The 57,671-nt window shown below is 64.6% G+C and carries 44 protein-coding genes and 1 riboswitch (1 of these 45 running past the window's edge); of the genes, 22 read left to right on the top strand and 22 right to left on the bottom strand.

Annotated elements, in window-relative coordinates:
* Positions 1-73: 73 nt before the first annotated feature.
* A complete protein-coding gene (locus tag ACKLLE_RS20245; RefSeq protein WP_420058883.1) occupies positions 74-5,323 on the top strand; it encodes a hybrid sensor histidine kinase/response regulator in 5,250 nt (1,749 codons plus the stop codon).
* Positions 5,316-5,774 (top strand): chemotaxis protein CheW, encoded by a 459-nt coding sequence (locus ACKLLE_RS20250; RefSeq protein WP_064302591.1) that lies wholly within the window; start codon positions 5,316-5,318, stop codon positions 5,772-5,774. The genes ACKLLE_RS20245 and ACKLLE_RS20250 overlap by 8 nt, the downstream gene beginning before the upstream one ends.
* On the opposite strand, the gene ACKLLE_RS20255 is transcribed toward ACKLLE_RS20250, so the two are convergent.
* The 3 genes from ACKLLE_RS20255 to ACKLLE_RS20265 form a co-directional block, all read right to left on the bottom strand.
* Complete coding sequence (locus ACKLLE_RS20255; protein ID WP_420058884.1) at positions 5,771-6,490, bottom strand: 16S rRNA (uracil(1498)-N(3))-methyltransferase; 720 nt, start codon at positions 6,488-6,490, stop codon at positions 5,771-5,773. The two genes, ACKLLE_RS20250 and ACKLLE_RS20255, sit on opposite strands and share 4 nt — an antisense overlap.
* Positions 6,491-6,637: 147 nt before the next feature.
* A complete protein-coding gene (locus ACKLLE_RS20260) occupies positions 6,638-8,044 on the bottom strand; it encodes an adenosylmethionine--8-amino-7-oxononanoate transaminase (RefSeq protein ID WP_420058885.1) in 1,407 nt (468 codons plus the stop codon).
* A gap of 156 nt (positions 8,045-8,200) precedes the next feature.
* The gene (locus tag ACKLLE_RS20265) at positions 8,201-8,725 is read right to left on the bottom strand and encodes a hypothetical protein (protein ID WP_420058886.1); all 525 of its coding nucleotides are present in this window, start codon (positions 8,723-8,725) and stop codon (positions 8,201-8,203) included.
* A 227-nt stretch (positions 8,726-8,952) separates the two neighbouring features.
* Between ACKLLE_RS20265 and ACKLLE_RS20270 the strand changes: the two genes are divergently transcribed.
* The 3 genes from ACKLLE_RS20270 to ACKLLE_RS20280 all read left to right on the top strand — a co-directional run bounded on the left by ACKLLE_RS20270 (position 8,953) and on the right by ACKLLE_RS20280 (position 12,194).
* The gene (locus tag ACKLLE_RS20270) at positions 8,953-10,746 is read left to right on the top strand and encodes a flavin monoamine oxidase family protein (RefSeq protein ID WP_420058887.1); all 1,794 of its coding nucleotides are present in this window, start codon (positions 8,953-8,955) and stop codon (positions 10,744-10,746) included.
* 286 nt (positions 10,747-11,032) lie between these two features.
* Positions 11,033-11,584 (top strand): cytochrome b, encoded by a 552-nt coding sequence (locus ACKLLE_RS20275; protein WP_064302587.1) that lies wholly within the window; start codon positions 11,033-11,035, stop codon positions 11,582-11,584.
* Between the two features lie 31 nt (positions 11,585-11,615).
* Positions 11,616-12,194, top strand: a complete 579-nt coding sequence (locus ACKLLE_RS20280; protein WP_064302586.1) for a YceI family protein — start codon at positions 11,616-11,618, stop codon at positions 12,192-12,194.
* 174 nt (positions 12,195-12,368) lie between these two features.
* Here ACKLLE_RS20280 and ACKLLE_RS20285 read toward each other — a convergent pair whose 3' ends face one another.
* From ACKLLE_RS20285 to ahcY, 4 genes are all read right to left on the bottom strand, one after another.
* Positions 12,369-14,261, bottom strand: a complete 1,893-nt coding sequence (locus ACKLLE_RS20285; RefSeq protein ID WP_064302585.1) for an RNA helicase RhlE2 — start codon at positions 14,259-14,261, stop codon at positions 12,369-12,371.
* 187 nt (positions 14,262-14,448) lie between these two features.
* A complete protein-coding gene (locus ACKLLE_RS20290) occupies positions 14,449-15,234 on the bottom strand; it encodes a substrate-binding periplasmic protein (protein ID WP_420058888.1) in 786 nt (261 codons plus the stop codon).
* A 70-nt stretch (positions 15,235-15,304) separates the two neighbouring features.
* A complete protein-coding gene (gene metF / locus ACKLLE_RS20295) occupies positions 15,305-16,150 on the bottom strand; it encodes a methylenetetrahydrofolate reductase [NAD(P)H] (protein WP_064302583.1) in 846 nt (281 codons plus the stop codon).
* Between the two features lie 108 nt (positions 16,151-16,258).
* Positions 16,259-17,668: an adenosylhomocysteinase gene (gene ahcY / locus ACKLLE_RS20300; protein ID WP_009399309.1), complete on the bottom strand. Its 1,410-nt coding sequence runs from the start codon at positions 17,666-17,668 to the stop codon at positions 16,259-16,261.
* Positions 17,669-17,689: 21 nt separating this feature from the next.
* Positions 17,690-17,793, bottom strand: a riboswitch (S-adenosyl-L-homocysteine riboswitch).
* A 219-nt stretch (positions 17,794-18,012) separates the two neighbouring features.
* Between ahcY and ACKLLE_RS20305 the strand changes: the two genes are divergently transcribed.
* Positions 18,013-18,414 (top strand): acyl-CoA thioesterase, encoded by a 402-nt coding sequence (locus ACKLLE_RS20305; protein WP_009399312.1) that lies wholly within the window; start codon positions 18,013-18,015, stop codon positions 18,412-18,414.
* 92 nt (positions 18,415-18,506) lie between these two features.
* Here the strand turns inward: ACKLLE_RS20305 and ACKLLE_RS20310 are convergent, their stop codons facing one another.
* Positions 18,507-19,748 carry a cation:proton antiporter gene (locus tag ACKLLE_RS20310; RefSeq protein WP_420058889.1) on the bottom strand — a complete coding sequence of 414 codons (1,242 nt, stop codon included), beginning with the start codon at positions 19,746-19,748 and terminating at the stop codon, positions 18,507-18,509.
* 195 nt (positions 19,749-19,943) lie between these two features.
* Here ACKLLE_RS20310 and ACKLLE_RS20315 point away from each other — a divergent pair, with 195 nt between their 5' ends.
* Together ACKLLE_RS20315 and ACKLLE_RS20320 are read left to right on the top strand one after the other, a co-directional pair.
* Complete coding sequence (locus ACKLLE_RS20315; protein WP_279896660.1) at positions 19,944-20,777, top strand: EamA family transporter; 834 nt, start codon at positions 19,944-19,946, stop codon at positions 20,775-20,777.
* A 35-nt stretch (positions 20,778-20,812) separates the two neighbouring features.
* Positions 20,813-21,196: an MAPEG family protein gene (locus tag ACKLLE_RS20320; protein ID WP_064305075.1), complete on the top strand. Its 384-nt coding sequence runs from the start codon at positions 20,813-20,815 to the stop codon at positions 21,194-21,196.
* 107 nt (positions 21,197-21,303) lie between these two features.
* Here ACKLLE_RS20320 and mltA read toward each other — a convergent pair whose 3' ends face one another.
* Positions 21,304-22,461, bottom strand: a complete 1,158-nt coding sequence (gene mltA, locus ACKLLE_RS20325) for a murein transglycosylase A (RefSeq protein ID WP_064305074.1) — start codon at positions 22,459-22,461, stop codon at positions 21,304-21,306.
* A gap of 125 nt (positions 22,462-22,586) precedes the next feature.
* On the opposite strand from mltA, the gene ACKLLE_RS20330 reads away from it, so the two are divergent.
* Positions 22,587-23,036, top strand: coding sequence for a c-type cytochrome (locus tag ACKLLE_RS20330; protein WP_420058931.1), 450 nt, complete (start codon positions 22,587-22,589; stop codon positions 23,034-23,036).
* A 102-nt stretch (positions 23,037-23,138) separates the two neighbouring features.
* Here the strand turns inward: ACKLLE_RS20330 and ACKLLE_RS20335 are convergent, their stop codons facing one another.
* The 4 genes from ACKLLE_RS20335 to ACKLLE_RS20350 form a co-directional block, all read right to left on the bottom strand.
* Positions 23,139-23,534 carry a DUF1090 domain-containing protein gene (locus tag ACKLLE_RS20335; RefSeq protein ID WP_009399324.1) on the bottom strand — a complete coding sequence of 132 codons (396 nt, stop codon included), beginning with the start codon at positions 23,532-23,534 and terminating at the stop codon, positions 23,139-23,141.
* Positions 23,535-23,590: 56 nt separating this feature from the next.
* Positions 23,591-25,264 carry an NAD-dependent DNA ligase LigB gene (gene ligB, locus ACKLLE_RS20340; RefSeq protein ID WP_420058890.1) on the bottom strand — a complete coding sequence of 558 codons (1,674 nt, stop codon included), beginning with the start codon at positions 25,262-25,264 and terminating at the stop codon, positions 23,591-23,593.
* A 151-nt stretch (positions 25,265-25,415) separates the two neighbouring features.
* Positions 25,416-26,606 (bottom strand): methionine adenosyltransferase, encoded by a 1,191-nt coding sequence (gene metK, locus ACKLLE_RS20345; protein ID WP_009399333.1) that lies wholly within the window; start codon positions 26,604-26,606, stop codon positions 25,416-25,418.
* A gap of 18 nt (positions 26,607-26,624) precedes the next feature.
* Positions 26,625-27,620: an ArsR/SmtB family transcription factor gene (locus ACKLLE_RS20350; protein WP_009399335.1), complete on the bottom strand. Its 996-nt coding sequence runs from the start codon at positions 27,618-27,620 to the stop codon at positions 26,625-26,627.
* Between the two features lie 259 nt (positions 27,621-27,879).
* On the opposite strand from ACKLLE_RS20350, the gene tkt reads away from it, so the two are divergent.
* From tkt to ACKLLE_RS20395, 9 genes are all read left to right on the top strand, one after another.
* Entirely contained in the window at positions 27,880-29,877 is a 1,998-nt protein-coding gene (gene tkt / locus ACKLLE_RS20355; protein WP_064304397.1) for a transketolase, read from the top strand.
* A gap of 147 nt (positions 29,878-30,024) precedes the next feature.
* Positions 30,025-31,095: an erythrose-4-phosphate dehydrogenase gene (gene epd, locus ACKLLE_RS20360; RefSeq protein WP_009399337.1), complete on the top strand. Its 1,071-nt coding sequence runs from the start codon at positions 30,025-30,027 to the stop codon at positions 31,093-31,095.
* A gap of 12 nt (positions 31,096-31,107) precedes the next feature.
* Positions 31,108-32,271, top strand: a complete 1,164-nt coding sequence (locus tag ACKLLE_RS20365) for a phosphoglycerate kinase (RefSeq protein WP_420058891.1) — start codon at positions 31,108-31,110, stop codon at positions 32,269-32,271.
* A gap of 32 nt (positions 32,272-32,303) precedes the next feature.
* Entirely contained in the window at positions 32,304-32,522 is a 219-nt protein-coding gene (locus ACKLLE_RS20370) for a hypothetical protein (RefSeq protein ID WP_009399340.1), read from the top strand.
* A gap of 50 nt (positions 32,523-32,572) precedes the next feature.
* Positions 32,573-32,890 (top strand): MliC family protein, encoded by a 318-nt coding sequence (locus ACKLLE_RS20375; protein WP_420058892.1) that lies wholly within the window; start codon positions 32,573-32,575, stop codon positions 32,888-32,890.
* A gap of 104 nt (positions 32,891-32,994) precedes the next feature.
* The gene (gene fba, locus ACKLLE_RS20380) at positions 32,995-34,059 is read left to right on the top strand and encodes a class II fructose-bisphosphate aldolase (RefSeq protein WP_009399343.1); all 1,065 of its coding nucleotides are present in this window, start codon (positions 32,995-32,997) and stop codon (positions 34,057-34,059) included.
* Between the two features lie 245 nt (positions 34,060-34,304).
* The gene (locus ACKLLE_RS20385) at positions 34,305-36,425 is read left to right on the top strand and encodes a putative bifunctional diguanylate cyclase/phosphodiesterase (RefSeq protein WP_420058893.1); all 2,121 of its coding nucleotides are present in this window, start codon (positions 34,305-34,307) and stop codon (positions 36,423-36,425) included.
* A gap of 41 nt (positions 36,426-36,466) precedes the next feature.
* Entirely contained in the window at positions 36,467-36,967 is a 501-nt protein-coding gene (locus ACKLLE_RS20390; protein ID WP_420058894.1) for a M48 metallopeptidase family protein, read from the top strand.
* A gap of 17 nt (positions 36,968-36,984) precedes the next feature.
* On the top strand, positions 36,985-37,281 hold the full coding sequence (locus tag ACKLLE_RS20395) for a winged helix-turn-helix domain-containing protein (RefSeq protein WP_064304402.1): 297 nt from the start codon (positions 36,985-36,987) through the stop codon (positions 37,279-37,281).
* 112 nt (positions 37,282-37,393) lie between these two features.
* Here ACKLLE_RS20395 and ACKLLE_RS20400 read toward each other — a convergent pair whose 3' ends face one another.
* Positions 37,394-37,846 carry a GNAT family N-acetyltransferase gene (locus tag ACKLLE_RS20400; protein ID WP_009399351.1) on the bottom strand — a complete coding sequence of 151 codons (453 nt, stop codon included), beginning with the start codon at positions 37,844-37,846 and terminating at the stop codon, positions 37,394-37,396.
* Positions 37,847-38,052: 206 nt separating this feature from the next.
* Here ACKLLE_RS20400 and ACKLLE_RS20405 point away from each other — a divergent pair, with 206 nt between their 5' ends.
* Entirely contained in the window at positions 38,053-38,799 is a 747-nt protein-coding gene (locus tag ACKLLE_RS20405) for a substrate-binding periplasmic protein (protein WP_064304404.1), read from the top strand.
* On the opposite strand, the gene yccS is transcribed toward ACKLLE_RS20405, so the two are convergent.
* The 8 genes from yccS to putA form a co-directional block, all read right to left on the bottom strand.
* Complete coding sequence (yccS, locus tag ACKLLE_RS20410; protein WP_420058895.1) at positions 38,780-40,960, bottom strand: YccS family putative transporter; 2,181 nt, start codon at positions 40,958-40,960, stop codon at positions 38,780-38,782. The two genes, ACKLLE_RS20405 and yccS, sit on opposite strands and share 20 nt — an antisense overlap.
* A gap of 109 nt (positions 40,961-41,069) precedes the next feature.
* A complete protein-coding gene (locus tag ACKLLE_RS20415; RefSeq protein ID WP_064304406.1) occupies positions 41,070-42,248 on the bottom strand; it encodes a BaiN/RdsA family NAD(P)/FAD-dependent oxidoreductase in 1,179 nt (392 codons plus the stop codon).
* A gap of 116 nt (positions 42,249-42,364) precedes the next feature.
* Positions 42,365-43,702 carry an ATP-dependent RNA helicase DbpA gene (dbpA, locus tag ACKLLE_RS20420; protein WP_420058932.1) on the bottom strand — a complete coding sequence of 446 codons (1,338 nt, stop codon included), beginning with the start codon at positions 43,700-43,702 and terminating at the stop codon, positions 42,365-42,367.
* A gap of 105 nt (positions 43,703-43,807) precedes the next feature.
* Complete coding sequence (gene mdtD / locus ACKLLE_RS20425; protein ID WP_420058896.1) at positions 43,808-45,235, bottom strand: multidrug transporter subunit MdtD; 1,428 nt, start codon at positions 45,233-45,235, stop codon at positions 43,808-43,810.
* A 121-nt stretch (positions 45,236-45,356) separates the two neighbouring features.
* Positions 45,357-46,688: a TldD/PmbA family protein gene (locus tag ACKLLE_RS20430; protein WP_420058897.1), complete on the bottom strand. Its 1,332-nt coding sequence runs from the start codon at positions 46,686-46,688 to the stop codon at positions 45,357-45,359.
* A complete protein-coding gene (locus tag ACKLLE_RS20435) occupies positions 46,688-48,130 on the bottom strand; it encodes a TldD/PmbA family protein (protein WP_420058898.1) in 1,443 nt (480 codons plus the stop codon). The genes ACKLLE_RS20430 and ACKLLE_RS20435 overlap by 1 nt, the downstream gene beginning before the upstream one ends.
* 33 nt (positions 48,131-48,163) lie before the next feature.
* On the bottom strand, positions 48,164-49,966 hold the full coding sequence (locus tag ACKLLE_RS20440; RefSeq protein WP_420058899.1) for an acyl-CoA dehydrogenase: 1,803 nt from the start codon (positions 49,964-49,966) through the stop codon (positions 48,164-48,166).
* A gap of 528 nt (positions 49,967-50,494) precedes the next feature.
* Positions 50,495-54,448 carry a trifunctional transcriptional regulator/proline dehydrogenase/L-glutamate gamma-semialdehyde dehydrogenase gene (putA, locus tag ACKLLE_RS20445; protein WP_064301470.1) on the bottom strand — a complete coding sequence of 1,318 codons (3,954 nt, stop codon included), beginning with the start codon at positions 54,446-54,448 and terminating at the stop codon, positions 50,495-50,497.
* 354 nt (positions 54,449-54,802) lie between these two features.
* Between putA and putP the strand changes: the two genes are divergently transcribed.
* The 3 genes from putP to ACKLLE_RS20460 form a co-directional block, all read left to right on the top strand.
* Entirely contained in the window at positions 54,803-56,287 is a 1,485-nt protein-coding gene (gene putP / locus ACKLLE_RS20450; protein ID WP_064301471.1) for a sodium/proline symporter PutP, read from the top strand.
* Positions 56,288-56,411: 124 nt separating this feature from the next.
* The gene (locus tag ACKLLE_RS20455; protein ID WP_420058900.1) at positions 56,412-57,248 is read left to right on the top strand and encodes a 23S rRNA (adenine(2030)-N(6))-methyltransferase RlmJ; all 837 of its coding nucleotides are present in this window, start codon (positions 56,412-56,414) and stop codon (positions 57,246-57,248) included.
* A 234-nt stretch (positions 57,249-57,482) separates the two neighbouring features.
* Positions 57,483-57,671: the beginning of a carbamoyltransferase family protein gene (locus ACKLLE_RS20460; RefSeq protein ID WP_420058901.1), read on the top strand. It continues 1,569 nt past the right edge of the window; only the first 189 of its 1,758 coding nucleotides appear in the window; it begins with the start codon at positions 57,483-57,485; the stop codon falls past the right edge of the window.

Consider the following 57,671-nt stretch of genomic DNA (forward strand, 5'->3'; position numbering starts at 1 on the left):
TACACCATCGCAATCGCGGGTGACCCCGCTCCCACAAGGTCCGCGTAAACCAATGAGTTTATGAGAAGTAGACATGGCTGACCGGCATGATTTCGTCGCCCTGGCCTGGGTCAGGGAGGCGATCGAAGAAAGCCTCGCCCAGGCGCGGCAGGCACTCGAGCAGTTCGCCAATGGCGAAGGCGAAGCGCTGGGCGCCTGTGTCGAGGTGCTGCACCAGGTGCACGGTTGCCTGGTACTCCTTGAGTTCAAGGGGGCGGCCCTGTTGGCCCAGGAAATGGAAGCCATGGCCCGGGCTCTGGCTGACGGCCAGGCCAATGCCCAAGGGGCGCTGTTCCGCGCACTGAGCCAGCTGCCGCTGTATCTGGATCGCCTGCGGATTACCCGGCGCGACCTGCCGTTGCTGGCCCTGCCATTGCTCAACCAGTTGCGTGCCGCCCGCGGCGTCGAGGCCCTGGGCGAGAGCGCACTGGGGGTTAACGCTCCGGGTAGCGGGGAAAACTTCGAATTGTCGCTGGATGCCTTGCAAGGCCGCCTGCCCGACCGTGACGGTATGCGCTCGGTAGTGGCGGCGCTGAGCGAGGACCTGCTGCGAATCAAGGAGCGCGTCGAGCAATCCGCGCGTGGCGAGGGCCAAAGTCTGGAGCCATTGCTGGCGCCGTTGCGACAAATCGCCGATACCCTCGCCGTGCTCGGCTTCAACCAGCCGCGCCGGGTGATTCTTGACCAGGTCGCGGTGTTGCAGTCGATGCTCAAGGAAGCGCCCCAGGAGGCGTTGCTGATCGACGTGTCCGCCGCCTTGCAGTACGCCGAGGCAACCCTCAGCGGCATGGTCGGCGCCATCGAAACCAGCAGCCAGACCCCGCCTACCGGCACCGATATCAACGAGATCCGCCAGCTGGTCCTGGACGAGGCCCACGGCGTGCTGCTGCAGGCCCGCGACCTGATCGCCGATTGCCTCGAAGCCGGCTGGGATCGGGTGCGCCTGCAACCGCTACCCGACCTGCTCGGACAGATCCGTGGCGCCCTGGCCATGCTGATGCTGCCGCATCCGGCCGCCGTGGTGCAGCGCTGTACCGACTACCTTCACGCCCATGTCCTGCAGGCCGAGAGCCTGCCCGACAGCGCCGCGCTGGAGCACCTCGCCGAGGTGGTCGGCAGCCTGGAATATGCGTTGCAGTCCCTGAGCATCGATCTCCAGGCCGATGTCGAGCCGCTGCTGGCCCGTGCCCGGCGTGCACTCGGTGCGCTGGGCTTTCCGGTACTGGCGCGGCCACTGCACCCGGCACCGATCACTATCGCTGCGCCGAAGCCGGTGGACGATGAACTGCGCGAAGTCTTTCTCGAAGAAGCCGAGGAAGTCCTCGGCCAGATGGACGAGGACTGGCTGCGCTGGCGCGGCGAAGGCCATCCGCGCGAGGCCCTGATCGAGCTGCGCCGCGGATTCCATACCCTCAAGGGCAGCGGTCGGATGGTCCGCGCCACGGTCCTGGCCGAACTGGCCTGGGCCGGCGAGCACTTGCTCAACCGTATGCTCGAAGGCCGCGTTGGCAGCGGCGCCGAAGTACTCAAGGCGATCGGCCAGGCGATGACCCTGATGACCCCGCTGGTCGACGAGTTCGCCACCGGAGAGGTGCATGCCCATGCCCACGTCGAGCACCTGGCCAGCCACCTGCACGCGCTGGCGATGAACGACGCCGACGCCGATGGCGAGCACGCCGAGCCCCTCGACACGCAATTGCTGGAGATCTTCCGCAACGAGGCGCAGACTCACTTGGCTGCGCTCGATGCCTTCCTCGCCCATGCCGAGGTGTACCTGCCGGCGCCGGTCAGCGATGACCTGCAACGCGCCCTGCACACGCTCAAGGGCAGCGCGGCCATGGCCGGGGTGACACCCATCGCCGAGCTGGCCACGGCCCTGGACCTGCTGGCCCGCGAGTTCAAGGCCCACCAGGTGGGCTTCGACCTTGATGAAATCTATCTGCTGCAAACCGCCGAACCCTTGCTGCGCCGTGGCCTTGACCAGCTCGGCACTACGCCGCTGGCGCCGATCAAGGGGGCGGACATCCTGATCGAGCAGGTCGACCAGGTGGTCGCCGCGCGCCTGCAGGCGCTTCTCGATTCCCCGGACCAGAGCCCGCGCATCAAGCGCGATCCGCAACTGATCGCCAGCTTCCTCGAACAGGGCATGGACATCCTGCTCGATGCCGAATCCCTGCTGCTGCGCTGGCAGGAGCACCCGGGCGAGCGCCACGAGCTGAATTCGCTGCTCGATGAGCTGACCACCCTGGGCCAGAGCGCTCACCTCGCCAACCTGTGGCAGGTGGATGAGCTGTGCGAGGCACTCCTCGATCTTTACGGCGCCGTGGAGGAAAGCAGCCTGGCTGCCGATGCGCGGTTCTTCGACGAAGCGCAGCAGGCCCATGAAGCCTTGATCAACATGCTCGACCAGATTGCCGCAGGGCAGGATGTCGAACCCTGTCCGGAGCGCTTGCTGGCCCTGCGCGGGCTGCTCGAACAGGGGCTCGACCCGGGCGCCATGGGCCTGGTGCGCCGCCAGGGCGACGGCACCTCGAGCATTGCCGAACTGGACGACGTCACCCGGGAACTCGCCGGGCAGGAAGCGGACGAGGAAATGGTGGCGATCTTCCTCGAAGAAGCCATCGATGTGCTGGACAGCGCCGACCAGGCGCTCGGGCGCTGGCTCGACGATCCCGACAACGTCTCGGCGCTGTCCTCGTTGCAGCGCGACCTGCATACCCTCAAGGGCGGCGCGCGGATGGCCGGGATCGGTGCGCTGGATGTACTCGCCCATGAGCTGGAGCTGCTTTACGAAGGGCTGGTGGACCGCCGCTACAGCCCGTCGCCGGAACTGGCCAGCCTGTTGCGCGCCAGCCATGCCTTGCTGGCCAGGTTGCTGGCGCAACTGAGCCAGGGCCAGGCGCTGGAATCGGTGGTGGAGAACCTTGCCTCGCTGCGGGAGTTTCGCCACCACGCCCAGCCGCCGGGTAGCCCGGCCAGGGCCGAGCATCCGGCCCAGGAAGGCGACAAGGAGCTGCTGGAAATCTTCCTCGAAGAGGGCGTGGACATCGTCGAAAGCGCTGCTGCGGCGCTCACTCGCTGGCAGGCCGAACCGCGCAATACGGTGGAGGTGGAAAACCTGCTGCGCGACCTGCACACCCTCAAGGGCGGTGCGCGCATGGTGGAAATCGCCCCGATCGGCGACCTGGCCCACGAGCTGGAATTCCTCTACGAGCACCTCGCCGCCGGCCAGTTGCAGGCCAGCCCGGCGCTTTTCAGCCTGCTGCAGAACTGCCATGACCGCCTCGCCCACATGCTCGATGCCGTGCGCCTGCAACAGCCGCTGCACGCGGCCACGGCGCTGATCGACTACATCCGCAATTTCAGCAGCGCCGCCCTCAGCGACAGCGCTGCTGCCGTGCCCGCCGAAGTACCGCCGGAAACCCCGGCGCCGGCCCCGGAGCGCGCGGCGCTGGATATGGTCAAGGTCAATGCCGAGCTGCTCGATGACCTCGGCAACCAGGCAGCGGAAACCTCGATCCTGCGCGGGCGCCTGGAGCAGCAGATCAACGATGCGCAGGTGGCCCTCAACGAGATGGAAACCACCCTCGAGCGCATGCGCGACCAGTTGCGGCGCCTCGATACCGAGACCCAGGGCGGCCTCAGCCGCTTGCAGGCCGACGCCGATGCCTACGAGGACTTCGACCCGCTGGAGATGGACCGCCATTCCCAGTTGCAGCAGCTGTCCCGGGCGCTGAGCGAATCGGCTTCCGACCTGCTCGACCTCAAGGAAACCCTGGCCGCCCGTACCCAGATGGCCCAGGGCCTGCTGTCGCAGCAGGCGCGGGTCAACAGCGACTTGCAGGAAGGCTTGATGCGCACCCGCATGGTGCCGTTCGAGCGCCTGGTGCCGCGTTTGCAGCGCGTGGTGCGGCAGACCGCCAGCGAGCTGGGCAAGCAGGTCGAACTGGTGGTGGGCAACGCCGAAGGCGAAATGGACCGTAGCGTGCTGGAGCGCATGGTGGCGCCGCTGGAGCACATGCTGCGCAATGCCGTCGACCATGGCCTGGAAAGCCGCGAGGTGCGCCTGGCGGCGGGCAAGCCGGAGCAGGGCATGATCGCCCTGAACCTGCTGCACGAAGGCGCCGACATCGTTATCGAGATGTTCGACGACGGCGCCGGTGTGCCGCTGGAGGCGGTGCGCAGCAAGGCGATCAAGCGCGGGCTGCTTGACCCGCGCAGCGAGCTCAGCGATCACGAGGTCATGCAATTCATTCTCCAGCCGGGCTTTTCCACCGCCGAGAAGATCACCCAGATTTCCGGGCGCGGGCTGGGGATGGACGTGGTGCATGAAGAGGTCAAGCAACTGGGCGGCTCGATGGTGATCAGTTCGGTGCAGGGCAAGGGCGCGCGCTTCCTGATTCGCCTGCCGTTCACCGTGTCGGTCAACCGTGCCTTGATGGTGCATTGCGGCGAGGAACAGTACGCCGTGCCGCTCAATGCCATCGACGGCGTGGTACGGGTGCCGCCGGCGGAACTGGAGGCCTGCTATCGCCTCGATCCGCCGCGCTACGAATATGCCGGGCGCGGTTATGAGCTGCGCTATCTCGGCGAGTTGTTGCAGGGCGAGCGCCAGCCGCGGCTGCTGGGCCAGAGCCTGCCGTTGCCGGTGGTGCTGGTGCATGCCCACGACCAGCAGTTCGCGGTGCAGGTGGACAGCCTCTCGGCCAGTCGGGAAATCGTGGTCAAGAGCCTGGGGCCGCAGTTCGCCGCCGTGCAGGGGCTGGCCGGGGCGACCCTGTTGGGCGACGGCCGGGTGGTGCTGATTCTCGACCTGCTGGCGCAGTTGCGCGGCTTGCATCTGCGCCTGGCGCAACAGGCCGGGCGTGCATCGCGGGAGATTGCGGCAAGCCCGCCTGGCGGTCCCGCGCGGCCTTTGCTGGTACTGGTGGTGGACGATTCGGTCACGGTGCGCAAGGTCACCGGTCGTCTGCTGGAACGCCACGGCATGAACGTGCTGACCGCCAAGGACGGGGTCGATGCCATGGCCGTGCTGGCCGGGCACCGGCCTGACGTGTTGCTGCTGGATATCGAAATGCCGCGCATGGACGGCTTCGAGGTGGCGACCCGGGTGCGCCAGGATCCGCGGCTGAAGGACCTGCCGATCATCATGATTACCTCGCGTACCGGGCAGAAGCACCGCGACCGCGCCATGGCCATTGGGGTCAACGACTATCTGGGCAAGCCCTATCAGGAGTCGGTGCTGTTGCAGAGCATCGCCCGCTGGAGTCATGTCAATGCTTGAGCAAGGAACCCGCAGCGGACGTCGCAGCAGCCTTACCGGGCTCCTGCTGCCGCTGAGTGACCGCAGCCTGGTGCTGCCCAACGTGGCGGTGGCCGAACTGATCGGTTACCAGGCCTGTACCCCCGCGCCCGACCAGCCTGCCTGGTTGTTGGGCTGGATCGACTGGCGCAGCCAGCGCCTGCCGCTGCTGAGCTTCGAGGCCGCATGCGGCGGGCAGACCCAGGTGGGCGAGCGGGCACGGATCGTTGTGCTCAACGCCCTGGGCGGTACTTCGCGGAGCTTTTTTGCCCTGCTGGTGCAGGGCATTCCGCGTTCCTGCAAGCTCGACAGCCAGCTCAACTACGTCGATGTGCCGCTGGCCGACCTGGAACTGGCGGCGGTGCAGGTGGGCGAGCAGGTGGCCCGGGTGCCGGACCTGGTGGCACTGGAGAAGCTGCTGCCCGAAGGTTAGAAATCACCCCACAGCTGCTGGGCCACCGCCAGCGCCACCACCGGCGCGGTTTCCGTACGCAGCACCCGCGGGCCGAGGCGGGCGGACTGGAAGCCACTGGCCCTGGCCTGTTCCACTTCGGCGTCCGACAGGCCGCCTTCCGGGCCGATCAGGAACGCCAGGCTGGCCGGACGGGCGTGGCTGACCAGCGGCTCGGCCACCGGGTGCAGGACCAGTTTCAGCGCTTCGTCGCTGGCGGCCAGCCATTCGGCCAGGGTCAGCGGAGGGTTGATCCGTGGAACCGTCGAGCGGCCGCATTGTTCACAGGCGCTGATTGCCACCTGGCGCCAGTGGGCCAGGCGCTTGTCGGCGCGCTCGTCCTTCAGCCGCACTTCGCAGCGGTCGCTGACGATCGGCGTAATCACGTTCACGCCCAGCTCGGTGGCTTTCTGGATTGCCCAATCCATGCGCTCGCCACGGGACAGGCCCTGGCCGAGGTGGATGTGCAGCGGCGATTCGGCCTGGCCGGGCAGGGCTTCGGCCAGGCTGACGCGCACGGTTTTCTTGCCGACTTCGAGCAAGTGGCCGAGGTATTCCTGGCCGCTGCCGTCGAACAGCTGCACCGCGTCGCCGGCGCTCATGCGCAGGACACGGCCGATGTAATGGGCCTGGGCTTCAGGCAGATCGTGCTCGCCGAGGCCCAGCGGGGCGTCGATGAAAAAGCGGGAGAGTCTCATTGGGGGCTCGACATGAAATTTGAGGTGTCAGGTTTTGGGCCTGCTTTGCAGGCCTTCGCGGGCAAGCCACGCTCCTACAGGAGACCGCATTGCCCTTGTAGGAGCGTGGCTTGCCCGCGAAGGGCCGCAAAGCGGCCCCAACGGGGCTTAGCCAGGATCCCGGAAATCCGGATGGAAATCCGCCGGTACCGCCACACTGACTTTGTCCCGGGTCGCGATATCGATCCCTTCGCTGGCCACTTGCGCGAGGAAATCGATCTGCTCGGGGGTAATCACATAAGGCGGCAGGAAATACACCACGCTGCCCAGCGGACGCAACAGCGCGCCACGGGTCAGGGCATGCTCGAAGACCTTCAGGCCACGCCGCTCCTGCCACGGGTAAGCGGTCTTGCTCGCCTTGTCCTGGACCATCTCGATGGCCAGGGCCATGCCGGTCTGGCGCACCTCGGCCACGTGCGGATGGTCCACCAGATGGGCCGTCGCCGTTGCCATGCGCTGGCTCAGGGCCTGGTTGGCCTCGATCACCTTGTCCTGCTCGAAGATATCCAGGGTCGCCAGCGCCGCGGCACAGGCCAGTGGGTTACCGGTGTAGCTGTGGGAATGCAGGAAGGCGCGCAGGGTCGGGTAGTCGTCGTAGAACGCGCCATACACCTCGTCGGTGGTCAGGCAGGCGGCCAGCGGCAGGTAGCCGCCGGTCAGGGCCTTGGACAGGCACAGGAAGTCCGGCCGGATCCCGGCCTGCTCGCAGGCGAACATCGTCCCGGTGCGGCCGAAGCCCACGGCGATCTCGTCGTGGATCAGGTGCACTTCGTAGCGGTCGCAGGCCTCGCGCAGCAGCTTGAGGTACACCGGGTGGTACATGCGCATGCCGCCGGCGCCCTGGATCAGCGGCTCGACGATGACGGCGGCGATGCTGTCGTGGTGTTCGGCCAGGGTCTGTTCCATGGCCGCGAACATCGTCCGCGAGTGCTCTTCCCAGCTCACGCCTTCGGGGCGCAGGTAGCAGTCCGGGCTTGGCACCTTGAAGGTGTCCAGCAGCAGGGCCTTGTAGGTTTCGGTGAACAGCGGCACATCGCCCACCGACATCGCCGCGATGGTCTCGCCGTGGTAGCTGTTGCTCAGGGTGACGAAGCGCTTCTTCTCCGGCCGGCCCTTGTTCAGCCAGTAGTGGAAACTCATCTTCAGCGCCACTTCGATGCACGACGAGCCGTTATCGGCGTAGAACACCCGGTTCAGGCCGTCCGGGGTGATCTTCACCAGGCGCTCGGACAGCTCGATCACCGGCTGGTGGCTGAAACCGGCGAGGATCACGTGCTCCAGCTGGTCTACCTGGTCCTTGATGCGCTGGTTGATGCGCGGATTGGCGTGGCCGAACACATTCACCCACCAGGAACTCACCGCGTCCAGGTAGCGCTTGCCCTCGAAGTCCTCCAGCCACACGCCCTCGCCGCGCTTGATCGGGATCAGCGGCAACTGCTCGTGGTCTTTCATCTGGGTGCAGGGATGCCACAGGACCTTGAGGTCGCGGTCCATCCACTGTTGGTTGAGGCCCATCGGCTTGTACTCCTGGCAACGCGGGTTGGGAAAACCCGGACAAGCCTAAGCAAAGCCTTGGTTCAGAACAACGTCTTGCTCATTTCGAGCCGTTGATAAGAGGAGACGCATGCGGCTCTCCGCCGGATGCGTCGTGGTAGCTCAGTGGAGATGAACTCACGCTATCGACCAGTTGAAATGGTCGAAAGACACTTTTCCACGGCGCGAGGTCGTGAACAGAATCTCGTCGAGAACAATATCTTTGAGTTCCACCATCGCCAATGAATTAACAGGTGGGGAGAAGGTGTTGAATGCATAGGCTTTGTTTTCACGTCGCAGTTCCATTCGAATCGGCTCGTCGAAGGTAATTCGATTGGCCGCTTTGTCGATCCTGTCCTGTTCTGCGTCGGCTGCGGTGTATTCAGGATGCGTTGCCCAGTAGAAGGAAAGATTGTTAACCCGGGTCGCCTTGCCGCTCTGGTCCTTGAACTGGATACGTACCTCGGAGTGGTCGCCAATGAGCAGCGCCGTATCGTTGTTGGTTCTGACCAGTCCGCTTGGCAATGTTCCGGCGGTATTCGGACGGGAAACCAGTGTCACGATCAAACCGCACGACGGATCGTTGTAGATTTCATTAATGTTGAACAGCTTGGGTACGGCGTTCTCGAAATTTTCTACGTGAACCTGGCCGACTAAGTGCATGATCCTTCTCCTGAAGTTATCAGTGGTACTTAACTTTCCGTATGCATGCATGTGTTGCGTGAATATGTTCTCGCCAGCTCCGCAACCCGTCTACTGACAAAAATGTCAGGTCCTCCCCTGTTTCATCCGCCCACGCTGGCGGCCCCGCTGGCCCTGACGTATTCTTCGAGCCACTCTTTTCCGGGGATAATTTCCCCGTTTCCTGCCTTTGATCCGGAGTTCGACGAATGTCTGCTGGTTGGCTGCGCGGCTGCGCGCTGGTGTTTATCGGGTTGTTCAGCGCGGGGGCGATGGCGGCGGCCAAGGCCCCGACGGCCATCGTGGTCGGCGGTGGACTGGCGGGGCTTACCGCGGCCTATGAGCTGCAGAACAAGGGCTGGCAGGTGACCTTGCTGGAAGCCAAGCCGGGCATCGGCGGGCGCTCGGGCCTGGCGACCAGCGAGTGGATCGGCAATACCAAGGCCCAGCCGGTGCTCAACCACTATCTGGATAGCTTCAAGCTCACCACCCTGCCGGCGCCGGAATTCGTGCGGACCCCGAGCTACCTGATCGACGGCGAGTACTTCAGCGCCGCCGACCTGGCGACCAAGCAGCCGGCCACCGCCGAGGCGCTGAAACGCTACGAGAAGACCCTCGACGACCTGGCCGCATCCATCAGCGACCCGGAAAACCCGGCGGCCAACAGCACCCTGTTCGCCCTCGACCAGATGAACGTCTCCGCCTGGCTGGACAAGCTGCAACTGCCCGCGACCGCGCGACAACTGGTCAACCAGCAGATCCGTACCCGCTACGACGAGCCTTCGCGGTTGTCGCTGCTGTATTTCGCCCAGCAGAGCCGCGTCTACCGCGGCGTCAACGACCGCGACCTGCGTGCCGCCCGTCTGCCAGGCGGCAGCCCGGTCCTGGCCCAGGCGTTCGTCAAGCAACTGAAGACCATCAAGACCAGTTCGCCGGTCACCGCCATCAGCCAGGACAAGGATGGCGTTACGGTCAAGGTCGGCGCCGTCGGTTATCAGGCCGACTATCTCGTGCTGGCGGTGCCGCTGCGCGCGCTGGCCAAGATCCAGCTGACCCCGGGCCTGGACAACCAGCACCTGGCGGCGCTCAAGGGCACCAACTACGGCTGGCGCGACCAGTTGATGCTGAAGTTCAAGACGCCAGTCTGGGAAAGCCGCGCGCGCATGTCCGGCGAGATCTACAGCAACGCCGGCCTTGGCATGCTGTGGATCGAACCGGCGCTGAAAGGCGGGGCCAACGTGGTGGTCAACCTGTCCGGCGACAACGCCCGGGTGATGCAGGCGTTCGGTGACAAGCAGATGGTCGACCAGGTGCTGATCCGCCTGCACGCCTTCTATCCACAGGCGCGCGGGGCGTTCAGCGGCTATGAGATCCGTCGCTACAGCACCGATGCCGGGACGGGTGGCTCCTACCTCGCCTTCGGGCCAGGGCAGATCAGCAAATACTGGCGCCTGTGGGAGAAACCGGTGCAGCGCATCGCCTTTGCCGGCGAGCACACCGACGCCCTGTACCCGGGCACCCTGGAAGGCGCGCTGCGCAGCGGCCAGCGCGCGGCGGGCCAGGTGCAGGACCTGGCGGCAGGCAAGTCGTTCGATGCCAAGCCGGTAGTGGCTGCCGCTGCGGCGGGCGCTGGCGTGGCTGCGGCAAGCAAGGGCAAGGAAGAGAAGGGCGGTTTCTTCTCGCGGCTATTTGGTGGCGGGGACGAGAAGCCAGCGGCTGAAACGGCCAAGGCCGCCGAGACGACCGTAGCTCCCGCTCCTGCTCCGGCAGCACCTGCCCCGGCTGCTCCAGTCGCTCCGGCTCCGGTGGTGAAGGAAGAACCGGCCAAGGTCGCTCCGGCTGCCAAACCGGCACCGGCCAAGGCTGCTCCGGTGAAGAAGGCCGAGAGCAAGCCGGCTCCGGCGAAGAAACCCGCTGCCACTCATGCGCCGGCCAAAAAGACTGAAGCGAAAGCAGCGCCGGCCAAGAAACCGGTGGCTGACAGCCAGGCCAAGGCGAGTTAAAGAAACACGACGCGGACCCTGTGGGAGCGGGTTCACCCGCGATTGCGATGGTGAGCCCACTACCGCAATCGCGGGTGAACCCGCTCCCACAGGGTCCGCGTATGTTTCAGCTGTCGCATTCCCCCCAAACCCCGTCTACAGTCTTCCCCCCGGCCTTAATGTTTCCTTAACGCCCTTTGCCCAGACTAAGCATCTATTTTTCCGATAGTTAACAGCGAAATTTTCCGCTTCATATCGATAAATAACCGGTTAGTCTTGGCAGCAATTCTTACGGGGATTCCGGCAAATGCAGCTTCGCAATTCATCTTCTCGCTATGGTCTGGTCAGCATGTTCCTGCATTGGGGCATTGCGCTGGCGGTGTTCGGGCTGTTCGGCCTGGGGCTCTGGATGGTCGGCCTGGATTACTACAGCAGCTGGCGCCACACCGCGCCGGAGCTGCACAAGGGCATCGGCTTGACCGTGCTGGCGCTGATGCTGCTGCGCGTGCTCTGGCGCTTCGTCAGCCCGCCGCCACCGGCTCCGGCCAGCCACGGCGCGCTGACCCGCGTCGCCGCCAAGGCCGGGCACCTGCTGCTGTATGTCGGGTTGTTCGCTGTCTTGATCGCCGGTTACCTGATCTCCACCGCCGATGGCGCGGGGATTCCGGTATTCGGCCTGTTCGAGGTGCCAGCACTGGTTTCCGGCCTGCCCGATCAGGCCGATATCGCTGGCGTGGTTCACCTCTATCTGGCCTGGGGACTGGTGGTATTCGCCGTCCTGCACGGGCTGGCCGCTGTCAAACACCATGTTATCGACCGTGATGCGACCCTGACGCGCATGCTGGGCCGCAAGGCTTGATGTTCAACCTCAACTCAAAGGAATCGAAAGTATGTTGAAAAAGACTTTTGCCGCTCTGGCACTGGGTACCGCTCTGCTCTCGGCTGGTCAGGCCATGGCCGCCGACTACAAGATCGACAAGGAAGGCCAGCACGCTTTCGTCGACTGGAAGATCAGCCACCTGGGCTACAGCTTCATCCACGGTACCTTCAAGGACTTCGACGGCTCCTTCTCCTGGGATGCCGCCAAGCCTGAAGCGAGCAAGATCAGCGTCGACCTGAAGACCGCCAGCGTGTGGTCCAACCACGCCGAGCGTGACAAGCACATCGCCAGCGCCGACTTCCTCGACGTGAAGAAATACCCGGACGCCAAGTTCGTTTCCACCGCGGTGAAATCCACCGGCGAGAAAACCGCTGACGTCACCGGCGACCTGACCCTGCACGGCGTGACCAAGCCGGTCACCTTCAAGGCCACCTTCAACGGTGAAGGCAAGGATCCATGGGGCGGCGAGCGTGCCGGCTTCAATGCCACCACCACCCTGAACCTGAACGATTTCGGCATCAAGGGCCCAGGCCCGACTTCCCAGACCCTGGACCTGGATATCTCGCTGGAAGGCGTCAAGCAGAAGTAATTTCTACCTCGCCAACAAAAACGCCGCCCTCAGGGGCGGCGTTTTTGTTTGGGGTTCTGCTGTGTTCCTGAGGGCCTCATCGCTGGCAAGCCAGCTCCCACAGGGATTGCGTGCACCGCTGAACCTGTGGGAGCTGGCTTGCCAGCGATGAGGCCAGGACAGGTAATAAAAAACTCAGCGATTGCGCGTCAGCAGCGCCGGTTTTTCACCCCGAGGACGGCTTGGCAGTTGCTCCAGCTGTTCCATGGACGGGAAACGATCGATCTTCGATTCCTTGTGCATGATCTTCGGCTGGTTCTGCTGCGGCTGGCCCTCACGCGGGCTGCGCACTGCCGGCTCCTGCCGGTCGTCGCGGGCCGGGCGGCGGTTGCGGTTGTTGCTGCCGCCATCGCGACGCGCCTGGCCATCACGACCGCCGGCACCGCCACCATTGCGCGAACCACCACGCTTCTCGCCATTGGCACCGCCACCGCCATTGCTGCGCGGCTGACCACCACGAGCCTGGCCGCCACCGTTGCCGGCACCGCCCTGACCGCCCGGACGACGATTGCGGCCCTGGCCGCCCTTGTTCTGGTACGGGCTGACGTAGTCGGCGCGGTTGCCGAAGTTGTCCACGTCGTCGTCCAGGAACTCTTCCGGATCACGATCGGCTGGAACGACCGGCGCGCCTTGCGCGGCGTTCTGCTGCTGGCGCGGCTTGCGGTCCCGTTGCTTGCGCGGTTCCTGGCGGCCACCGGCAGCCTTCTCCGCAGGTTTGTCTGCGGACTGCCGGGCGTCCTTGTTGCTGTCTTTCTCTTTGCCCTTGTCCTTGCCCTTGTCCTTGCGGCCACCGGCATTGCTGCCGTCGGCACGCTGGCCACGGCGCGGGTTGTTCTGCGGACGCGGTTCGCGCACTTCCGGCTTCTCGGCCTCGACCGCGGCGAAGTCGAAGCCCATCAGGTCGCCATCCGGGATCTTCTGGCGAGTGACACGTTCGATGCTCTTGAGCAGTTTCTCCTCGTCCGGCGCAACCAGCGAGATGGCCTCGCCGGAGCGGCCCGCACGACCGGTACGGCCGATACGGTGGACGTAGTCTTCCTCGACGTTGGGCAGTTCGAAGTTGACCACGTGAGGCAACTGGTCGATATCCAGGCCGCGGGCGGCGATATCGGTGGCGACCATGATCCGCACGGCGCCCGACTTGAAGTCTGCCAGGGCCTTGGTGCGAGCGTTCTGGCTCTTGTTGCCGTGGATCGCGGCAGCGGTCAGGCCGTGCTTTTCCAGGTATTCGGCCAGGCGGTTGGCGCCGTGCTTGGTGCGGGTGAAGACCAGCACCTGTTCCCACGCGCCGGCGGTGATCAGGTGCGCCAGCAGGGCGCGCTTGTGGCTGGCCGGCAGGCGGAACACGCGCTGTTCGATACGCTCGACCGTGGTGTTCGGCGGCGTGACTTCGATGCGTTCCGGGTTATGCAGCAGCTTGTCTGCAAGGTCGGTGATGTCCTTGGAGAAGGTCGCCGAGAACAGCAGGTTCTGGCGCTTGGCCGGGAGGCGGGCGAGGACCTTCTTCACATCGTGGATGAAGCCCATGTCGAGCATGCGGTCGGCTTCGTCCAGGACCAGGATCTCGACATGGCTGAGATCGACGCTGCCCTGGCCGGCCAGGTCGAGCAGGCGACCCGGGCAGGCGACGAGGACATCGACGCCGCGGGCCATGGCCTGCACCTGCGGATTCATGCCGACGCCACCGAAGATGCAGGCGCTGACGAATTTCAGGTCGCGGGCGTAGATCTTGAAGCTGTCGTGGACCTGGGCGGCGAGTTCGCGGGTTGGCGTCAGGACCAGTACCCGTGGCTGGCGCGGGCCATGGCGCTGGGATTTGTCCGGATGACCACCGGGGAACAGGCGCTCCAGGATCGGCAGGGCGAAGCCGCCGGTTTTACCAGTACCTGTCTGTGCCGCGACCATCAGGTCGCGACCTTGCAACACGGCGGGAATGGCCCGCTGTTGCACCGGAGTAGGCTGGGTGTAGCCCGCCGCCTCGATAGCGCGGACTAGAGCCTCGGAGAGACCGAGGGATGCAAAGGACATGAGAAATCCTGTTCTAGTGGGGGCTGTGCCCTGATGGAGAAATCTTGCCTGGCGCGAAGGGCATCGAGGGCGATGCTGTCGCGTCCGGTCCTGCTGGTCTGCCTGTGCATCCGGGGGTCGGGATGCGTTCTACAGGGCCGGCGTCCGGGCGTAAGCCTGGCGGAAAGGCCCGAGTATAACAGAGCAATCAGGGAGTGCTGCGTTCCTGCTGCTCAACGGTTTCTGTATTTGCGGTTATTACATGACCATAGCGCGCCTGCAGTTCGGCATAGGCCGGTTCTTGCTTGAAGCGCCGCAACTCGGCGGCGAAGCGCTGGGCCAGCAGGTCCATGCCGGCGTTGCGACGCACCGCCAGGTACTGTTTCTGCCGGCTGACTACCAGCGGCAGCTCGCTGATGCGGTCCTGCAGGCCCAGTTGCGCGAGCATGTAGCGCCCGACACGGCGGTCGGTGATCAGCAGGTCGATGCGGCCGCGCAGCAGCTTGCCGAAGTTGGCTTCCTGGGTCGGTGCCGCTTCGCGGCGAAACAGCGGCGACTGCAGGAATTCGGCGCCATAGTCGTAGCCGGCGGAGGTGCCGACGGTCAGGTCCTGGAGATCGTCCAGCGAGGTGACGGCGTGTGGCCGGTCATTGGCCTGGAACAGCACGAACTCGACGACCGACAGCGGCTCGCTGGGATAGTACAACTGGCTGCGGCGCAGTTCATTCTGGAAAATGTCGATCACGCCGTCGGCCAGGCCCTGGTCGACCATCAGCATGCAGCGCTTCCATGGCATGAACTCCCAGCGCACATCCACGCCCAGGCGCCGGAATACCTCGGCGGTAACTTCGTAGTCGATGCCCTTGGTCTCGCCGTTTTCCTCGTAGACGTAGGGCGCCCAGGGGTCGGTGACGATGCGCAACTGCTCGGCACGGGCCAGCAGGCTCATGCAGCTCAACAGCAGGGCGGTCAGCAGGCGGACGAATCTGGGCATAGGTGGGCGGATCGGTGGGGCGAAAAGAAGGCGATGGTGCCATAACGCAGGGGCACCATCGCCATCTGGATCAACGCGGCAGCTTGAGGTTGTTCCAGATCGCCAGGCTCGGTTCGGCCTGGTTCAGGGTGTAGAAGTGCAGGCCCGGTGCGCCGCCTTGCAGCAGTTGCTCGCACATCTGGGTGATGACCTCTTCGCCGAAGGCCTGGATGCTTTTGACGTCGTCGCCGTAGGCTTCCAGTTGCTTGCGGATCCAGCGCGGGATCTCGGCGCCGCAGGCGTCGGAGAAGCGCGCCAGCTTGCTGTAGTTGGTGATCGGCATGATGCCCGGTACTACGGGAATCTTCACTCCCAGCTTCTGCACGCGCTCGACGAAGTAGAAGTAGCTCTCGGCGTTGAAGAAGTACTGGGTGATGGCGCTGTCGGCACCGGCCTTGGCCTTGCGCACGAAGTTCGCCAGATCGTCCTCGAAGTTGCGGGCCTGCGGGTGCATTTCCGGATAGGCAGCAATTTCGATATGGAACTGGTCGGCGGTTTCCTCGCGGATGAACTCCACCAGCTCGTTGGCGTAGCGCAATTCACCGCTGGCCATGCCCATGCCGGACGGCAGGTCGCCACGCAGGGCGACGATGCGCTTGATCCCGGCTGCCTTGTACTGGGCCAGCAGGGCGCGCAGTTCTGCCTTGCTGTCGCCGACGCAGGACAGGTGCGGGGCGGCAGGGACCTTCACTTCGCTTTCCAGTTGCAGCACGGTGTTCAGGGTGCGGTCGCGGGTCGAACCGCCGGCCCCATAGGTGCAGGAGAAGAAGTCCGGGTTGTAGCTGGCCAGCGTACGAGCGGTGGCGAGCAGTTTTTCATGTCCAGCGTCGGTCTTGGTCGGGAAGAACTCGAAGCTGTAACGGCGTTCCTGAGTCATTTGAGGTTCCTTTCAGCCGCAAGCCTCAAGCGGCAGGCGGCAAGAACAAGGCAGGAGCGGCGCGAACCGCTTCTGCCTGACCTTGCTGCCTGCCGCTTGCAGCTGCTGTTAGTAGCGGTAGGCGTGAGGCTTGAACGGACCTTCCACGGCCACGCCGATGTACTCGGCCTGTTTCGGGGTCAGCTGGGTGATCACGCCGCCGAAGCCGCGCACCATTTCCAGGGCCACTTCTTCGTCGAGTTTCTTCGGCAGTACTTCGACGGTCAGGCGCTCGGCTTTCTTCTCTGCGCTCAGGTCGGCGAACTTCTGCGCGAACAGGAAGATCTGTGCCAGCACCTGGTTGGCGAAGGAACCGTCCATGATCCGGCTCGGGTGACCGGTGGCGTTGCCCAGGTTCACCAGGCGGCCTTCAGCCAGCAGGATCAGGTAGTCGTCGTTCTGCGGATCGAAGTCACCGTGACCGGTACGGTGGATCTTGTGGACCTGCGGCTTGACCTCTTCCCATGCCCAGTTCTTGCGCATGAAGGCAGTGTCGATCTCGTTGTCGAAGTGACCGATGTTGCAGACCACGGCGCGCTTCTTCAGCGCCTTGAGCATGTTGGCATCGCAGACGTTGACGTTGCCGGTGGTGGTCACGATCAGGTCGATCTTGCCCAGCAGGGCGGCGTCGATGCTGGCTTCGGTGCCGTCGTTGATACCGTTCTTGAACGGCGAGACCACTTCGAAACCGTCCATGCAGGCCTGCATGGCGCAGATCGGGTCGACCTCGGTGACCTTGACGATCATGCCTTCCTGGCGCAGCGACTGGGCCGAGCCCTTGCCCACGTCGCCGTAGCCGATCACCAGGGCCTGCTTGCCGGACAGCAAGTGGTCGGTGCCGCGCTTGATGGCGTCGTTCAGGCTATGACGGCAGCCGTACTTGTTGTCGTTCTTGCTCTTGGTGACCGAGTCGTTGACGTTGATCGCCGGGACCTTCAGCTCGCCCTTGGCCAGCATGTCCAGCAGGCGGTGCACGCCGGTGGTGGTCTCTTCGGTGATGCCGTGGATCCGGTCCAGCATCGCCGGGTATTTCTTGTGCAGGATCTCGGTCAGGTCGCCGCCGTCGTCGAGGATCATGTTGGCGTCCCATGGCTGACCGTCCTTGAGGATGGTCTGCTCGATGCACCACTCGTACTCCTGCTCGGTTTCACCTTTCCAGGCGAATACCGGGATACCGGCGGCGGCGATGGCGGCAGCGGCCTGGTCCTGGGTGGAGAAGATGTTGCAGGACGACCAGCGCACTTCGGCACCCAGGGCAACCAGGGTTTCGATCAGCACGGCGGTCTGGATGGTCATGTGGATGCAGCCGAGGATTTTCGCGCCCTTGAGCGGTTGCTCTTCCTGGTACTTGCGGCGCAGGCCCATCAGCGCGGGCATTTCCGATTCGGCGATGATGACTTCGCGACGGCCCCAGGCCGCCAGGGAAATGTCGGCGACCTTGTAATCGTTAAAACCTGCAGGCGTGTTTACAGCGCTCATCGAGAGCCTCCATTCGTAGTGTGCGAATGGGCGCCGTTGTGCGTTGAGAGTCCGCAAGGCTGCCTGCGGACAACGCCCCGACCGAGCCTGACAGGAGCGAACCTGCTGCAGCGCCCCTCGGTCGGGTGGCGGGAGCGACGACCGCAGAGGATCGCCACCGGATAAAACGCGGGGATTATAGCCGGGGTTTCGTGTCGGCCCAAGGACAAAAGCGGCGCGTGCGACCGGTGACGGACAATTGGCCTACAAAGGTCATGGCCAAGCGGCAGGCAAATGGGTCTAGGATGTAGGGGAGGGGCCGCCAAGGCCCATTCTTGACATGCCAGGCCGTTTTAGGAGCACGCATGAATTTCCACACCCGCAAGTGGGTAAAACCCGAAGACCTCAACCCCAACGGCACCCTGTTCGGCGGCAGCCTGCTGCGCTGGATCGACGAAGAGGCGGCGATCTACGCGATCGTCCAGCTGGGTAACCAGCGCGTGGTGACCAAGTACATATCCGAGATCAATTTCGTCAGTGCCTCGCGCCAGGGTGACATCATCGAGCTGGGCATCACCGCCACCGAGTTCGGGCGCACTTCCATCACCTTGAAGTGCGAGGTGCGCAACAAGATTACCCGCAAGGCGATCCTGACCGTGGACAAGATGGTTTTCGTCAACCTGGGCGAGGACGGCCTGCCAGCGCCCCATGGGCGGACCGAGATCAAGTACATCCAGGACCAGTTTCCGGACAGCGCCGTCGAGTGACCGACGTGAGGGACTCATCGCTGGCAAGCCAGCTCCCACAGGGTCCGCGGCGCCGCTGAACCCTGTGGGGCTGACCAGCGATAGCGGTCTATTCAGGATGCAGGCTGCTCGCTGACACCCTTCACAACCCGGCCCACCGTCAACCCCTGCACCAGGATCGACGACAGCACCACGATATAGGTGATCGACAGCAACAGGTCCCGTTCCTCGCCCACCGGCAGCGACAGGGCCAGGGCCACCGACACGCCTCCGCGCAGGCCGCCCCAGGTCAGGACGCGGATGGTGCCTTTCGGCACGCTGCGCCAGCGCCGCAGCAGGACGATGGCCGGCGCGACGGTCAGCAAACGCGAAGCCAGTACCGCCACGGCCAGCACGCCGCCCGCCGCCAGGTGCAGCCAGTTGAACGGCAGCAGCAACAGCTCCAGGCCGATCAGGGCGAACAGCAGGGCGTTGAGCATGTCGTCGATCAGCTCCCAGAAACCGTCCATGTAGCGACGGGTCATGTCGTTCATCGCCAGGTTGCGCCCCAGGTTGCCGATGATCAGGCCGGCCACGACCATGGCGATCGGCGCCGACACGTGCAGCTCGTAGCACATCGCCGAGCCACCGATGACCAGGGCCAGGGTCAGCATCACTTCCACCTGGTACTGCTCGATGCTCTTGATCATGCGGTAGGTGGCGTAGCCGATGACTGCGCCGAAGATCACCCCGCCGACCGCCTCGCGGGCGAACAGGACGGCGGTGTCGGAGACGCTCGGGGTTTCGCCGAGCTGGATGATGCCCAGCAATACGGTGAACACCACCACCGCCGTGCCGTCGTTGAACAGCGACTCGCCGACGATGGTGGTTTTCAAGGGTTTCGAGGCATTGGCGGTACGCAGCGCACCGAGCACCGCGATCGGGTCGGTCGGCGAAATCAGCGCGCCGAATAGCAGGCAGTAGATCAGGCTGACGTTCCAGCCGAACATTGCGAATACCCAGTGGGCCAGGTAGCCGATCACTACGGTGGCGATCAACACGCCGAGTGTGGCCAGCAGGCCGATCGGCCAGCGGTAGCTGCGCAGGTCGGCGAGGTTGACATGCAGGGCACCGGCGAACAGCAGGAACGACAGCATCCAGTGCATCAGCAGGTCATTGAAATCGATCTGGTTCATCAGGCCTTCGACCCGCTCTTCCAGGCCGGGGAAGCCGATCAGGCTCAGGCCCTGAAGCATCAGGGAGAACAGCAGGGCGGTGACCATCACGCCGATGGCCGGCGGCAGGCCGATGAAGCGGTAGTTCACATAGGTAAGGAGGGTGGTGAGGCAGATAAACGCGGCAACTAATTCGAGCATCCTGATTCCTGTAACAGCTTCCGATATCGGTGCCCGTTTGCATCGGGCACAAGGTTTGATGGCTTTTTGATCGCCTCAAGACACAGTTTTTTTCAATGCCGCGATTGACAACGTGCTGGCTGTTTTGTTGCGGCTGGTTGAAACTCCGCAGTCCGATGAATGGACCCGGTCCGTGAAAGGCGAAGGAATCGAGACGTGGTAGCGACTTCCCTGGTGCTCGTCGCGGCACTGCTGCATGCAACCTGGAATACCCTGGTCAAGTTCAGTGGCGAGCGTCTGCTGGTGATCGCCAGCATGGACAGCGTGGCACTGGTGTTTGCCCTGCTCATGGTGGGTTTCGTCCAGCCACCGCCGCTGGACATCTGGCCGTGGTTGCTGGCCTCGGCGTTGTGCGAACTGATCTATCGCTTTCTGCTGATCCAGGCCTACCGGGTGGGTGATCTCGGTTTGGTCTACCCCTTGATGCGCGGGCTGTCGCCCCTGGTGGTGCTGGCCTTGACCCTGCTCTTCGGCGGCGAAGACCTCAGCAACCGGCAGGTCATCGGCATCCTCCTGATTCCCTGTGGCATGGCCTGCCTGCTCTGGCGCGGAGGCGGCGGCGAGCGCCTGCCATGGAGCATGTTGCCGGTGGTGGCACTGATCGGCCTGTGCATCGGCAGCTACACCTGGCTCGACGGCCAGGCTATCCGGCGCTGGGCGCAGCCACTGGATTACCTGGTGTGGTTGACGCTGGCCTCTTCCCTGCCGTTTCCGCTGATTGCCGGCGTCGCCCGGCGCGCGCCGTTCGTGCAGTTCTGGCGCACGCAATGGAAGCTGGGGCTGGCGGTCGGGGTCTGCGTATTGCTCAGCTACGCTCTGGTGCTGTGGGCCATGCATCTGGGCTCGGTGGCGGAGGCAGCGGCATTGCGCGAGATCAGCGTGATCCTCGTGGTGCTGATGGGCATGCGCTACCTCAAAGAACCTTTTGGCGGGCCCAGGCTCTTAGCCTGTGCGCTGGTGCTGGTCGGCATGCTGGTGATGAAGCTCTGAGCGCACTTTTTTCGATTCTGACAAGGACCTGAACCATGACCGTCGCTTTCTGGTGCGTACTGATCGCCCTGATGCTGCCTTACGTCTGTACCAGCATCGCCAAGTTCAGCAGTGGCTTCAATCTGCGCCACAACCATGATCCACGGACTTTCCTCTCCGGGCTGGAAGGGCTGCCCGCACGCGCCAACGCGGCGCAGATGAACAGTTTCGAGGTGCTGCCGGCGTTCATCGCCGCAGTGCTGATCGCCGATATCGTCGGCAATGCCGAACAGGTGACCCAGGACGTGCTGGCGGTGTTGTTCATCACCAGCCGGTTGCTCTACATCATTTGCTATCTGGCGGACTGGGCGGCGCTGCGCTCGCTGGTGTGGTTCGTGGGGATTGGCCTGATTGCGGGGTTCTTTATCGCTTCGGTCTGACTTGAGGGCCTCATCGCCGGCAACGCCGGCTCCCACAAGGTCCCGCGGTGTACGCGATACCTGTGGGAGCCGGCGTTGCCGGCGATGAGGGCCTTAAGAACAACTTCTTACTTGGCTTCGGTCTGAGGCACAGCAGGCAACGCCGCACCCTTCGGCCACAACAACCAGATCTGCCCCGCCTGTTTCATATCCCCGGCCAGCTTGCCCGCCGCTTCACCCGTACCCCAGAACAGGTCCGCCCGGACCTCCCCGGTAATCGCTCCGCCGGTATCCTGCGCCGCTACGGGGCGCACCACCGGGCTGCCATCCGGACGGGTGGTGGACAGCCATAGCAGGCTGCCCAAGGGAATCACCTTGCGATCGATCGCCACGCTGTAGCCCGCAGTCAGTGGCACGTTGAGCGAACCACGCGGTCCTTCGTTGCTGTCCGGGCGGGTGCCGAAGAATACATAGCTCGGATTGCTCGCCAGCAGTTCCGGAACCCGCGCCGGATTGGCCTGGGCCCAGGCATGGATGGCGCCCATGGTGACTTCTTCCTTTTTCAATTGGCCTTGTTCCACCAGCCAGCGCCCGATTGGCCGGTACGGATGTCCGTTCTGGTCGGCGTAGCCAAGGCGCAGTTGGCGGCCATCCTCCAGTTGAACCCGGCCCGAGCCCTGGATCTGCAGGAATTGCAGGTCCATCGGGTCGGTCAACCAGGCCACCACCGGTGCCTTGGCGCCCTGGCGCTGGATCACTTCGGCGGTGTCGTAGGGCTTGAGCACGCGTCCTTCGAGGCGGCCGCGCAGGCGCTTGCCTTTCAGTTCCGGGTAGACGCTGTCCAGATCCACTACCACCAGGTCCTCGGGGATGCCGTAGACCGGCACATGGGCCTGCTCGGTCCGGCTGGTGCTGCCCGGATAGACCGGTTCGTAGTAACCGGTGATCAGGCCGGTCGCGTTGTTTTCGGCGTTGCGCAGGCTGTAGACCTCAAGCCGTGCGCCGAGGAATTCGCCGATCTGCCGGGCATCGGCCGGTACGCTCGCAGCGGCGCCGCAGGTCTCGGCCCAGACCGCATCGCGCTTGAGACGCTCGCAGGCGCTGCGCCAGGCCTCGAAGCCGGCCACCAGGTCGCTGTCGCTGACGGTCGGCAGGTCTTTCCAGGTGGCATGGGTATAGGTGGCGATTGGATGCGGCCTGGACTTTTCCGGGGCGCCGCCGTTGCAGCCGGCGAGCAAGGCGCAAAGGGAGAGGGTCCAGCCGAGGCGGCGCAAGGGCAGTTTCATGCAGTATTTCCTTGGTGGTTGCCGCGCTGATGGCGGTTTGCGAACAACCATGGTTTTGTTAGGGGTATTGGTCTTTGCCGGTCAGGCGAGGATACTGGCCGCCTTTTTCCCGTGAGCCGATGACCATGATGCTCAAACGTTGTTCCGTCGTACTGCTGGCCTGTCTCACCCTGACCGCCTGTGGCGGCGTCGATCCGGACTCGCCGCTGGGCCAGCGCAAGGCCATTTTCAAACAGATGCTCAAGACCAGTGAGGACATGGGGGGCATGCTGCGCGGGCGCCTGGCGTTCGACGGGCAGAAGTTCGCGGACGGGGCAGTCAAGCTCGATGCGTTATCCCACGAGCCGTGGAAACATTTCCCACAGGTCAAGGAGACGGATGATACCAGCGCGCGGGCAGATGTCTGGGAGAAACAGGCGCGCTTCCAGGACCTGGCCCGGCAGTTGGAAAAGGCGACGGGGGAGTTGGTCGAAGCGACCAGGGCCCAGCCTTTGCAGGCTGCTGCGGTGCAAGGGCCGATGGACAAGGTGGAGGCGGCTTGCAAGGCCTGTCATACGGAATTTCGTAACCATTGATGTTCTTGGGACCGCTTTGCGGTCCTTTCGCCGGCAACGCCGGCTCCACAAGTGAACCCTGTGGGAGCCGGCGTTGCCGGCGATGAGGCCCTTCAGGCCAACCTATTTCTCCAATTCTTCCACCGCCGCCTGCAGCTCCTTGTTCGCCTCGGCCAGCTTGTCCTTGCGCTTGTTGATCTTCTCCGCGTCGCCTTTCTTCATGGCCTTGTCCAGGTCCTTCTTGCGCTGCGCGACTTCATGGCGGGCATCCAGCACTTTCTGCTCGCGCTCCTTGCGCAGCCCGGCGTCGGTGCAGTTGGCCTGCACTTCGCTCAAGGCGCGTTCCAGGCCCGCCTGCTGCTCGGTATTGCCGTGCAGGCGGGCCTGTTCGATCTGGGTGCTGATGTTCTGCTGTTTGGCGGCGCAGCCGGTCAGGCCCGGCTGTTCCTCGATCGCCAGGGCCGGCGCGGCCAGCACGGCACACAGGGTGAAGAGGGCCAGTGGGGAAATCGGTTTCATTAATAGCTCCGTGGTCGGGCAAGCAGAAAGTGAGATGCTGCCCTGATCGACGGGATTTAGAAACCCTGGATCGCTTCATCGCCCAGATTGGCTGCCAGATGCCTGACCTGCGGATGCTGGAAAAACGCCACCAGTTGCGCGGCCCGATTCGGCCCCACGCCTGCTTCCCGTTGCCATTGCAGCGCATCCCGCGCGGTCAGTTGCGCCCATGACTCACCCAGGTCCAGCGCGCGGGGCGCGGGTACGCCCAAGGCGCGTATCCACTGCTGGAAGGGCCTCTCGCGACCTTGCTGGAAGGTGCGATGCAACTGCTCGCTGCGGCGCCCGGCGATGCCGTCGATACGGCGCAGGTCTTCCGGCTGCAGCGTGATCCAGTCCGCCAGGCTGTTCAATTGCCCGGCTTCCATCAGTTTGCGCCAGGTCCCGGGACCGACGCCTGCCAGGTTCAGGCCACGCTTGCCGGCCAGCCATTGCAGGCGTTCGAGGAACTGCTCTTCACACCCCGTCGTTGGCTGCCAGCAGCTCAGGGCATGGTGCTCGCCGTCCTTCGGTGGTTGCGCCGGGGCGAGGCGCGGGCCGCGTTGTGCGACGTGATCGACCTGCGGAATCGTCAGCCCTGCCAGGCTCAGGACGATCTGGTCTCCCGCCTGGATATCCAGCTCTTTCCAGCGCTGCAGCGAACCGGTACTGACCTGGCGGACCAGGCGATCATCCAGGCGCACCGGTTCCAGTTGGAGCACCGGCGTGATACGCCCGGTCCTTCCTATGCGGAACTCCACCGCGCGAACCTCGGCCAGTGCCTGGGCGAAAGGGTATTTCCACGCTGCGCTCCAGTGCGACGAGCCCGCTTGCCAGCGTGCACCCGGCGGCTGCCGGCGCTGCTGCAGGACCACACCGTCGCTGGCGAAGGGCAGCGGCGAGCGATACCAGTGCTGGCGCCAGTGCGCGGCTTCGTCGAGGTCTTTTACCGGCTGGCTGAAGCGCTCGCTGTTGGGCAGGCCGAAGCTGGCGAGCAGGGCGAAGCGTTGGCGCGGATCCTGCGGGCCGTTGGGCCAGGCCCAGATGAACAGGTCGAGACCGGCGGCGTCTTCGCTGCTGATCTGCTGCCGGGCCATCAGCCCGGCGACCCGGCTGCGCAGGTTGAGGCTGCCGGCCCGGGCCTGGATATGCCCGTCCACGCGCCAGAACAGTTCGCCTTGCAGCGTCAGGTCGCGTGGGCTGGCCAGTTCGCGCAGGCCGGCGGGCAGCGCCGGGATATGCCGGCTCCAGTCATGCCCGTGGATGCCGTCGCCGCGGCTGATGATCTGCAGCAGCCGGCCCCGACGATAGACCAGGGTGACCGCTACACCATCCACCTTGGGCTGGATCCACAGGTCTTCACGGCCTTTGAGCCAGGCGCTGACCGCCTGTTCATCGGCGAGCTTGTCGAGCCCGGTGTGCGGCACCGGGTGACGCAGCGGCCCGGTAGCGGAGGCCAGCGGGTTGCCCGGCGTCACCCCGCTTCCCGGGAAACATGCGCGCAGGCGTTGCAGGCGCGCCGCGTATTGATCGTAGATTTCGTCGCTGACCTTCGATTCGCCAGCGCCATGGTAGGCGGCATCCCATTCGCTGATGCGCGCCTGCAACTGGTCGATACGCGAGGCGGCGATGCTCTCCGACCAGTCGGGACAGTGGCCGGCGAATACGAAAGGGCTGAAGCACAACAGCAGCAGGGCAGTGATTCTTGACATGCGGAGCGTCCTTGCTCTTCGGAAAGGTCACGCCAGCCTAGGAAGCCCGGTGCTAGATGGCCCGCCCGGTTTTGTCAGCCCTTGTTTCGCAGAAAGCAAAAAGCCCCGGCCAGAGCACTGGCCGGGGCTTTCCTGAAGCGATTACCGGGTATTACAGGCCGGCGGCGGCGCGCAGCGCGTCAACGCGGTCGGTACGTTCCCAGGTGAAGGTGGTGAAGGTGTCGTCGCCGACGGTCTTCTGCTGCGGAGTGCGGCCGAAGTGACCGTAGGCCGCGGTTTCCTGGTACATCGGGTGGAGCAGGTCGAGCATGGTGGTGATGGCGTAAGGACGCAGGTCGAAGCACTCGCGCACCAGCTGGACGATCTTCTCGTCGGAGATCTTGCCGGTGCCGAAGGTGTTCAGCGAGATCGAGGTCGGCTGGGCCACGCCGATGGCGTAGGAGACCTGGATTTCGCAACGCTCGGCCAGGCCGGCGGCGACGATGTTCTTGGCAACGTAGCGACCGGCGTAGGCCGCCGAACGGTCAACCTTGGACGGGTCCTTGCCGGAAAACGCGCCGCCACCGTGACGGGCCATGCCGCCATAGCTGTCGACGATGATCTTGCGCCCGGTCAGGCCGCAGTCGCCCACCGGGCCGCCGATGATGAACTGGCCGGTCGGGTTGATGTGGAACTGGGTGCCCTTGTGCAGCAGTTCTGCCGGCAGGGTGTGCTTGACGATCAGCTCCATCACCGCTTCCTGCAGGTCTTTCTGCGAGACTTCGGGATTGTGCTGGGTGGACAGCACCACCGCGTCGATGCCCACGACCTTGCCGCCTTCGTAGCGGCAGGTGACCTGGGACTTGGCATCCGGACGCAGCCACGGCAGCAGGCCGGACTTGCGCGCTTCGGCCTGGCGCTCGACCAGGCGGTGGGAGAAGCAGATCGGCGCCGGCATCAGCACGTCGGTTTCGTTGCTGGCGTAGCCGAACATCAGGCCCTGGTCGCCGGCGCCCTGGTCTTCCGGCTTGCTGCGGTCGACGCCCTGGGCGATGTCCACGGACTGCTTGCCGATGATGTTCATGACTGCGCAGGTGGCGCCGTCGAAGCCGACGTCGGAGCTGTTGTAGCCGATGTCGGTGATGACGTTGCGGACGATGTCTTCCAGATCGACCCATGCCGAGGTGGTGACTTCGCCGGCGATGATTGCGACACCGGTCTTCACCAGGGTTTCGCAGGCTACGCGGGCGTATTTGTCTTGCGCGATGATGGCGTCCAGCACCGCGTCCGAAATCTGGTCGGCGATTTTGTCCGGATGCCCTTCAGATACGGACTCGGAGGTGAAAAGGGAGTATTCGCTCATCTCGACGGGTTCCTGAATTTACTGATGGTGAGTGTTGCCAGCCGGTCGCTGGAAATGGCGGACCTGGAGCTGGAAACCATTACGTAGGCCTACATAGAGGCTGTCTCCGGGAACCAGTCCCGCAGCGCACGCCCAACGAAGCAGGTCGTCCTGTTCAAAGCCCAGCCAGAGGTCGCCGCAGGCTTCGCGGGCCCACCCCTGGTCGTGGCTGCACAACTCGGTAAGCAACAGGCTGCCGCCTGGTTTGACGCGTTCGGCCAGTTGCCCGAGGGCGGCGGCCGGATCGCTGAAGTGGTGCAGGACCATGTTCAGCACGACGCAATCGGCCTGGCCTTCGGTATTGCCAAGGGCATCGGCCAATTGCAGGTTTACATTAGCCAGGCGCTCGCGCTGGCACACCTGGCGCGCCAGTTCAAGCATGGTCGGGCTGTTGTCCAGCGCGGTGACCCGGGCGAAGCGCCGGGCCAGCTCGGGCAGGAATTCGCCGTCGCCCGGGCCGACTTCCAGGGCCGTGGCGCCAGGTTCGAAGCTCAGTTTATCGAGCAGGGCCAGGAGGCTTTCCCGGTACTGGGCCAGGCCGGCGATCAGGTCCTGCTGGGCGCGGAACTTCTCTTCGACGCGCAGGAAGAAGTCCTGGCGGGTGGCCGCGCGGCGCTGTTGGACCTGGTGGATCCGCGCCTGCATCTCGCCGGACAGCGGCAGGCCGTCGACTTCCTCGAGCAGCGCGGCGTGCAGCTTGCCGCCGAGGCCGAGGCTGTCGGGCAGGGCGCGGCGGTAGAAGATCGCGTTGCCTTCGCGGCGAGTCGCCACCAGTTCGGCCTGGGCCAGCACCTTCAAATGGTGGCTCATGCCTGACTGGCCGATGGCGAAGATCTGCGCCAGCTCCAGCACGCCGAAGGAATCGTTGGCCAGGGCGCGCAACACGTTCAGGCGCAGGGAGTCGCCGCCGGCCTTGCACAGGGCGGCCAGGCGTTCGCTTTGCTGCTGATCGGGAACGGTTACGGGGCTATTCATAGGGGCGGCAGTCTAGTCAGGGCCAGCGGGCGTCGCAAGTTCAATATCAAAAAGTTTTGATATTGCGCGATGAGCGGAGGGAAAAGCCCCGGCCGGGCCGCTGTTTTCGGCTGTTTCGTCGGTCAAACCAGGGAATCGGCCGTCGATCGCAGGAAAATCGTTCCACTTCGACCATCCGTGATTGCCCCGGAAGGTATGCCTGGGCGAAAATAGCCGCCTTTTTTCCGTCAGTTCCTTTTCAAGTTCCAGGAGACAAGCGATGCCGAGCCGTCGTGAGCGTGCCAACGCCATTCGTGCACTGAGCATGGATGCCGTGCAAAAAGCCAACAGCGGCCACCCCGGTGCCCCCATGGGCATGGCGGATATCGCCGAGGTGCTGTGGCGTGATTTTCTGAAGCACAACCCGGCCAACCCGTCCTTCGCCGACCGCGACCGTTTCGTCCTGTCCAACGGCCACGGCTCGATGCTGATCTATTCGCTGTTGCACCTGACCGGCTACGACCTGTCGATCGACGATCTGAAAGGCTTCCGCCAGTTGCACAGCCGCACCCCGGGGCACCCGGAGTTCGGTTACACCCCGGGCGTCGAGACCACCACCGGCCCGCTGGGCCAGGGCCTGGCCAACGCCGTCGGCTTCGCCATCGCGGAAAAGGTCCTGGGTGCCCAGTTCAACCGTGAAGGCCACAAGGTCGTCGACCACAACACCTATGTGTTCCTCGGCGATGGCTGCATGATGGAAGGCATTTCCCATGAAGTCGCTTCCCTGGCCGGTACCCTGGGCCTGGGCAAGCTGATCGCCTTCTACGACGACAACGGCATTTCCATCGACGGCGAAGTCGAAGGCTGGTTCACCGACGACACGCCGAAGCGTTTCGAAGCCTACAACTGGCAGGTCATCCGCAACGTCAACGGCCATGATGCCGACGAGATCAAGACCGCCATCGAGACCGCCCGCAAGAGCGAGCAGCCGACCCTGATCTGCTGCAAGACCATCATCGGCTTCGGCTCGCCGAACAAGCAGGGCAAGGAAGACTGCCACGGCGCACCGCTGGGCAACGACGAAATCGCCCTGGCCCGCAAGGAACTGAACTGGAACTACGGTCCATTCGAAATCCCGGCCGACATCTACGCCGAATGGAACGCCCGCGAAGCCGGTGCCAAGGCCGAAGCCGAGTGGAACCAGCGTTTCGACGCCTACGCCGCGGCCTTCCCTGAGCTGGCCAGCGAGCTCAAGCGTCGCCTGAACGGCGACCTGCCTGCCGACTTCGCCGAGAAGGCCGCTGCCTACATCGCCGAAGTCGCGGCCAAGGGCGAGACCATCGCCAGCCGCAAGGCCAGCCAGAACACCCTGAACGCCTTCGGCCCGCTGCTGCCTGAACTGCTGGGCGGCTCCGCCGACCTGGCCGGTTCCAACCTGACCCTGTGGAAAGGCTGCAAGGGCGTCAGCGCCGAGGACGCCAACGGCAACTACATGTTCTACGGCGTGCGCGAGTTCGGCATGACCGCGATCATGAACGGCGTCGCCCTGCACGGCGGCCTGGTTCCGTACGGCGCGACCTTCCTGATGTTCATGGAATACGCCCGTAATGCGGTACGCATGTCGGCCCTGATGAAGCAGCGCGTCATTCATGTCTACACCCACGACTCCATCGGCCTTGGCGAGGACGGTCCGACCCACCAGCCGGTCGAGCAGCTGAGCAGCCTGCGCGGCACGCCGAACCTGGACACCTGGCGTCCGGCCGACGCCGTCGAATCGGCGGTGTCCTGGAAGCATGCCCTGGAGCGCAAGGACGGTCCTTCGGCGCTGGTCTTCTCGCGTCAGAACCTGCAGCACCAGGACCGCGACGCCCAGCAGATCGCCGATATCGCCCGTGGTGGCTACGTCCTCAAGGACTGCGCCGGCGAGCCCGAGCTGATCCTGATCGCCACCGGTTCCGAAGTGGGCCTGGCCGTCCAGGCGTTCGACAAGCTGAGCGAGCAGGGCCGCAAGGTCCGCGTCGTGTCGATGCCGAGCACCAGCGTGTTCGATGCCCAGGACGCCGCCTACAAGCAATCGGTTCTGCCGGTGCAGGTGGGTGCGCGTATCGCCATCGAGGCCGCCCATGCCGACTTCTGGTACAAGTACGTCGGCCTGGAAGGTCGCATCATCGGCATGACCACCTACGGTGAATCGGCTCCGGCCGGCGCACTGTTCGAGGAGTTCGGCTTCACCCTGGAAAACATCCTGGGCACTGCCGAAGAGCTGCTGGAAGACTGATGTAATACATCCGCGGGCGCTGTCGCTCGCAATCGCGGGCAAGCCCGCTCCCGCAGTGGCCGCAAACCCTGTGGGAGCGGGCTTGCCCGCGATTGAGGCGACGCCAGTCCTGCGGCTTGCGCCGCTAATCCGTTCCGTGAGCCCCCAATGCCCCAACCGCGTCCCTACAGAGTTGCACTCAATGGTTATGGCCGTATCGGCCGTTGCGTCTTGCGCGCACTCGTCGAGCGCGGGGCGAAGGCGGGCTTCGAGATCGTCGCGCTGAACGATCTGGCCGACCAGGCCAGCCTCGAATACCTGACGCGCTTCGACTCCACCCATGGCCGCTTCCCCGGCGAGGTGAGGGTCGATGGCGACTGTCTGCATATCAATGGCGACTGCGTGAAGGTCCTGCGCAGTGCCACTCCCGAGGGCATCGACTGGGCGGCGCTCGACGTCGACCTGGTGCTGGAATGCTCCGGGGCCTACAACACCCGTGCCGATGGCCAGCGCTTCCTAGACGCCGGCGCGCCGCGGGTACTGTTCTCGCAACCCATGGCCAGCGAAGCCGATGTCGACGCCACGGTGGTCTACGGCATCAACCAGGATTGCCTGGATGGCAGCGAGACCCTGGTTTCCAACGCGTCCTGCACCACCAACTGCGGCGTGCCGCTGCTGCGGGTGCTGGACCAGGCGTTCGGCATCGACTACGTGTCGATCACCACCATCCACTCGGCGATGAACGACCAGCCGGTGATCGACGCCTATCACCACGAGGACCTGCGCCGCACCCGTTCGGCCTTCCAGTCGGTGATCCCGGTGTCCACCGGTCTTGCCCGCGGCATCGAGCGCCTGCTTCCGGAACTTGTCGGGCGAATTCAGGCCAAAGCCGTGCGTGTACCGACGGTGAACGTGTCATGCCTGGACATCACCCTGCAGACAAGGCGCGATACCACGGCTGCCGAGGTCAACCAGGCGCTTCGCGAAGCTGCCCTGGACGGGCCGCTGCGGGGGCTCCTGGCCTACACCGAGCTGCCCCACGCCAGTTGCGATTTCAACCATGACCCGCATTCGGCCATCGTCGATGCCAGTCAGACCCGTGTTTCCGGCCCCCGTCTGGTGAACCTGCTGGCCTGGTTCGACAACGAATGGGGGTTCGCCAACCGTATGCTCGACGTTGCCGATCATTTTCTGCGCGTCGTGGACAACCGCCAACGCACCACCAGCAAACAGCCCTGAAGGACTGCATTCATGACCGTTTTGAAGATGACCGACCTCGACCTGCAAGGTAAGCGCGTACTGATCCGCGAAGACCTCAACGTCCCTGTTAAGGACGGTGTGGTTGCCAGCGACGCGCGCATCCTCGCTTCGCTGCCGACCATCAGGCTGGCCCTGGAGAAGGGCGCGGCGGTGATGATCTGCTCGCACCTGGGCCGTCCGACCGAGGGTGAATTCTCCGCCGAGAACAGCCTGAAGCCGGTCGCCGACTACCTGAGCAAGGCCCTGGGCCGTGAAGTGCCGCTGGTTGCCGACTACCTGGACGGCGTCGAGGTCAAGGCCGGCGACGTCGTGCTGTTCGAGAACGTGCGCTTCAACAAGGGCGAGAAGAAGAACGCCGACGAACTGGCGCAGAAATACGCCGCACTGTGCGACGTATTCGTCATGGACGCCTTCGGCACCGCGCACCGCGCCGAGGGTTCCACCCATGGCGTGGCGAAATTCGCCAAGGTCGCTGCTGCCGGACCGCTGCTGGCGGCCGAGCTGGACGCCCTGGGCAAGGCCCTGAAGGCCCCGGCCAAGCCGATGGCCGCCATCGTTGCCGGTTCCAAGGTTTCCACCAAGCTGGACGTGCTGAACAGCCTGAGCCAGGTCTGCGACCTGCTGATCGTCGGTGGCGGCATCGCCAACACCTTCCTCGCCGCTGCTGGCCACAAGGTCGGCAAGTCGCTGTACGAAGCCGACCTGGTCGAGACCGCCAAGGCCATCGCCGCCAAGGTCAACGTGCCGCTGCCGGTTGACGTGGTAGTCGCCAAGGCCTTCGCCGAAGACGCCGAAGCCACCGTCAAAGCGGTTGCCGACGTGGCCGACGATGACATGATCCTCGACATCGGCCCGCAGACTGCCGCGCAGTTCGCCGAGCTGCTGAAGTCGTCGAAGACCATCCTGTGGAACGGCCCGGTCGGCGTGTTCGAATTCGACCAGTTCGGCAACGGTACCAAGACCCTGGCCAAGGCCATCGCCGACAGCGCCGCGTTTTCCATCGCCGGCGGTGGCGACACCCTGGCAGCCATCGACAAATATGGCGTGGCCGCTGATATCTCCTACATTTCTACCGGTGGCGGCGCGTTCCTCGAATTCGTCGAGGGCAAGGTCCTGCCGGCCGTGGAAGTGCTGGAACAGCGGGCCAAGGCCTGAGTCGCCGGGGTACTGGCAAAGGGAGCGAACCGATGATCAAGCGACTGTCCCTGATGGTCATGACCGCCGCGCTGGGCGCCTGCTCCAGCGCGCCCGAGTCCGCTTCCGACAAGCCGGCCGCCGTCAAGGGCGGCTGCTACCAGTCCGAATGGCAGGCCGAAACCGTACCGGTGATCAGCAAGCGCGTCGGTCCGGACGGCCTGGAAAAATACGACGAAGAACATCAGCGCCAGGCCAAGGGTTGCCCTTGATCGGCTGAGGTCAACCTGTCGCCTGCTTTGTGGTCTGCTGGAGGAAGGGAATGAAAGGCGTTCTGGCCGTGATGGCCTTGGCGTTACTCGCGGGATGCGCAAGCTTCAGGTCCGCTCCCCCGGTGGCCGACAACTGGACCACCTGGATCTGCGACAGCAAGGCCCAGGTGCTTTGGCGTGCAGTGGGCGACGATATGGACGTACGCCTTGGCGGCGGCGACCAGGTCTACCGGCTCAAGCCCGAGCCGGCGGCTTCCGGGGCGCTGTACAGCGACGGCGTGCTGGCCTTCCACACCAAGGGCGACGAGGGTCTGGTGTACTGGGTCGCAACCGACGATTTGATAGGGCGGGGCTGCAAGGCACCGTGACTGGCCGGGCCGGCCTTGCGTGCCGGCCCACACTACTTGAACAGCAACCGCCGCTGCGGCAGGCTTGCACGAAATAACGACGCTTGTCGGGAGAGAGATACACAATGGCACTCATTAGCATGCGCCAGATGCTGGACCACGCCGCCGAATTCGGTTACGGCGTTCCGGCTTTCAACGTCAACAACCTCGAGCAGATGCGCGCCATCATGGAAGCGGCCGACAAGACCGACTCCCCGGTGATCGTCCAGGCTTCGGCCGGTGCCCGCAAATACGCCGGCGCGCCGTTCCTGCGCCACCTGATCCTGGCCGCCATCGAAGAGTTCCCGCACATCCCGGTGTGCATGCACCAGGACCACGGCACCAGCCCTGACGTGTGCCAGCGTTCGATCCAGCTGGGCTTCAGCTCGGTGATGATGGACGGCTCGCTGCGTGAAGACGGCAAGACCCCGTCCGACTACGAATACAACGTCCGCGTAACCCAGCAGACCGTGGCTTTCGCCCACGCCTGCGGCGTTTCCGTGGAAGGTGAGCTGGGTTGCCTGGGCAGCCTGGAAACCGGCCAGGCCGGTGAAGAAGACGGCGTCGGCGCCGAAGGCATCCTGGATCACAGCCAGATGCTGACCGACCCTGAAGAGGCTGCCGACTTCGTCAAGAAAACCCAGGTCGACGCCCTGGCCATCGCCATCGGCACCAGCCACGGTGCCTACAAGTTCACCAAGCCGCCGACCGGCGACATCCTGGCGATCGATCGCATCAAGGCGATCCACCAGCGCATCCCGAACACCCACCTGGTCATGCACGGCTCGTCCTCGGTGCCACAGGACTGGCTGGCGATCATCAACGAGTTCGGTGGCGACATCAAGGAAACCTACGGCGTACCGGTCGAGGAAATCGTCGAAGGCATCAAGCACGGCGTGCGCAAGGTCAACATCGACACCGACCTGCGCCTGGCCTCCACGGGTGCGATCCGTCGCTTCCTGGAGCAGAACAAGTCCGAGTTCGACCCGCGTAAATACTTCGCCAAGACCGTCGAAGCCATGCGTGACATCTGCATCGCGCGTTATGAGGCCTTCGGCACCGCGGGCAACGCTTCGAAGATCAAACCGGTCTCGCTGGACGAAATGTACCTGCGCTACGCCAAGGGCGAACTGGCCGCCAAGGTCAACTGAGTTCGGCTTGCGTGATGAAAAGGGACTGCCTGTGCAGTCCCTTTTTTATCGCCTGCGAAAACGCTCAGAACCGCAGCTCCCACAGGGATCGAGGCGGCAGTCATATTACTTCTGGACAGACCGTTAGTCGGCGAACGATCTATTGGCTTTGTGCCAGCTTTAGATTTGTAACACTCGGGTCTAGAGTGGAAAGCGGCAGAATTTCAATTGAAAGACTGACGCTCGTTGCCACATAGAGAAGCAGCATGGAATGCGCTCAAACCCCTGCACAAGAGGAAGCGTCAACACTGTTGGTGGTTGATGACTACCCGGAAAACCTGACCAGCATGCGTGCCTTGCTGGCCCGTCAGGATTGGCAAGTATTGACGGCGTGCTCGGGCATCGAGGCGCTGAGTACCTTGCTCGAACATGAAGTCGATCTGGTCTTGCTCGATGTGCAGATGCCGGGCATGGACGGCTTCGAGGTCGCGCGCCTGATGCGCGGCAGCCAGCGTACCCGCCTGACGCCGATCATCTTCCTCACGGCCAACGAACAGAGCCAGGCTGCGGTGCTCAAGGGCTACGCCAGCGGTGCCGTGGATTATCTGTTCAAGCCCTTCGATCCGCAGATTCTCAAGCCCAAGGTGCAGGCCCTGCTCGAACAGCAGCGCAACCGCCGCGCCTTGCAGCGCCTGACCCGCGATCTGGAAGTGGCCCGTGCCTTCAATGCCTCGGTCCTGGAAAACGCTGCCGAAGGCATTCTCGTGGTGGCCGAGAACGGCACCATCCGCTTTGCCAACCCGGCCATTTCCCGCCTGCTGATGGCTTCCGTTGACCAACTGGAGGGAGCGTGCCTGCTGGATTTCGTGCTTTCGCCGACGGCGAACCAATGGCGGGACTCGGCCTTCTACCTGGCCTACCTGGAGCGCGATATCTATCGACTGCATGACGCGGTACTGCGCACCAGCAATGGCCAGGCCGTGTCGGTGGCGCTGTCGTGCGCGGCGTTGCCGGGGGAGCAGCGCGCCATGGTGGTCACCGTCCTGGACATGTCGGTGGTACGCAGCCTGCACCAGCAGCTCGAACAGCAGGCGGTCACCGATCCGCTGACCGGTCTGCTCAACCGCCGCGGCTTCTACCAGGCGGCGGAAAGCGCGCTGGTGCGCAGCGAGCATTCGGAAAAGCATCATGCGCTGATGTATCTGGACCTCGATGGCTTCAAACGGGTCAACGATTCCCTCGGTCATGAAACCGGCGACCAGGTGCTGCACTGGGTCGCCGAGCAACTGAAGGACTGCCTGGGCGGTCACGGCATATTGGCGCGCATGGGCGGCGACGAGTTCACCGCGTTGCTCGACGACCTCGACTACCCGGAGCAGGCGGCCCGCTTCGCCGAGAAGTGCATCGAGCGCATGTCCATCCGCCAGCACATCGACGGGTTGGAGGTGATCCTCGGGGTCAGCATCGGCATCGCCGTCTACCCCGATTGCGGCGCCAACCTGGACAACCTGTTGCGTGCCGCCGACACGGCGATGTACGCGGCGAAGCAGGCCGGCCGCCAGCAATACCGCTATTACGACGATGACCTCAACGGCCGCGCGCGCTCGCGGCTGATGCTTGAAGACAGCGTGCGCGCGGCTGTCGACAACCAGGATTTCACCTTGGTGTTCCAGCCCCAGGTGGCCTTTGCCGATGGCCGCCTGCGTGGCTTCGAGGCGCTGCTGCGCTGGCGCCACCCGAGTGTCGGCGACGTACCGCCGGGGTTGTTCCTGCCGCTGCTCGAAGAAGCGCGCCTGATCAACCGCCTGTCCAGCTGGATCTACTGCCAGGGCGCCGAACAGCGGCGCTTGTGGTGCGGGCATTTCCCCGACGAACTGACCCTGGGCATCAGCCTCAGCAAGGTGCAGTTCGGCATGCCCAACCTGGTCGAGGAGCTGGCTCAGGTCATCGCCGCCGTGGGGCTGGCGCCCCGTCAGCTTGAAGTGGAAATCGCCGAAACCTCGCTGACCGACGATATCGACCTGGCCCTGCGCCAGTTGCATCGATTGCGTGAGCTGGGCGTGCGTGTCGCGCTGGATGACTTCGGTGCCGGCAACTGCTCGCTGCGCCTGTTGCGCGACCTGCCCATCGACACGCTCAAGCTCGATCGCCACCTGGTGGCGCTGTTGCCCGAATCCGAAGCCAACATGGCGCTGGTGCGCTGCGTCATCGAGCTTTGCCGGCAATACAACATCGGCGTGATCGCCGAAGGCGTGGAAACCCTGGAGCAGGCGCACTGGCTGCGTGAGCACGGCTGCCAGTATGTGCAGGGGTTCCTTGTGGCCCGCCCGGTCACCGCCGAGGAAGCGGGGCGCTTCCCGGTGTTTTTTGACTGGCAGTCGTTGTAGTTGGGTACACTGCCGCCTTCGTTCCGTCGTTCGCCGCAGCCATGACCGTCCTCAAGTACCTGCAAGCCTACCCGCCCGCCCTGCAAGACCAGGTGCGCCAGTTGATCGCCCGCAATCAGCTGGGCGATTACCTGCAAAAGCGCTACCCCGGCCGGCATGAGGTGCAGAGCGACAAGGCGCTGTACGGCTATGCCCAGGCACTCAAGCAGGAGCACCTGCGCAATGCGCCGAACCTGGACAAGGTGCTGTTCGACAACCGCCTCGACCTGACCCACCGCGCCCTTGGCCTGCACACCGCGGTGTCGCGGGTGCAGGGTGGCAAGCTCAAGGCAAAGAAGGAAATCCGCATCGCCTCGCTGTTTCGCGACGCGGCGCCGGAATTCCTGCGGATGATCGTGGTGCACGAACTGGCGCACCTCAAGGAGGCCGAGCACAACAAGGCCTTCTACCAGCTCTGCGAATACATGCAGCCCGGCTACCATCAACTGGAGTTCGACCTGCGTGTCTACCTGACCTGGCGCGACCTGCCGGGCAATCAGTGAGTCAAGGAAGCCTTTGCATGGAAGTGAGCAAGACCAAGAGCAGTTTCTACCGTCGGCTGTACGTCGCCTGGCTGATCGACAGCCAGACCGCCGCCAGCGTCCCCGCGCTGATGGCCGCTACCGGCATGCCCCGGCGCACCGCACAGGACACCATCGCGGCGCTGGCGGACCTGGACATCGTCTGCGAATTCGAGCAGGAGGTAGGGGCGCGCAATCACGCCGGGAATTACCGGATCCGCGATTGGGGGGCGATCGACAAGGGCTGGATCATCCAGAACCTGCGGGTGATTCGGGAGGTGTTGGGGTATCCCTGATCTTCCAGGCCTGCACAGATCCCTTGTGGGAGCGGGTTCACCCGCGATTGCGATGTTGGATTCACTACAGCAATCGCGGGTGAACCCGCTCCCACATTGACCACGATCCGCTTCAGGTCCTGCGCATACCGATGTGCGGAATCCCGTCTTCCAGATAGGCCTCCCCCACCACCTCGAACCCGTGCTTGCGGTAATACCCCTGCAGATGCGCCTGGGCCGAGAGGTAGACCGGTACGTCCGGCCAGTTTTCCTGGGCTTCCTTCAGCGCCCGTACCATCAGCTCATGCCCCAGCCCCTGGCCACGCCCTGCTTCGGCGATCACCACACGGCCGATCACCACGTCGCCACCCTGGGACGTCGGGTCGAGCAGGCGCAAATACGCTACCAGCTGATCATCCTGCCATGCCATCAAATGGCAGGTGTCTCCGGACAGATCCTGCCCGTCCAGGTCCTGGTACGGGCATTTCTGTTCCAGCACGAACACTTCGTTGCGCAACCGAAGCACGGCGTAGAGCTGTTCCTTGCCCAGGTCGGTATGATGTTTGCAAAGCCAGTCGATGGACATGTAGGCATCTCTCAGTGGGTACGCGTCCGAGGATAGCCCGTTGCGCTATCCAGTCGAAGGTAAAAGTGTGCGCAAGACCGGCAGGAATAGAGGCACATGGCTATTATTTGCTTCTCCCACCCGGATGGATGTTTGTGTAAGTTAGCGACATTGCACTTCCCAGCGGTCAAACCACAACGCGGAGCCCTCCGCTATAGGATTTGAGCATGCCCTTGCTCCGAGTCTTGTGTTTGCTTGGAATGTTGTCAGTTACCCCGGTTCACGCCGAAAAACTCCGCCTCGTCGCCGACGCCTGGCCACCCTTCACCGATGCCAGCATGGAGCAGGGCGGGCTGGCCACGGCGCTGGTCAAGGCGGCGCTGGAACGCGCCGGCTATGCCAGCGACTTCGAGCAGGTGCCCTGGGCACGGGCCCTGGTGGGGATTGGCGACGGACGCTACGACGTGCTGATCAACGCCTGGTACAACGACTCGCGAACGCGCATCGGCCAGTTTTCCGACGGCTACCTGGCCAACCGCATCCGCCTGCTCAAGCGCAAGACCGACGCGATTCACTACGAGCATCTGTCCGACCTCTACCCGCATTCCATCGCCGTGGTCCGCGACTACGCCTATTCCAGCGATTTCGATAACGACCTGCGTTTGCAGAAGGTCCCGGTGCGCAGTTTCCCGGTGGCCATCGGCATGCTGGCGGCAGGACGGGTGTCGCTGGCGGTTGAGGACGAATATGTCGCCAGCTGGTTCCTGCAGCAGGAGCGCAGCAACGCCAAGGACCTGGTGGAGTTCTTCGGCAAGCCGGTCAGCGAGAACAGCCTGCATATCCTGGTCAGCCTCAAGCATCCGCGGCACGAGCAGATCGTTGCCGGGTTCGACAAGGCCATCGCCGCGATGAAGGCCGATGGCAGCTACGCGAAGATCCTCGAGCACTTTGCCTTCAGGCCGGAGTCCCCTTGATCAGGTGAGCGGCCAGGGTGCGCAGGGGGCCGAGGTGACGGGCGATGAGTGCCAGTTGGGTCTGGACCGTACGCAGGTTTTCGTCCATTTCCTCGGGCATCTGTTCCAGCTCGGCGGCCAGGGCTTCCTCGGCATCGCTATGGATCGCCACGGGTTGCTTGCCGGCCAGGCCCGTGGCGATCTCGTCGAGGCTCGCCGCCAGCTTCGCCGCTGCGCCATCGATCAATTGCGCGTGGGCCTCGGCGGGCAGGGTGCTTTCGCGGTGTGCGCCAAGGGCGGAGAGGTAGCTGAGCAGGGTATGGGAGAGCACCAGGAAGCGGAAGCCGGTATCGGCCTCTTTCCTGAAGTGGCCGGGCTCCATGAGCATGTTCGACAGCGTGGTCGATAGTGCCGCATCGGCGTTGTGCGCGTTGCGCCGGGCCAGGCGGTAGGCGAGGTCGTCCTGCTTGCCCCGGGCGTATTGCTGCATGATCTGGCGCAGGTACAGGCTGTTGCAGGTCAGGGTATTGGCCAGCACCTTGTTCAGGCGCCGGCCCTGCCAGTCCGGGAGGAACAGGAATACCGCCAGGATCGCGATCAGGCTGCCCACCAGGGTATCGAACAGGCGCGGCAGGAACAGGCCGTAGCCGTCGCCGATCTGGTTGAAACAGAACAGCACCATCAGGGTGATCGCCGCTGTCGCGAGGGTATAGCGGGTGGTCCGGTTGACGAAGAACACCACCCCTGCCGCCACCGCGAACAGCGACTGGATCACCGCGCTGGGGAACAGGTCGAACAGCGCCCAGCCTACCGTCAGGCCGATGGCCGTACCGATGATCCTCTGCACCAGTTTGCGCCGTGTCGCCCCGTAGTTGGGCTGGCAAACGAACAGGGTGGTAAGGATGATCCAGTAGCCCTGCGTCGGGTGGATCAGGTGCACCATGCCGTAGCCGATCGATAGCGCCAGGGGCAGGCGCAGGGCATGGCGGAAGATCAGCGAGGTGGGCGTCAGTTGCAGGCGCAGGCGGGTCCAGACGTCCTTGAGGTTGCGTGGCGAGCGGTCGAGCAGGCTGGAGTCGGTGTTGTCGGCCAGGTTGTCCGGATTGCTGGCATCGCTGAGCAGGCGGTCCAGTGTCGCCAGGTTGGCCGCCAATGCCCGCAGCGAGCGGAGCAGGCCGCGCCAGGCCGGGTTGCTCTGGATGCGCAGGTGTTCCAGCGAGGCATGCAGGTCTTCCAGGGCTTCGGCGAAGTTGCTGTTGAACACGAAGGGCTGGCGCAACTGGATCGATGTCGACAACTGCTGGCAGGCGCTGCCCTGCTGGCGCAGCAGGCGCTGGCAGCGGAACAGCACGTCGCTGTGGAAGAAGGCTTCGGTCAGGGCGTTGTACGGGTAGTGCGACGAACTGGCCCGCTCGTGGATGTCCTGGGCAAGGAAGTACAGCTTCAGGTAACGGCTGACCTTCGAGCTGGGCCGGCCATTGCCGACCCGGTGCAGGATGATTTCCTTGGCGCTGTTCAGCGCCGCCACCACCTTGCCATTTTGCTGCGCCAGTTCCAGGCGGCGGGCCTCGACGTCCAGGCCGCGGATCGGCTCGAACAGGGTGGCCTTGAGCTTCAGGTAGGTGCCCAGTTCACGGAACAGCCGCGCCAGGCTCTGCTGTACCGGCTGGTTGGAGAACAGGGCTTGCCACAGCACCGAGAGCAGCCCGTACCAGGCTGCGCCGGCCACCAGCAGCAGCGGTTCGTGCCAGAAGTCGGCGACTTCGCCACCGCGCTGGTCGACGCCGATCATGGTGTAGACCGAGAGGATCAGCGTGGCCTGGGCAATCGCCCCGTAGCGCTCGCCCAGGGCGCCGAGCATGGTCAGGCTGAAGGCTGCCAGGGCCATGGAGATCACGAAGATCCACGGGTAGGGGAACAGCAGTTCCACCGACAGCGCGGCGACGGTAAAGCACACCAGGGTCACCGCCAGGGCATTGAGGCGGCCCTGCCAGCTATCGTCGGTTTCCGCCAGGGCGCTGGCGATGATGCCGAGGAACAGTGGGATCAGCAGGTTCATCTGGTCCTGGTACCAGCACAGCGCCATGCTGCCGGTCAGGGCGATCAATACCCGGATGCTGTAGCTGAACTTGTCCAGCGCCCACAAACGACGCAACGATTGACGCAACGAAGAGGAAGACATGATCGACGACGGGCCTGCCGGGCGGGGTTCTGGATTGAGCGGTCAGCGCGACGCAAAGTTGTCGCGCAGGTCACGTACAGCAAAATGCGTTCCGTGATAGCCGCTGATTCTAGACGAACTGCGCCGCCGCGTAAGCAGAGGCCCAGGCCCACTGGAAATTGAAGCCGCCCAGGTGCCCGCTGACGTCCAGCACCTCGCCGATGAAGTACAGGCCCGGGCTTTTCAGCGACTCCATGGTCTTGGAGGACACCTCGCGGGTATCGACCCCGCCCAGGGTCACTTCGGCGGTGCGATAGCCTTCGGTACCGGCCGGTACCAACTGCCAGTTGCCCAGCTTGTCGGCGACCTGGCCCAGTTCGGCCGGGGTGTACTGCTTCATCGGCTTGGACACGAACCAGGTTTCCGCCAGCAGGTTGGCCATCTTCTTGGTGAAGATCTCGCCCAGCAGGGTCTTCAGTTCGCTGTTGGGGCGTTCGGCCTGTTGCTGTTGCAGCCAGGCCAGGGCGTCGTGGTCCGGCAGCAGGTTGATTTCAACGGTGTCGCCGGCCTCCCAGAACGAGGAAATCTGCAGGATCGCCGGGCCGCTCAGGCCGCGGTGGGTGAACAGCAGGTTCTCGCGGAAACGGGTGCCGTTGCAGCTGGCGATGCAGTCCACCGAGGTGCCGGACAGCTCGGTGCACAGGGCCTTGAGCTGGTCGGTGATGGTGAAGGGCACCAGGCCGGCGCGGGTGGCAAGTACGCTGTGGCCGAACTGGCGGGCGACCTGGTAGCCGAAACCGGTGGCGCCGAGGGTCGGGATCGACAGGCCGCCGGTGGCGATCACCAGCGACTGGCACTGGAACGGGCCGGCGCTGGTAGCCAGCTGGTAGCCGTAGTCGGTTTTTTCGATCTGCTCGATGCGGGTGTCCATGCGCAGGTCGGCGCCGGCAGTGGCGCACTCGTCGAGGAGCATCTGCAGGATGTCGCTGGACTTGTTATCGCAAAACAGCTGGCCAAGCTTCTTTTCGTGATAGGGCACGCCGTGCCTGGCGACCATCTCGATGAAATCCCACTGGGTATAGCGGGCCAGGGCGGATTTGCAGAAATGCGGATTCTGCGAAAGGAAGTTGCCCGGCTCGGTGTACATGTTGGTGAAATTGCAGCGTCCGCCGCCGGACATCAGGATCTTCTTGCCCGGTTTGTTGGCGTGGTCCAGCAGCACGACCCGACGGCCACGGTTCGCGGCGGTCAGGGCGCACATCAGGCCGGCGGCGCCGGCGCCGATGATGATCACATCGGTGGAGTGCATGAGTTTTTCTCTGGATAGTTAGGCCCTCATCGCCGGCAACGCCGGCTCCCACAGGTATCGCGTGCACCGCAGGCCTTGTGGGAGCCGGCGTTGCCGGCGATGAGGCCCTCAAAGGCTCAGATGATCCGGACCTTGAGCGAGCGCCCCTTGATCTTGCCGCTGTTGAGCCGTTGCATGGCCTGCCTGGCCAGGGCCCGCTCCACGGCGACGAAGGCCTGGAAGTCGAAGATGGCGATCTTGCCGACCTTCTTGCCATCGATCCCGGCATCGCCGGTCAGTGCGCCGAGGATATCCCCGGGTCGCAGCTTGTCCTTGCGTCCGGCCGCGATGCACAGCGTCGACATCACCGGCACCAGCGGTTCGCCGGCCTTGCTCTTCAGGCTGTCCAGCTGTTCCCAGCGCAGCGGTTTCTTTTGCAGGTCTTCGATGGCCTTGGCGCGGTGGCCTTCGGCCGGGGCCACCAGGCTCACCGCCAGGCCTTTCTCGCCAGCCCGGCCGGTACGCCCGACGCGGTGTACATGGATCTCGGCATCCCGCGCCAGCTCGACGTTGATCACCATGTCCAGGGCATCGATATCCAGGCCGCGGGCGGCCACATCGGTGGCGACCAGCACGGACAGGCTGCGGTTGGCGAACACGGTCAGGACCTGGTCGCGATCACGCTGTTCCAGGTCGCCATGCAGCGCCTCGGCGGCGATGCCCTTGGCTTTCAGGTGGTCCACCAGTTCCTGGCATTGCTGCTTGGTGAAGCAGAAGGCCACGCAGGACTGCGGGCGGAAATGGCCGAGCACGCGGGTCACGGCGCTGAGGCGCTCTTCGGGGGCGATCTCGTAGAAGTGCTGCTCGATCTGGCTGTCGTCATGCAGCGCCTCGACCTTTACCTGCTGCGGATCGCGCATGATCGACGAGGCCAGTTGCTTGATGCCGGCCGGGTAGGTGGCGGAGAACAGCAGGGTCTGCCGGCGCTTCGGGGTCTGCCCGACGATATCGCTGATGGCATCGATAAAGCCCATGTCGAGCATGCGGTCGGCTTCATCGAGCACCAGGGTATTGAGCCCGTCCAGCACCAGGGTGCCCTTGCTCAAATGCTGCTGCACCCGGCCCGGGGTGCCGACGATGATATGCGCACCGTGCTCCAGCGACGCGATCTGCGGGCCGAGGGACACGCCACCGCACAGGGTGAGGATCTTGATATTGTCCTCGGCGCGGGCCAGGCGGCGCAGTTCCTTGGCGACCTGGTCGGCCAGCTCGCGGGTCGGGCACAGCACCAGCGCCTGGCAACCGAAGTAGCGCGGGTTGATCGGGTTGAGCAGGCCGATGCCGAAGGCGGCGGTCTTGCCGCTGCCGGTCTTGGCCTGGGCGATCAGGTCCTGGCCCTTGAGGATGACCGGCAGGCTCTGGGCCTGGATCGGGGTCATCTGGGCGTAGGCGAGGGCGTCCAGGTTGGCCAGCATGGCGGCGGACAGCGGCAAGGTGGCGAAAGCGGTGGCGTTGGTGGTCACGAGGCGGGCCTGCAAAACAAAATGTCGCGCAGTGTACCAGCCTCATGGCCATTCGCCCTAAGGCTCGATGTCGGCCTCCTGACGAGGTGCACGCCTTCCATCGGTCTTCGCCAGCTGCAGGAAGATCGCCGCCGCGAGCATGGCCATCAGGCCGATGGTGACGAAGGTCAGCTGGAACGCGCCGAGAGTGGTTTCCACGCCTTCGGCGCTGCCCGCTGCGGTGAAACCGCCGAGCAGGGCGCCAGCGCAGGCCACGCCAAGGCTCAGGGACAGCTGCGCGACCACCGACAACAGGCTGTTGCCGCTGCTGGCGCTGGCGTCGTCGAGGTCGATCAGGGTTACGGTGTTCATCGCGGTGAACTGCATCGAGTTGATCGCCCCGAGAATCCCCAATTGCATCAGCAGCACCGCGTGCGGGGTGTTCTCGTTCACCAGGCCCAGGCTGGCGAGCATGATCCCCAGCAGCAGGGTGTTGCCGGTGAGAATGGTGCGGTAGCCAAAGCGCTCGATCAGCGGCCGGGCGATGGACTTGGCGAGCATCGCGGCGGCGGCCAGGGGAATCATGCTCATCCCGGCCTCGGCCGGCGAGTACCCCAGGGCCACCTGCAACAGCAGTGGCACGAGGAAAGGCAAGGCGCCGCTGCCAAGGCGGGCGAACAGGTTGCCGAGGATACCCACCGAGAAGGTGCGCACGCGGAACAGGCTGGGCGAGAACAGTGGCGCCTCGATGCTTCCGGCGCGCAGCCAGTAGGCGGCCAGGCAGGCCATGCCGGCGAACAGCAGCAACATCACCCGCAGGTGTGGCAGGTGCAGTTCGCCCAGGCCCTCCATGGCGATGGTGATCAGCACCATCGCCGCGCCGAACAGGACGAAGCCGATGCCGTCGAAGCGCGTGCGCGAAGAGCCGCGCAGGTCCGGGATGTACTTCCATACCGCATAGCAGCCGAGCACACCTACCGGCAGGTTGAGCAGGAAGATCCAGTGCCAGCTGAGAATCTCCACCAGCCAGCCGCCCATGGTCGGGCCGATCAACGGGCCGAGCAGGCCGGGAATGGTGATGAAGCTCATGATCCGTACCAGTTCCGAGCGCGGGTAGGCGCGCAGCACCACCAGCCGGCCCACCGGCAGCATCAGTGCACCGCCAAGGCCCTGGACGATCCGCGCGGCGACCAGCATGCCCAGGGTATTGGCTGCGGCGCAGAGCAAGGAGCCGATGCTGAACAGCAGGATGGCGCCAAAGAAGATGTGCTTGGTGCCGAAGCGGTCGGCGATCCAGCCCGAGGCGGGAATCAGCAGGGCCACGGTGAGCATGTAGGCGATGATCACCGACTGCATGCGCAGCGGGTCCTCCGCCAGGTCCCGGGCCATGGCCGGCAGCGCAGTGTTGAGGATGGTGCCGTCGAGTGACTGCATGAAGAAGGCGATGGCCACGACCCAGGGGATCCAGCGGGCGGTGGTCGGGTCGAGGGCGATACGGTCTGGCATGGGAAATCCTTTCAACAGCTGTCGCCGAACCCTGTGGGAGCGGGTTTACCCGCGATTGCGTCGGTGAATCCAGCATTGCAATCGCCGGTGAACCCGCTCCCACAGGTTCATGGTGCGTCAATCACAATGTGAGGGTAAGCCGTTTGACCAGCGCCCCCGGCAAATGACTCGATCCGGTCTGCCGCTGCCCGTAGGTGCTGGCCGACAGCAGCATCTCCCGTTCCTGGGTCAACGCTTCCAGTTGCGAGCCCAGGAGACTGTAGACGCTGTCATCGAAGCGCATGGTGCTGACCGGTGCCTGGATCTCGCCGTTCTCCACCCAGAAGCAGGCGAAGCGGGTCAGCCCGGTCATGCGTGCCGCCGGCTGGTCGGAGTAGTTCAGGTACCAGAGGTTGTTGATGTACAGCCCGGTGCCCAGCGCCTTCAGTACATCAGCCTGGGCCAGGTCGCCCGCCGCCATGCTCAGTGCGCTGGGCGATTCCCAGGCCTCGGCGCCATTGGCCTGCCGCTGGAATTCGGCGGCGCTGCGGGCGCAGGTCAATTGCTCCAGCGCCCGGCCCTGGTCGATCAGGCGCAGGTCGCTGCGCGGATAACCTTCGCCGGAAAACGCCGGGCTGATCGAGCCGCTGACCTGCTCGGCAATGCTGACCAATGGACTGAGGGTCGCTTCGTCGGCATAGAGACGCTGCAGCGGGCAGTTCTTGTTGGCCACCGCCTGCGCCGAAAAACCGCCCCAACCGAGCAGGTCGACGATCTCTTCCATGGCCGACGGGGCGAAATAGGCGCGGTATTGGCCGGGGGCCAGGGTCTTCAGCGGCCGCCCCAGGTATTCCAGTTGCTCGCGGGCGCGGGCCAGGCGCCGGTCCAGTTCCTGCGGGTCCCAGACCTGGCCCGCGTAGTTGGCCTTAACCGCCTGGCCATTGGCGTGGAACAGGCTCCAGTCGAAGTTGAAGCTATTGGCCTGGTGCCAGCCGAATGCCCCATGGGAACTGGCGAACCCCCGGCAGATCGGCCCGGCGGCGAGGATCCCGACCAGATCCAGATCGCCGGCGCCGGCCTCGATCCGGGCCAGTACCTCGGCGTTGTCCGGCAGCGGCGCCTGTTGTTGGTGCCGGCTGTCCCAGGCCTGTTCATTGAGTTGCAGGTAGGGATCCTGCGGGATCAGCGGCAGCGTCTGGCGCAGTTGCTCCAGGGCTTCTGCCAGGCGCTGGCGGTCGATCTCGTGGTCGCCGCTGAGGGTCAGGCGCAGATCGGCCTGGCGGCCCTCGGCGATCAGTTTCAGGCTCGCCGAGGACTGCTGGACGTCGCCCGCCTGCCGGACCTTGGCGTGGTTGAGGCGAATGAACTGCGAACGCTCGCCGGCATAGCTCAGGGTGAACTGCTCGGGGGGCCGCACGTTGGCGCGCAGCCAGTCGACCAGGCTGTTGAAACCGTCCAGGAAATGGTCAGCCATCAGGCGTCTCCTCCGAATACGTCGATCTGGCTGAACACGCAGGCCGGCGAGGCATGGCCGACCCGCACCACCTGGTTCGGCTCGCCCTTGCCGCAGTTCGGCGTACCGAGGACCTGGAAGGTGCCGGCGTCGCCGACCGCACTGAGGTTGCGCCAGAAGTTCGAGGAAATGCCACGGTAGTTGGGGTTCTTCACTACGCCCTTGAGCTCGCCGTTCTCGATCAACTGGCCCCATTCGCAGCCGAACTGGAACTTGTTGCGCGCATCGTCGATGGACCAGGAGCGGTTGGTGCGCATCAGGATGCCTTTCTCGATCCCGCCAATCAGTTGTTCCAGGGACTTGTCCCCGGGCTCGACATTGAGGTTGGCCATGCGGTCGATGGGCGCCCGGTTCCAGCTGCACGCACGGCTGTTGGCGACGCCGTCGAGGCCCGAGCGGAACTGCGACAGTGCGCCGCCCAAGGGCCGTACCAGCAAGCCATCGCGGATCAGGAACTGTCTGATCGCCGGGGTGCCGTCGTCGTCATGGCTGTAGCTGGCCAGTTCTTCGCTGATCTCCGGGTCGAAGGTCACGTTGAGCAGCTTCGAGCCGTATTGCAGGTGGCCGAAGTCGCTGGCCTTGACGAAGCTGGTGCCGGCGTAGTTGCGCTCATCGCCGAGGATGCGGTCCAGTTCCAGCGGGTGACCGATGGATTCGTGGATCTGCAGCATCATCTGGTCGGGCATCAGCAGCAGGTCGCGCTGGCCGCTCGGGGTATTGGGTGCCAGCAGCAGTTGCAGGGCCTCGTCGGCGATGCGTTTGCCGGCCCCCGGCAAGCCGCAACGCTGGATCACGTCGAAGCCGCCCTGCTGGCCAAAGTTGTCCCGGCCCAGGGTGCGGGTCTGGCTGTCGCTACCGTCGAAGGCGGTAACCCCGAAACCCGGGAAGACCAGGCGCTGGGCGCGGCGCAATTCGGCGCCCGCGCTGTTGAGGTAGATCTGCTCGACCGTGCTCAGGCCGAGGCTGACCTGCCAGTTCACCAGGCGTTCGTCCGCCGGCACCGACGCCGATTCCTGGTTGAGCAGCTCGAAGCACTCGGCAAGGGACGGGAAGGCGCTGTCCATGTCCGGCGAGAGGTAATCGGCGCGGGCCGTGGCGACGGGCTGGTCGCGCAGGTCCAGCAGGGCGTGGGCGGCGATTTGCCGGGCCAATGCTTCGGCGCGGTCCAGCGCCTGTTGCAGGCCGCTTTGCGACAGGTCGGCGGTGGCCGCGTAGGCTTCCACGCCACTGACCCGCACCGTGAGCATGGCGCCTTCGTCACGCCCCAGGCTGGGCGGTTCGGCGACATTCTTGCGCACCGACAGATGCTGGTTGGACTGGCGCACATGGCGCAGGGAGAAAAACTCGCCGCCGCTGCGCAGCGCGGCGAAGCGCTGACGCAACAGCGTGGTGGAATCGAACATGCGCAGAGCTCCTGAAGTGCAGGCGGCTCTCCTTCAGAACCACCCTTCCTGCATGCCCGGGCAGGTGTCGTCACGTGCTTCGAGCAAAGCAAGGTCATTATGGCAGGGAGGTACTTCCCAGGTGAGGAAGAATCGTGCTGCCTGCAACTTGCCTTTATAGAAGTCGTGGTCCGCCTCGCTGGCCGTGGCCAGGCCCTGTTCGGCGCGAATCGCCTGTTCCAGCCAGCGCCAGCCGATCACGCAATGCCCGAAGGCTTTCATGTACAGCGCCGAGTTGGCCAGGGCCAGGTTGACCTTGCCCGTCGCCATATCACCGAGCAGGCCCAGGGTCACGCCTTGCAGCCGGTTCAGCAGTTGCTCCAGCGGCTGGCGCAGGGCGTCCAGTTGCGGGTGCTGGTGGGCGCGTTCGCAGGTCCCGGCAATCAGGCGCACCAGTTGCTTCAGGCCGGCGCCGCCGTTCTGCGCCAGCTTGCGCCCGAGCAGGTCGAGCGACTGGATACCGTGGGTACCTTCATGGATCGGGTTCAGGCGGTTGTCGCGATAGTACTGCTCCACCGGATATTCACGGGTATAGCCATGGCCGCCGAGGATCTGGATCGCCAGTTCGTTGGCCTTCAGGCAGAACTCCGAAGGCCAGGACTTGACGATGGGCGTCAGCAGGTCGAGCAGTTCGTGGGCCTGCTGGCGGGCCTCGGGCGTCGCGGCGGTTTGCGTGTCGTCGAACAGCCGTGCGGCGTACAGGCCCAGGTCGAAGGCGCCTTCCACATAGGCTTTCTGCGCCAGGAGCATGCGCTTCACATCCGCGTGGGCAATGATCGGCACTGCGGGGGTGGACGGGTCCTTGTTATCGAGCGGGCGGCCCTGCGGCCGCTGGCGCGCGTAGTCGAGCGAGTACAGGTAGCCGGCGTAACCCAGCATCACTGCGCCCATGCCGACACCGATGCGTGCCTCGTTCATCATCTGGAACATGCAGGCCAGGCCCTGTTGCGGCTTGCCCACCAGATAGCCGACGCACTGGCCATTATCGCCGAAGTTCAGCGCAGTCGAGGTGGTACCGCGCCAGCCCATCTTGTGGAACAGTCCGGCCAGCGTCACATCGTTGCGCGGGCCGAGGCTGCCGTCGGCGTTGACCAGGAACTTGGGCACGATGAACAGGGAAATGCCCTTCACGCCAGGCGGCGCATCCGGCAGCTTGGCCAGGACCATATGCACGATGTTTTCCGACAGCGGATGGTCGCCGCCGGAAATGAAGATCTTGTTCCCGCGCAGGCGGTAGCTGCCGTCGGCGGCAGGCTCGGCGCGGGTGCGAATGTCCGCCAGGGACGAGCCGGCGTGAGGTTCGGTCAGGGCCATGGTGCCGAAGAAGCGCCCGTCGATCATCGGCTGGAGGAACAGGCGCTTCTGTTCCTCGGTGCCAAAGCTCTCGATCAGGTTGGCGGCGCCCATGGTCAGGAAGGGGTAGGCCGTGGTTCCGGCGTTGGCGGCCTGAAAATGGGCAAAGCAGGCCTGGGACAGCAGGGTCGGCAACTGCATGCCACCCGCCTCGAAGTCGCGGTTGGCATTCAGGAAGCCGGCTTCGAGGAAGGCATCCACCGCCGGTTTCACCTCCGGGATCAGCACCGCCTCGCCGTTCTCGTAGCGCGGCTCGTTCTCGTCGCCCTTGCGGTTATGCGGGGCGAAGTACTTCTCGGCGATGGTGCGTGCCGTGGTCAGCGCGGCGTCGAAGGTCTCGCGGCTGTGCTCGGCAAAGCGGTCGCGGCGGGTCAGGGCCTCGGCATCCAGCACTTCATAGAGTTCGAACGCCAGGTTGCGGGCGCTGAGCAGGGTCTCGGTCATGGCGGCGGTCCTTGAGTCGGGGGTGGGGCGAGTCTAGGAGGCCGGGGCGGGGACTGCACAGGGAAATAGGTTTGGGTGATGGTGGGGTAGAAGGGGGGCTTGTCTGGCTAGGGTGTTGTGGCTGGTAGGTGCATGTCGGTAGATCTTCAGCGTACTTGAGATCGAGCGCCGCCCGCGCGGCGCATCGCCGGCAACGCCGGCTCCCACATTTGTTGCAACGTACCATGGCCTGTGAGATCTCCGTTGCCAGCCCTTGGATGTTCGGCGATCTACCGCGGGGAAGCTGTTGAGCTCGGCGCTATATCGAGTCGGACAAACAAGGCGGTCAACTATGGCCTGACAGACATAGGTACGTTGCAACAAATGTGGGAGCGGGTTCACCCGCGATGCGCCGCGCGGGCGGCGCTCGATCTCAGGGGCGCCGCAGGGCTAAAGGCGAGCGCTTTCTGGGCGACAAAAAACGGGGCGGGCTTCGCGAACCTCCTTCAGAAGTCCACGAAACCCGCCCCGCTTTTTTCCCTTCGACTATCAGCCGATAGTCATCAGGCTCGCGTTACCTCCCGCTGCAGCGGTGTTCACGCTCAGTGCCCGCTCGATCACCAGGCGCTCCAGCGCTACCGCAGTCTCACCCGACGACAGGCCATGCACGCCAACGATCGCGCCCGGACGCTTGGCGATCTGCTCGCAGATGCCGCGCAACTGGTCGGAGTCGCCGTGGTGCAGGACGGCGTCGAAGTGCACGTCTTCCTTGTTCCAGTCGCTGACCAGCTTGATCCGCGCCTGGACTTCCTTCGGCAGGCGCGAACGCACCGACTTGCCCGGCTCGCCATCCAGCACCACGGCCGAACTGCCCACCGCCAGCACCGCCGCCAGTTGGGTCAGCAGGTCGGCTTCGTTGTCGGCCAGGCACAGTACGTGCTCGCGCGGCAGAATGCTGTAGCTGTTGCGTTCGCCGGTCGGGCCGGCCAGCAGGCGGGTGATGCCGCTCTGGGACTGGCGGGCGAATTGCTCGCAGGTTTGCACCAGGTCGCTGTGCTGGGCGCTGGAGGCCCAGGCCTTGAAGGCTTCGAACGGCTTCAGCAGGACGTCGCGCAGCTGGCTGTCCGGTTTGTTGCCGGCGTCGCCACGCTGGAACGACTGCTCGATGGCATCCGCCGGACGGGTCGACAGCAGGCGGTACAGGTACAACGGGCCGCCGGCCTTCGGACCGGTACCGGACAAGCCCTCGCCGCCGAACGGCTGTACACCGACCACGGCACCGACGATGTTGCGGTTGACGTAGACGTTACCGGCATGGACGTTGTCGATGACCTTGGCGATGGTCTCGTCGATGCGGGTGTGCACGCCGAGGGTCAGGCCGTAGCCGGTGGCGTTGATCTGCTCGATCAACTGGTCCAGGTCCTTGCGGTTGTAGCGCAGTACGTGCAGCACCGGGCCGAAGATCTCGCGCTTGAGATCGTCGAGGTTTTCCAGCTCGATCAGGGTCGGCATGACGAAGGTGCCGCGCTTGCATTCGGCGCTGTCGGCGATGGCCACCTGATACACCGGACGGCCTTTCTCGCGCATGCCCTGGATGTGCTTCTCGATGCCGGCCTTGGCTTCGGCGTCGATTACCGGGCCGATGTCCACCGACAGGCGCTCCGGGTTGCCCAGGCGGCTTTCGGCCATGGCGCCCTTGAGCATTTCGATCACGCGGTCGGCGGAATCTTCCTGCAGGCACAGCACGCGCAGGGCCGAGCAACGCTGGCCGGCGCTGTCGAAGGCCGAGGAGACCACGTCGATCACCACCTGCTCGGTCAGCGCCGAGGAGTCGACGATCATGGCGTTCTGGCCGCCGGTCTCGGCGATCAGTGGGATCGGGCGCCCCTGGTTATCCAGGCGTCCGGCGATATTGCGTTGCAGCAGGCGGGCGACTTCGGTGGAGCCGGTGAACATCACGCCTTTCACTCGATCGTCGCCGACCAGGCGGGCACCGACGGTTTCGCCGCGGCCCGGAAGCAGTTGCACGACGCCTTCCGGAATACCGGCTTCGAGCAGCAGGCGCACGGCCTGGGCCGCTACCAGCGGGGTCTGTTCGGCGGGCTTGGCCAGTACCGGGTTGCCGGCCGCGAGTGCGGCAGCCACCTGGCCGCTGAAGATCGCCAGCGGGAAGTTCCACGGGCTGATGCACACCACCGGGCCCAATGGGCGGTGGGCGTCGTTGCTGAAGTCGTTGCGTGCCTGCACCGCGTAGTAGCGCAGGAAGTCGACCGCTTCGCGGACTTCGGCAATGGCGTTGGCGTAGGTCTTGCCCGCTTCACGGACCAGCAGGCCCATCAGCGGCTGGATCTCGGCTTCCATCAGGTCGGCGGCGCGTTCGAGGATCGCGGCGCGCTCGGCCGGTGGCGTGGCCTGCCAGATCGGTGCGGCATTCAGCGCGCACTGGATGGCGTTATCGACGTCGGCGACCGTGGCTTCCTGGACATGGCCGACCACATCGCGATGGTCCGCCGGATTGAGCACCGGTACCGCAGCTTCCTGGCTGGCCGCGCAGCCCAGCAGCGGTTCTGCTTTCCAGGGCGAGTGCGCAGTGGCGAGAAGCGCGCAGGACAGCGAGGCCAGGCGATGCTCGTTGGCCATGTCGATACCGGCCGAGTTGGCCCGCTCGCTGCCGTACAGGTCACGGGGCAGCGGAATGCGCGGGTGGGGCAGGCCGACGTTGCCTTCCTGGGTGGCCATGCGTTCGATGGTGGCGACCGGGTCGGCGACCAGTTCCTGGATGGAAATCGAGTGGTCGGCGATACGGTTGACGAAGGACGTGTTGGCACCGTTTTCCAGAAGGCGGCGGACCAGGTAGGCCAGCAGCGTTTCATGGGTCCCGACCGGGGCATACACCCGGCACGGACGGTTCAGCTTGCCATCGGCGACCTTGCCTACGACCTGTTCGTACAGCGGCTCGCCCATGCCGTGCAGGCACTGGAATTCGTACTGGCCCGGGTAGTAGTTCTGACCGGCGATATGGTAGATGGCCGACAGGGTATGGGCGTTGTGGGTCGCGAACTGCGGGTAGATGGCTTCCGGCACCGACAGCAGCTTGCGCGCACAGGCGATGTAGGACACGTCGGTGTACACCTTGCGGGTGTAGACCGGATAGCCTTCCAGGCCCTCGATCTGGGCGCGCTTGATCTCGCTGTCCCAGTAGGCGCCCTTCACCAGGCGGATCATCAGGCGATGGCGGCTGCGGCGGGCCAGGTCGATGACGTAGTCGATCACATACGGGCAGCGCTTCTGGTAGGCCTGGATGACGAAGCCGATGCCGTTCCAGCCGGTGAGTTGCGGTTCGAAGCACAGGCGTTCGAGCAGGTCCAGCGACAGCTCCAGACGGTCGGCTTCCTCGGCGTCGATGTTCAGGCCGATGTCGTATTGCTTGGCCAGCAGGGTCAGGGACAGCAGGCGCGGATACAGCTCTTCCATCACCCGCTCGTACTGGGCGCGGCTGTAGCGCGGGTGCAGTGCCGAGAGCTTGATCGAGATGCCCGGGCCTTCATAGATGCCGCGACCGTGGGAGGCCTTGCCGATGGAGTGGATGGCCTGCTCGTAGGAAGCCAGGTACTTCTGCGCGTCGTGCTCGGTCAATGCGGCTTCGCCGAGCATGTCGTAGGAATAGCGGAAGCCCTTGGATTCGAACTTGCTCGCATTGGCCAGGGCCTCGGCGATGGTCTCGCCGGTGACGAACTGCTCGCCCATCAGGCGCATGGCCATATCGACGCCCTTGCGGATCATCGGTTCGCCGCTCTTGCCGATGATACGGCTGAGGGACGAGGTGAGGCCGGACTCGTTGTGGGTGCTGACCAGCTTGCCGGTCAGCAGCAGGCCCCAGGTAGCGGCGTTGACGAACAGCGACGGGCTGTTGCCCAGGTGCGGCTGCCAGTTGCCGGTGCTGATCTTGTCGCGGATCAGGGCGTCGCGGGTGCCTTTGTCGGGGATGCGCAGCAGGGCCTCGGCCAGGCACATCAGGGCCACGCCTTCCTGGGACGACAGGGAGAATTCCTGCAGCAGGCCCTGGACGATACCGGCACGACCGCCTGCACTCTTCTGGTTGCGCAATTTTTCCGCGATGCCGGCAGCCAGCTTGTTGGTGGCTTCGGCCTGGGCGGCCGGCAGGCGTGCCTGCTCCAGCAACATCGGCACCACTTCCTGCTCTGGGCGGCGGTAGGCGGCGGTAATGGCCGCGCGCAGCACCGATTGCGGCAGGATGCTTTCGGCGAATTCGAGGAAGCACTGGTGGCTGTGGTCGGGCTGTACGTCGCCCGCGTCGTCACCGATAGGTCCGGCCTGACCGTTGAGCTCGGTCAGGGTGGCGCCACCCTCCAGCTTCTCCAGGTAGTTGAAGATCGCTTGCTTGATGAGCCAGTGTGGCGTGCGGTCGATGGACTGCGCAGCGGCCTTCAGTCGCTCACGGGTAGGGTCGTCGAGTTTGACCCCAAGGGTGGTCGTCGCCATTTCTTATCCTCGTTATTGCCACTGGGCCGTGGCTAAGCTGGCGCCAAGATTAGCCGGGCACGTTTCCGGGTGCAACCTAGTGCAACCCAATTTTTTGCGGACGGCGGTGCAACTCATCCGGCCGCCGAAAACCCCACGACAGAAACGGCTTTTAGTGGTGCGTTTGCTTATGAAAAAGGTGTTTTTTGCGCCGAAAAGGAGCAAGAAGGCGCTTTAGTGGGAAATTTCATACAGGGTGCAACTAGCTTTGTAAAAAAGGTTGCACCGAATTTACGTTGTGGCATAGGGTTCGCCGCCTGGGTGCAACCCCACGAGGGTTGTTGCTACATAAAAACAAACGCCAGGGCGCAATACATGACAGCAAGCAATCCCATCACGATTACCTTCGTGATCTACATCGCGGCAATGGTGCTGATCGGCTTCATGGCCTATCGCTCCACCAAGAACCTTTCCGACTACATTCTCGGCGGCCGCAGCCTCGGCAGCGTGGTGACCGCACTTTCCGCCGGCGCCTCGGACATGAGCGGCTGGCTGCTGATGGGCCTGCCGGGCGCCATCTACATGTCGGGCCTTTCGGAAGCCTGGATCGCCATCGGCCTGACCGTGGGTGCCTACCTGAACTGGCTGTTTGTCGCCGGCCGCCTGCGCGTGCAGACCGAGCACAACGGCGATGCGCTGACCCTGCCGGACTATTTCGCCAGTCGTTTCGAAGACCAGAGCGGCCTGCTGCGGATCATCTCCGCAGTGGTGATCCTGGTGTTCTTCACCATCTACTGCGCGTCCGGCATCGTCGCCGGTGCCCGCCTGTTCGAAAGCACCTTCGGCATGTCCTACGAAACCGCCCTGTGGGCCGGTGCCGCAGCGACCATCGCCTACACCTTCGTCGGCGGCTTCCTTGCGGTCAGCTGGACGGATACCGTGCAGGCCGGCCTGATGATCTTCGCCCTGCTGCTGACGCCGATCTTCGTGCTGCTCGCCACCGGCGGCGTAGACACCACCTTCCTCGCCATCGAGGCGCAGAATCCGGCCAACTTCGACATGTTCCGCAATGCCAGCTTCATCGGCATCATCTCGCTGATGGGCTGGGGCCTGGGCTACTTCGGCCAGCCGCACATCCTCGCGCGCTTCATGGCTGCCGATTCGGTGAAGTCGATCGCCAATGCCCGTCGCATCTCCATGACCTGGATGATCCTGTGCCTGGCCGGTACCTGTGCCGTGGGCTTCTTCGGTATCGCCTATTTCTCGGCGCATCCGGAAGTGGCCGGCCCTGTCACCGAGAACCACGAGCGCGTGTTCATCGAACTGGCCAAGATCCTGTTCAACCCGTGGATTGCCGGTGTCCTGCTGTCGGCCATCCTGGCGGCGGTGATGAGCACCCTGAGCTGCCAGTTGCTGGTGTGCTCCAGTGCCCTGACCGAGGACTTCTACAAGACCTTCCTGCGCAAGAACGCTTCGCAGCCTGAGCTGGTCTGGGTCGGTCGCCTGATGGTCCTGGCCGTTGCGCTGATCGCCATCGCCCTGGCTGCCAATCCGGACAACCGCGTGCTGGGACTGGTGGCCTACGCCTGGGCCGGTTTCGGCGCCGCCTTCGGTCCGGTAGTGCTGCTTTCCGTGCTGTGGAAAGGCATGACCCGCAATGGCGCACTGGCCGGTATCGTGGTTGGCGCGCTGACCGTGATCCTGTGGAAGAACTACTCGGGCACCAGCCTGTACGAGATCATCCCGGGCTTCATCTTCGCCACCCTCGCCATCGTGCTGGTGAGCAGCATGGGCCGGGCGTCGTCCACCATGGTGGCGCGCTTCGAGAAGGCCGACGCGGACTATCACGCCAACAAGTGATCGCTGATCGCGCTTGAGCCGGCGGCCCGCCTCTTCGAGAGAGGCGGGCCGCTGTCGTTTCGGCGGGCCCGACCTGACGACGGCGGCCTGACAGGGTAAACTTCCCGGTCCCTCAGGAGTCGCCATGAACTATCGTCACGCCTTCCACGCCGGCAACCACGCCGACGTCTTCAAGCACATCGTGCTCACCCGCCTCATCGCCTTGATGTCGCGCAAGGAGCAGCCGTTCGCCTATATCGATACCCACGCCGGCCTTGGCCTGTACGACCTGCAGGGCGACCAGGCGACCCGTACCGGCGAATGGATCGAGGGCATTGGCCGGCTCTGGGGGCGTGAGGACTTGCCAGCGATCACCGCGGACTACCTGCGCATCGTCAAGCGCCTGAATGCCGATGGCGAACTGCGCTACTACCCCGGTTCGCCGGAGCTGGCGCGGCGCATGGCGCGCCAGCAGGACCGCGTGCTGCTCAACGAGAAGCACCCGGAGGACGGGCGCCTGCTCAAGGACAACATGAAGAAGGACCCGCGTGTCGCCGTGCACCTCGGCGAGGGCTGGCATGTGCCGCGTGCGCTGCTGCCGGTGCAGGAGAAGCGCGCGGTGATGCTGATCGACCCGCCGTTCGAACAGCCGGACGAGCTCAAGCGCTGCTCCACCGCGATGAAGGAGGCGATCGGTCGCATGCGCCAGACCGTCGCGGCGATCTGGTACCCGATCAAGGAGCAGAAGCAACTGGTGCGCTTCTACCAGGACCTGACCAGTACCGGCGCGCCGAAGCTGTTGCGGGTGGAGCTGTATGTGCATCCGCAGGACACGCCGCAGAGCCTGAATGGCTCCGGCCTGGCGATTGCCAACCCGCCGTGGGGGCTGGAGGAAGAGCTGCGCGAGTTCCTGCCGTGGCTGGCCGAGTGCCTGGGGCAGACCGGCGGGAGCTGGCGGATGGATTGGTTGATCGCTGAGTAAAGCCGGGTTTATCCGTCGTCCTTGATGGCCTCATCGCCGGCAACGCCGGTTCCCACAGGTACTGCGTGCGCCACGACCCTTGTGGGAGCCGGCGTTGCCGGCGATGGGGCCTCAAGATCGGTCACCGTACCGCCCCTCCTATTGCCCACCCGCTTTGCGTTATAATCCCGCCCTTTCGCCGCCGCCCGCCCACGAGGCCGGGGCGCATTTTTACCGAATGAAGAGGCTAGACCCTTGGCATTGACGATTCTTGGCCTGTCCGGCGCCCTTAGCCATGATCCTTCCGCGGCCCTGTACATCGACGGCAAGCTGATCGCCGCCGCCGAAGAAGAGCGCTTCGTGCGCGATAAACATGCAAAGAACCGCATGCCCTACGAGTCGGCGAAGTTTTGCCTGGAACAGGCCGGCATCAAGCCGTCCGAC

The organism is Pseudomonas bharatica (genome assembly GCF_048586865.1).
GTDB classification, from domain to species: domain Bacteria; phylum Pseudomonadota; class Gammaproteobacteria; order Pseudomonadales; family Pseudomonadaceae; genus Aquipseudomonas; species Aquipseudomonas bharatica.

Bases quoted from the DNA above. Each gene is read 5' to 3' on its own strand.
- ACKLLE_RS20245 (WP_420058883.1), top strand. From the start codon at position 74: ATGGCTGACCGGCATGATTTCGTCGCCCTGGCCTGGGTCAGGGAGGCG.
- ACKLLE_RS20250 (WP_064302591.1), top strand. From the start codon at position 5,316: ATGCTTGAGCAAGGAACCCGCAGCGGACGTCGCAGCAGCCTTACCGGG.
- ACKLLE_RS20255 (WP_420058884.1), bottom strand. From the start codon at position 6,490: ATGAGACTCTCCCGCTTTTTCATCGACGCCCCGCTGGGCCTCGGCGAG.
- ACKLLE_RS20260 (WP_420058885.1), bottom strand. From the start codon at position 8,044: ATGGGCCTCAACCAACAGTGGATGGACCGCGACCTCAAGGTCCTGTGG.
- ACKLLE_RS20265 (WP_420058886.1), bottom strand. From the start codon at position 8,725: ATGCACTTAGTCGGCCAGGTTCACGTAGAAAATTTCGAGAACGCCGTA.
- ACKLLE_RS20270 (WP_420058887.1), top strand. From the start codon at position 8,953: ATGTCTGCTGGTTGGCTGCGCGGCTGCGCGCTGGTGTTTATCGGGTTG.
- ACKLLE_RS20275 (WP_064302587.1), top strand. From the start codon at position 11,033: ATGCAGCTTCGCAATTCATCTTCTCGCTATGGTCTGGTCAGCATGTTC.
- ACKLLE_RS20280 (WP_064302586.1), top strand. From the start codon at position 11,616: ATGTTGAAAAAGACTTTTGCCGCTCTGGCACTGGGTACCGCTCTGCTC.
- ACKLLE_RS20285 (WP_064302585.1), bottom strand. From the start codon at position 14,261: ATGTCCTTTGCATCCCTCGGTCTCTCCGAGGCTCTAGTCCGCGCTATC.
- ACKLLE_RS20290 (WP_420058888.1), bottom strand. From the start codon at position 15,234: ATGCCCAGATTCGTCCGCCTGCTGACCGCCCTGCTGTTGAGCTGCATG.
- metF (WP_064302583.1), bottom strand. From the start codon at position 16,150: ATGACTCAGGAACGCCGTTACAGCTTCGAGTTCTTCCCGACCAAGACC.
- ahcY (WP_009399309.1), bottom strand. From the start codon at position 17,668: ATGAGCGCTGTAAACACGCCTGCAGGTTTTAACGATTACAAGGTCGCC.
- ACKLLE_RS20305 (WP_009399312.1), top strand. From the start codon at position 18,013: ATGAATTTCCACACCCGCAAGTGGGTAAAACCCGAAGACCTCAACCCC.
- ACKLLE_RS20310 (WP_420058889.1), bottom strand. From the start codon at position 19,748: ATGCTCGAATTAGTTGCCGCGTTTATCTGCCTCACCACCCTCCTTACC.
- ACKLLE_RS20320 (WP_064305075.1), top strand. From the start codon at position 20,813: ATGACCGTCGCTTTCTGGTGCGTACTGATCGCCCTGATGCTGCCTTAC.
- mltA (WP_064305074.1), bottom strand. From the start codon at position 22,461: ATGAAACTGCCCTTGCGCCGCCTCGGCTGGACCCTCTCCCTTTGCGCC.
- ACKLLE_RS20330 (WP_420058931.1), top strand. From the start codon at position 22,587: ATGATGCTCAAACGTTGTTCCGTCGTACTGCTGGCCTGTCTCACCCTG.
- ACKLLE_RS20335 (WP_009399324.1), bottom strand. From the start codon at position 23,534: ATGAAACCGATTTCCCCACTGGCCCTCTTCACCCTGTGTGCCGTGCTG.
- ligB (WP_420058890.1), bottom strand. From the start codon at position 25,264: ATGTCAAGAATCACTGCCCTGCTGCTGTTGTGCTTCAGCCCTTTCGTA.
- metK (WP_009399333.1), bottom strand. From the start codon at position 26,606: ATGAGCGAATACTCCCTTTTCACCTCCGAGTCCGTATCTGAAGGGCAT.
- ACKLLE_RS20350 (WP_009399335.1), bottom strand. From the start codon at position 27,620: ATGAATAGCCCCGTAACCGTTCCCGATCAGCAGCAAAGCGAACGCCTG.
- tkt (WP_064304397.1), top strand. From the start codon at position 27,880: ATGCCGAGCCGTCGTGAGCGTGCCAACGCCATTCGTGCACTGAGCATG.
- epd (WP_009399337.1), top strand. From the start codon at position 30,025: ATGCCCCAACCGCGTCCCTACAGAGTTGCACTCAATGGTTATGGCCGT.
- ACKLLE_RS20365 (WP_420058891.1), top strand. From the start codon at position 31,108: ATGACCGTTTTGAAGATGACCGACCTCGACCTGCAAGGTAAGCGCGTA.
- ACKLLE_RS20370 (WP_009399340.1), top strand. From the start codon at position 32,304: ATGATCAAGCGACTGTCCCTGATGGTCATGACCGCCGCGCTGGGCGCC.
- ACKLLE_RS20375 (WP_420058892.1), top strand. From the start codon at position 32,573: ATGAAAGGCGTTCTGGCCGTGATGGCCTTGGCGTTACTCGCGGGATGC.
- fba (WP_009399343.1), top strand. From the start codon at position 32,995: ATGGCACTCATTAGCATGCGCCAGATGCTGGACCACGCCGCCGAATTC.
- ACKLLE_RS20385 (WP_420058893.1), top strand. From the start codon at position 34,305: ATGGAATGCGCTCAAACCCCTGCACAAGAGGAAGCGTCAACACTGTTG.
- ACKLLE_RS20390 (WP_420058894.1), top strand. From the start codon at position 36,467: ATGACCGTCCTCAAGTACCTGCAAGCCTACCCGCCCGCCCTGCAAGAC.
- ACKLLE_RS20395 (WP_064304402.1), top strand. From the start codon at position 36,985: ATGGAAGTGAGCAAGACCAAGAGCAGTTTCTACCGTCGGCTGTACGTC.
- ACKLLE_RS20400 (WP_009399351.1), bottom strand. From the start codon at position 37,846: ATGTCCATCGACTGGCTTTGCAAACATCATACCGACCTGGGCAAGGAA.
- ACKLLE_RS20405 (WP_064304404.1), top strand. From the start codon at position 38,053: ATGCCCTTGCTCCGAGTCTTGTGTTTGCTTGGAATGTTGTCAGTTACC.
- yccS (WP_420058895.1), bottom strand. From the start codon at position 40,960: ATGTCTTCCTCTTCGTTGCGTCAATCGTTGCGTCGTTTGTGGGCGCTG.
- ACKLLE_RS20415 (WP_064304406.1), bottom strand. From the start codon at position 42,248: ATGCACTCCACCGATGTGATCATCATCGGCGCCGGCGCCGCCGGCCTG.
- dbpA (WP_420058932.1), bottom strand. From the start codon at position 43,702: ATGCTGGCCAACCTGGACGCCCTCGCCTACGCCCAGATGACCCCGATC.
- mdtD (WP_420058896.1), bottom strand. From the start codon at position 45,235: ATGCCAGACCGTATCGCCCTCGACCCGACCACCGCCCGCTGGATCCCC.
- ACKLLE_RS20430 (WP_420058897.1), bottom strand. From the start codon at position 46,688: ATGGCTGACCATTTCCTGGACGGTTTCAACAGCCTGGTCGACTGGCTG.
- ACKLLE_RS20435 (WP_420058898.1), bottom strand. From the start codon at position 48,130: ATGTTCGATTCCACCACGCTGTTGCGTCAGCGCTTCGCCGCGCTGCGC.
- ACKLLE_RS20440 (WP_420058899.1), bottom strand. From the start codon at position 49,966: ATGACCGAGACCCTGCTCAGCGCCCGCAACCTGGCGTTCGAACTCTAT.
- putA (WP_064301470.1), bottom strand. From the start codon at position 54,448: ATGGCGACGACCACCCTTGGGGTCAAACTCGACGACCCTACCCGTGAG.
- putP (WP_064301471.1), top strand. From the start codon at position 54,803: ATGACAGCAAGCAATCCCATCACGATTACCTTCGTGATCTACATCGCG.
- ACKLLE_RS20455 (WP_420058900.1), top strand. From the start codon at position 56,412: ATGAACTATCGTCACGCCTTCCACGCCGGCAACCACGCCGACGTCTTC.